51 protein-coding genes and 1 tRNA gene (1 of these 52 cut by a window edge) are annotated in these 55,719 nt (G+C 62.8%); 23 read left to right on the plus strand and 29 right to left on the minus strand.

Going from position 1 to position 55,719, the window contains the following annotated elements:
* From ABMA59_RS01365 to ABMA59_RS01395, 7 genes are all read right to left on the minus strand, one after another.
* On the minus strand, window positions 1-692 hold the 5' end (the start) of the coding sequence (locus ABMA59_RS01365; protein ID WP_349003497.1) for a patatin-like phospholipase family protein. 1,972 nt of this gene lie to the left of the window's left edge; 692 of the gene's 2,664 nt are visible here — the first part of the coding sequence; it begins with the start codon at window positions 690-692; the stop codon falls past the left edge of the window.
* Between the two features lie 123 nt (window positions 693-815).
* Window positions 816-1,112, minus strand: coding sequence for an HlyU family transcriptional regulator (locus ABMA59_RS01370; RefSeq protein ID WP_349003498.1), 297 nt, complete (start codon window positions 1,110-1,112; stop codon window positions 816-818).
* An 81-nt stretch (window positions 1,113-1,193) separates the two neighbouring features.
* Window positions 1,194-1,613 carry a secondary thiamine-phosphate synthase enzyme YjbQ gene (locus tag ABMA59_RS01375; protein ID WP_349003499.1) on the minus strand — a complete coding sequence of 140 codons (420 nt, stop codon included), beginning with the start codon at window positions 1,611-1,613 and terminating at the stop codon, window positions 1,194-1,196.
* A gap of 25 nt (window positions 1,614-1,638) precedes the next feature.
* Window positions 1,639-2,247, minus strand: coding sequence for a Uma2 family endonuclease (locus tag ABMA59_RS01380; protein ID WP_349003500.1), 609 nt, complete (start codon window positions 2,245-2,247; stop codon window positions 1,639-1,641).
* Window positions 2,248-2,288: 41 nt separating this feature from the next.
* Entirely contained in the window at window positions 2,289-2,900 is a 612-nt protein-coding gene (locus ABMA59_RS01385) for a LysE family translocator (RefSeq protein WP_349003501.1), read from the minus strand.
* A gap of 75 nt (window positions 2,901-2,975) precedes the next feature.
* Complete coding sequence (locus ABMA59_RS01390; protein WP_349003502.1) at window positions 2,976-3,269, minus strand: GYD domain-containing protein; 294 nt, start codon at window positions 3,267-3,269, stop codon at window positions 2,976-2,978.
* A 124-nt stretch (window positions 3,270-3,393) separates the two neighbouring features.
* Entirely contained in the window at window positions 3,394-4,242 is an 849-nt protein-coding gene (locus ABMA59_RS01395; RefSeq protein ID WP_349003503.1) for a DUF1194 domain-containing protein, read from the minus strand.
* Between the two features lie 281 nt (window positions 4,243-4,523).
* On the opposite strand from ABMA59_RS01395, the gene ABMA59_RS01400 reads away from it, so the two are divergent.
* The gene (locus ABMA59_RS01400; RefSeq protein WP_349003504.1) at window positions 4,524-5,873 is read left to right on the plus strand and encodes a calcium-binding protein; all 1,350 of its coding nucleotides are present in this window, start codon (window positions 4,524-4,526) and stop codon (window positions 5,871-5,873) included.
* Window positions 5,874-5,978: 105 nt separating this feature from the next.
* Here the strand turns inward: ABMA59_RS01400 and ABMA59_RS01405 are convergent, their stop codons facing one another.
* Window positions 5,979-7,067 (minus strand): citrate synthase/methylcitrate synthase, encoded by a 1,089-nt coding sequence (locus tag ABMA59_RS01405; protein ID WP_349003505.1) that lies wholly within the window; start codon window positions 7,065-7,067, stop codon window positions 5,979-5,981.
* 76 nt (window positions 7,068-7,143) lie between these two features.
* Here ABMA59_RS01405 and ABMA59_RS01410 point away from each other — a divergent pair, with 76 nt between their 5' ends.
* Window positions 7,144-8,358 carry a citrate synthase family protein gene (locus ABMA59_RS01410; protein ID WP_349003506.1) on the plus strand — a complete coding sequence of 405 codons (1,215 nt, stop codon included), beginning with the start codon at window positions 7,144-7,146 and terminating at the stop codon, window positions 8,356-8,358.
* Window positions 8,359-8,549: 191 nt separating this feature from the next.
* Here ABMA59_RS01410 and ABMA59_RS01415 read toward each other — a convergent pair whose 3' ends face one another.
* From ABMA59_RS01415 to ABMA59_RS01430, 4 genes are all read right to left on the minus strand, one after another.
* Window positions 8,550-9,329 carry a hypothetical protein gene (locus ABMA59_RS01415; RefSeq protein WP_349003507.1) on the minus strand — a complete coding sequence of 260 codons (780 nt, stop codon included), beginning with the start codon at window positions 9,327-9,329 and terminating at the stop codon, window positions 8,550-8,552.
* 173 nt (window positions 9,330-9,502) lie between these two features.
* On the minus strand, window positions 9,503-9,877 hold the full coding sequence (locus ABMA59_RS01420; RefSeq protein ID WP_349003508.1) for a response regulator transcription factor: 375 nt from the start codon (window positions 9,875-9,877) through the stop codon (window positions 9,503-9,505).
* A gap of 59 nt (window positions 9,878-9,936) precedes the next feature.
* Window positions 9,937-10,608: a response regulator transcription factor gene (locus ABMA59_RS01425; protein WP_349003509.1), complete on the minus strand. Its 672-nt coding sequence runs from the start codon at window positions 10,606-10,608 to the stop codon at window positions 9,937-9,939.
* Window positions 10,609-10,612: 4 nt separating this feature from the next.
* Window positions 10,613-12,496: a sensor histidine kinase gene (locus tag ABMA59_RS01430; protein WP_349003918.1), complete on the minus strand. Its 1,884-nt coding sequence runs from the start codon at window positions 12,494-12,496 to the stop codon at window positions 10,613-10,615.
* Window positions 12,497-12,716: 220 nt separating this feature from the next.
* Between ABMA59_RS01430 and ABMA59_RS01435 the strand changes: the two genes are divergently transcribed.
* The 3 genes from ABMA59_RS01435 to ABMA59_RS01445 all read left to right on the plus strand — a co-directional run bounded on the left by ABMA59_RS01435 (window position 12,717) and on the right by ABMA59_RS01445 (window position 17,177).
* The gene (locus ABMA59_RS01435) at window positions 12,717-14,420 is read left to right on the plus strand and encodes an arylsulfatase (RefSeq protein ID WP_349003510.1); all 1,704 of its coding nucleotides are present in this window, start codon (window positions 12,717-12,719) and stop codon (window positions 14,418-14,420) included.
* Between the two features lie 119 nt (window positions 14,421-14,539).
* On the plus strand, window positions 14,540-16,138 hold the full coding sequence (locus tag ABMA59_RS01440; RefSeq protein ID WP_349003511.1) for an arylsulfatase: 1,599 nt from the start codon (window positions 14,540-14,542) through the stop codon (window positions 16,136-16,138).
* A gap of 34 nt (window positions 16,139-16,172) precedes the next feature.
* Window positions 16,173-17,177 carry an HAD family hydrolase gene (locus tag ABMA59_RS01445; protein ID WP_425475854.1) on the plus strand — a complete coding sequence of 335 codons (1,005 nt, stop codon included), beginning with the start codon at window positions 16,173-16,175 and terminating at the stop codon, window positions 17,175-17,177.
* Window positions 17,178-17,261: 84 nt separating this feature from the next.
* On the opposite strand, the gene ABMA59_RS01450 is transcribed toward ABMA59_RS01445, so the two are convergent.
* Complete coding sequence (locus ABMA59_RS01450; protein WP_349003512.1) at window positions 17,262-18,167, minus strand: hypothetical protein; 906 nt, start codon at window positions 18,165-18,167, stop codon at window positions 17,262-17,264.
* Between the two features lie 235 nt (window positions 18,168-18,402).
* On the opposite strand from ABMA59_RS01450, the gene ABMA59_RS01455 reads away from it, so the two are divergent.
* Complete coding sequence (locus ABMA59_RS01455; RefSeq protein ID WP_349003513.1) at window positions 18,403-18,546, plus strand: hypothetical protein; 144 nt, start codon at window positions 18,403-18,405, stop codon at window positions 18,544-18,546.
* A 760-nt stretch (window positions 18,547-19,306) separates the two neighbouring features.
* The gene (locus ABMA59_RS01460; protein WP_349003514.1) at window positions 19,307-20,929 is read left to right on the plus strand and encodes a hypothetical protein; all 1,623 of its coding nucleotides are present in this window, start codon (window positions 19,307-19,309) and stop codon (window positions 20,927-20,929) included.
* Window positions 20,930-21,157: 228 nt separating this feature from the next.
* Here ABMA59_RS01460 and rpoD read toward each other — a convergent pair whose 3' ends face one another.
* Together rpoD and dnaG are read right to left on the minus strand one after the other, a co-directional pair.
* The gene (rpoD, locus tag ABMA59_RS01465) at window positions 21,158-23,191 is read right to left on the minus strand and encodes an RNA polymerase sigma factor RpoD (protein WP_349003515.1); all 2,034 of its coding nucleotides are present in this window, start codon (window positions 23,189-23,191) and stop codon (window positions 21,158-21,160) included.
* A gap of 311 nt (window positions 23,192-23,502) precedes the next feature.
* Window positions 23,503-25,440 (minus strand): DNA primase, encoded by a 1,938-nt coding sequence (dnaG, locus tag ABMA59_RS01470; protein WP_349003516.1) that lies wholly within the window; start codon window positions 25,438-25,440, stop codon window positions 23,503-23,505.
* Window positions 25,441-25,718: 278 nt separating this feature from the next.
* Here dnaG and ABMA59_RS01475 point away from each other — a divergent pair, with 278 nt between their 5' ends.
* The gene (locus ABMA59_RS01475; RefSeq protein WP_349003517.1) at window positions 25,719-26,903 is read left to right on the plus strand and encodes an MFS transporter; all 1,185 of its coding nucleotides are present in this window, start codon (window positions 25,719-25,721) and stop codon (window positions 26,901-26,903) included.
* Window positions 26,904-26,979: 76 nt separating this feature from the next.
* On the opposite strand, the gene ABMA59_RS01480 is transcribed toward ABMA59_RS01475, so the two are convergent.
* Entirely contained in the window at window positions 26,980-27,360 is a 381-nt protein-coding gene (locus ABMA59_RS01480; RefSeq protein WP_349003518.1) for an RcnB family protein, read from the minus strand.
* 351 nt (window positions 27,361-27,711) lie between these two features.
* On the opposite strand from ABMA59_RS01480, the gene ABMA59_RS01485 reads away from it, so the two are divergent.
* Both ABMA59_RS01485 and ABMA59_RS01490 read left to right on the plus strand, forming a co-directional pair.
* Window positions 27,712-29,376 (plus strand): Na/Pi cotransporter family protein, encoded by a 1,665-nt coding sequence (locus tag ABMA59_RS01485; protein ID WP_349003519.1) that lies wholly within the window; start codon window positions 27,712-27,714, stop codon window positions 29,374-29,376.
* Window positions 29,377-29,482: 106 nt separating this feature from the next.
* Window positions 29,483-30,187: a carbonic anhydrase family protein gene (locus ABMA59_RS01490; protein ID WP_349003520.1), complete on the plus strand. Its 705-nt coding sequence runs from the start codon at window positions 29,483-29,485 to the stop codon at window positions 30,185-30,187.
* A 168-nt stretch (window positions 30,188-30,355) separates the two neighbouring features.
* On the opposite strand, the gene ABMA59_RS01495 is transcribed toward ABMA59_RS01490, so the two are convergent.
* On the minus strand, window positions 30,356-30,805 hold the full coding sequence (locus ABMA59_RS01495; protein WP_349003521.1) for a GatB/YqeY domain-containing protein: 450 nt from the start codon (window positions 30,803-30,805) through the stop codon (window positions 30,356-30,358).
* 270 nt (window positions 30,806-31,075) lie between these two features.
* Between ABMA59_RS01495 and carA the strand changes: the two genes are divergently transcribed.
* Window positions 31,076-32,284 carry a glutamine-hydrolyzing carbamoyl-phosphate synthase small subunit gene (carA, locus tag ABMA59_RS01500; RefSeq protein ID WP_349003522.1) on the plus strand — a complete coding sequence of 403 codons (1,209 nt, stop codon included), beginning with the start codon at window positions 31,076-31,078 and terminating at the stop codon, window positions 32,282-32,284.
* A gap of 67 nt (window positions 32,285-32,351) precedes the next feature.
* Here the strand turns inward: carA and ypfJ are convergent, their stop codons facing one another.
* From ypfJ to ABMA59_RS01520, 4 genes are all read right to left on the minus strand, one after another.
* On the minus strand, window positions 32,352-33,272 hold the full coding sequence (gene ypfJ, locus ABMA59_RS01505; protein ID WP_349003523.1) for a KPN_02809 family neutral zinc metallopeptidase: 921 nt from the start codon (window positions 33,270-33,272) through the stop codon (window positions 32,352-32,354).
* A gap of 141 nt (window positions 33,273-33,413) precedes the next feature.
* Window positions 33,414-35,993 carry a bifunctional diguanylate cyclase/phosphodiesterase gene (locus ABMA59_RS01510; RefSeq protein ID WP_349003920.1) on the minus strand — a complete coding sequence of 860 codons (2,580 nt, stop codon included), beginning with the start codon at window positions 35,991-35,993 and terminating at the stop codon, window positions 33,414-33,416.
* A gap of 193 nt (window positions 35,994-36,186) precedes the next feature.
* Complete coding sequence (locus ABMA59_RS01515) at window positions 36,187-36,372, minus strand: hypothetical protein (protein ID WP_349003524.1); 186 nt, start codon at window positions 36,370-36,372, stop codon at window positions 36,187-36,189.
* Between the two features lie 80 nt (window positions 36,373-36,452).
* On the minus strand, window positions 36,453-37,622 hold the full coding sequence (locus tag ABMA59_RS01520; RefSeq protein ID WP_349003525.1) for an MFS transporter: 1,170 nt from the start codon (window positions 37,620-37,622) through the stop codon (window positions 36,453-36,455).
* Between the two features lie 141 nt (window positions 37,623-37,763).
* Between ABMA59_RS01520 and ABMA59_RS01525 the strand changes: the two genes are divergently transcribed.
* The 6 genes from ABMA59_RS01525 (at window position 37,764) to ABMA59_RS01550 (ending at window position 44,029) form a co-directional block, all read left to right on the plus strand.
* Window positions 37,764-38,111, plus strand: a complete 348-nt coding sequence (locus ABMA59_RS01525; protein WP_349003526.1) for an ArsR/SmtB family transcription factor — start codon at window positions 37,764-37,766, stop codon at window positions 38,109-38,111.
* Between the two features lie 162 nt (window positions 38,112-38,273).
* Window positions 38,274-38,891, plus strand: a complete 618-nt coding sequence (locus tag ABMA59_RS01530) for a class I SAM-dependent methyltransferase (protein WP_349003527.1) — start codon at window positions 38,274-38,276, stop codon at window positions 38,889-38,891.
* 168 nt (window positions 38,892-39,059) lie between these two features.
* A complete protein-coding gene (locus tag ABMA59_RS01535; protein ID WP_349003528.1) occupies window positions 39,060-39,821 on the plus strand; it encodes an SH3 domain-containing protein in 762 nt (253 codons plus the stop codon).
* Window positions 39,822-40,042: 221 nt separating this feature from the next.
* Window positions 40,043-43,522: a carbamoyl-phosphate synthase large subunit gene (carB, locus tag ABMA59_RS01540; RefSeq protein ID WP_349003529.1), complete on the plus strand. Its 3,480-nt coding sequence runs from the start codon at window positions 40,043-40,045 to the stop codon at window positions 43,520-43,522.
* Window positions 43,523-43,550: 28 nt separating this feature from the next.
* Complete coding sequence (locus ABMA59_RS01545) at window positions 43,551-43,745, plus strand: type II toxin-antitoxin system HicA family toxin (protein ID WP_349003530.1); 195 nt, start codon at window positions 43,551-43,553, stop codon at window positions 43,743-43,745.
* 5 nt (window positions 43,746-43,750) lie between these two features.
* Window positions 43,751-44,029: a type II toxin-antitoxin system HicB family antitoxin gene (locus tag ABMA59_RS01550; RefSeq protein WP_349003531.1), complete on the plus strand. Its 279-nt coding sequence runs from the start codon at window positions 43,751-43,753 to the stop codon at window positions 44,027-44,029.
* A gap of 36 nt (window positions 44,030-44,065) precedes the next feature.
* Here the strand turns inward: ABMA59_RS01550 and ABMA59_RS01555 are convergent, their stop codons facing one another.
* On the minus strand, window positions 44,066-44,524 hold the full coding sequence (locus tag ABMA59_RS01555; protein WP_349003532.1) for a GFA family protein: 459 nt from the start codon (window positions 44,522-44,524) through the stop codon (window positions 44,066-44,068).
* Between the two features lie 158 nt (window positions 44,525-44,682).
* Here ABMA59_RS01555 and ABMA59_RS01560 point away from each other — a divergent pair, with 158 nt between their 5' ends.
* Entirely contained in the window at window positions 44,683-44,994 is a 312-nt protein-coding gene (locus ABMA59_RS01560) for a hypothetical protein (protein ID WP_349003533.1), read from the plus strand.
* Window positions 44,995-45,019: 25 nt separating this feature from the next.
* Entirely contained in the window at window positions 45,020-45,448 is a 429-nt protein-coding gene (locus tag ABMA59_RS01565) for a hypothetical protein (protein ID WP_349003534.1), read from the plus strand.
* A gap of 30 nt (window positions 45,449-45,478) precedes the next feature.
* On the opposite strand, the gene ABMA59_RS01570 is transcribed toward ABMA59_RS01565, so the two are convergent.
* From ABMA59_RS01570 to ABMA59_RS01585, 4 genes are all read right to left on the minus strand, one after another.
* Window positions 45,479-46,957 carry a P-loop ATPase, Sll1717 family gene (locus tag ABMA59_RS01570; protein ID WP_349003535.1) on the minus strand — a complete coding sequence of 493 codons (1,479 nt, stop codon included), beginning with the start codon at window positions 46,955-46,957 and terminating at the stop codon, window positions 45,479-45,481.
* Between the two features lie 112 nt (window positions 46,958-47,069).
* Window positions 47,070-47,462, minus strand: coding sequence for a RidA family protein (locus ABMA59_RS01575; protein WP_349003536.1), 393 nt, complete (start codon window positions 47,460-47,462; stop codon window positions 47,070-47,072).
* 310 nt (window positions 47,463-47,772) lie between these two features.
* Entirely contained in the window at window positions 47,773-48,252 is a 480-nt protein-coding gene (locus tag ABMA59_RS01580) for a hypothetical protein (RefSeq protein WP_349003537.1), read from the minus strand.
* A gap of 753 nt (window positions 48,253-49,005) precedes the next feature.
* A complete protein-coding gene (locus ABMA59_RS01585) occupies window positions 49,006-49,410 on the minus strand; it encodes a lysozyme inhibitor LprI family protein (RefSeq protein WP_349003538.1) in 405 nt (134 codons plus the stop codon).
* Between the two features lie 132 nt (window positions 49,411-49,542).
* Here ABMA59_RS01585 and ABMA59_RS01590 point away from each other — a divergent pair, with 132 nt between their 5' ends.
* A complete protein-coding gene (locus ABMA59_RS01590) occupies window positions 49,543-50,412 on the plus strand; it encodes an SDR family oxidoreductase (RefSeq protein WP_349003539.1) in 870 nt (289 codons plus the stop codon).
* A 22-nt stretch (window positions 50,413-50,434) separates the two neighbouring features.
* Here ABMA59_RS01590 and ABMA59_RS01595 read toward each other — a convergent pair whose 3' ends face one another.
* Both ABMA59_RS01595 and ABMA59_RS01600 read right to left on the minus strand, forming a co-directional pair.
* Window positions 50,435-50,956, minus strand: coding sequence for a TIGR00645 family protein (locus ABMA59_RS01595; protein WP_349003540.1), 522 nt, complete (start codon window positions 50,954-50,956; stop codon window positions 50,435-50,437).
* A 158-nt stretch (window positions 50,957-51,114) separates the two neighbouring features.
* A complete protein-coding gene (locus ABMA59_RS01600; RefSeq protein WP_349003541.1) occupies window positions 51,115-53,367 on the minus strand; it encodes an OmpA family protein in 2,253 nt (750 codons plus the stop codon).
* Window positions 53,368-53,546: 179 nt separating this feature from the next.
* Here ABMA59_RS01600 and ABMA59_RS01605 point away from each other — a divergent pair, with 179 nt between their 5' ends.
* Together ABMA59_RS01605 and ABMA59_RS01610 are read left to right on the plus strand one after the other, a co-directional pair.
* Window positions 53,547-53,993, plus strand: coding sequence for a YcgN family cysteine cluster protein (locus ABMA59_RS01605; RefSeq protein WP_349003542.1), 447 nt, complete (start codon window positions 53,547-53,549; stop codon window positions 53,991-53,993).
* Window positions 53,994-54,180: 187 nt separating this feature from the next.
* Window positions 54,181-54,609 carry a hypothetical protein gene (locus ABMA59_RS01610; RefSeq protein ID WP_349003543.1) on the plus strand — a complete coding sequence of 143 codons (429 nt, stop codon included), beginning with the start codon at window positions 54,181-54,183 and terminating at the stop codon, window positions 54,607-54,609.
* A gap of 75 nt (window positions 54,610-54,684) precedes the next feature.
* Here ABMA59_RS01610 and ABMA59_RS01615 read toward each other — a convergent pair whose 3' ends face one another.
* The gene (locus ABMA59_RS01615) at window positions 54,685-55,401 is read right to left on the minus strand and encodes an SIMPL domain-containing protein (RefSeq protein ID WP_349003544.1); all 717 of its coding nucleotides are present in this window, start codon (window positions 55,399-55,401) and stop codon (window positions 54,685-54,687) included.
* A 193-nt stretch (window positions 55,402-55,594) separates the two neighbouring features.
* Here ABMA59_RS01615 and ABMA59_RS01620 point away from each other — a divergent pair.
* Window positions 55,595-55,670: transfer RNA gene (locus ABMA59_RS01620), tRNA-Ile, on the plus strand.
* Window positions 55,671-55,719: the final 49 nt, after the last annotated feature.

The following is a 55,719-nucleotide window of genomic DNA, read 5'->3' on the forward strand; positions in this document are numbered from 1 at the left end:
GCCAGGAAGACCGCCAGTGCCTTTGAAACGATAAATGGGTCGCGCAGCAACCTGGCCGCCACCTGCCGCCACTGGCCCTCCTTCAGGTCGCAGCCGCACAGATAAATGGTAATGTCGTAGAGGACGTTGTGGTCCAGATAGTCCGTGGTCGGATTCATCAGGATGGCGAGCGTCGCTACCACCAAGAACACCGACATGACCAGCAGGAAGTTGACCATCAGTCCGCGCAGGATCACCGTCAACGAGGTCAGAAGGTCACGGGTACCTTTCGGCGCCAGGAAGCGGCTGTAATCCCGCAGGTGAGTGACGGGTTCGCTGTCGCGCACGTCGCCGCTGCCCGCGGCGCTCGCCGTGAACGGAAAAATCCCCGGGCGGCGGTTCATCGCCGCGACCATGCCGGCGCCGATGTAGCCGCCGCCGGAAACCGTCGACAGATAGTCGGCTCGGGCAATCAGTCCCTGCTGATCAAGCGCCTGAAGCGCCCCCAGGCAGAACGAGGCTGACCGGATACCGCCGCCCGAAAGTGCCACGCCGAAAAGATTGGGCGGCTGTTCGTTCCTCAGCCTGGCCGCCTCGGCGGCCGCGTCCTTCCGCCGTTGCAGGCGTCGACGCCAAATAGCCTCGTTTTCCGCGGCCCGAACGTCGTCGAAATTTTCTGTATAGAAGCGAGTTGGATTTGCTGGATCGGCCATGATCCCCTCGCGGGATCCAGTTTCCGGCACAGGAGAGCAGAGTTTTGCAACGTTGGCAAACGTCTTTGTCTGTCAGTTGGACAATGTCCGCAGGTTCGATATGGCTTGTCCTGTATTCGGTCGTCACGAGAACATGCGGTCGCCCTGTTCGTTGACGATCTGCTGCCCCTTCTTCAGCGCCATGTCGGCTGCTTCGTCCTGCGAGGCAAAGCGATCGGCGCGCACGAAGCGGTGTTCCTTGACCACCCCGCCGATCTCCTTCGAGATGACGCCGCAGGTCTGGAACTGGCCGTCGGCCTTGTAGGGCGTGGCGCGGATGGTGAAGCCATTGTAGTCGAGCGCGCTGCCGACCGGCTTGCCTTCGCTTTCATTGCCCTGGCCGCCGCCACCGCCGCCGAACAGCCGTTTCAGAAAAGACATTTTTGATCCTCTCGATTTGCCGGCACCGTAGCCAATCAAGAGAGCGCCGTCGAGAAGGTCGCCGCAATTGCCCAAAGGCCATCAGGCGAGATGCAGGACCACCTCGCGGCGATGCGGGCTCGTCCGATGCTCGAAGAGGTAGAGGCCTTGCCAGGTGCCGAGCGCCAGCTTTCCCCGCATGACGGGTATCGAGAGCGAGACGGCGGTCAGCGCCGCCTTGATGTGCGCCGGCATGTCGTCCGGTCCTTCCAGGCGATGCACCAGAAACCCCATGGACGGGTCGTCGGCCGGCGGCACGAGGCGCTTGAAGAAGGCGTCGAGGTCGCGGCGAACGTCCGGATCGGCGTTCTCCTGCACCAGCAGCGAGCAGGAGGTATGCCGGACGAACAACGTCAGCAGCCCGGCCTCGATCTTCGCCTCGCGCACGAACGTTTCGGCGCGCTCGGTGAATTCGTAAAGGCCTTGGCCGCGTGTTGAAACGGTGATGATGGTCTGGTGCATGCTTGGCTTTGCCGGGAAAGCTCGGTCAGAGCGGCTTCAAACCCAGTGCGGACAAGGATACGTTGAGCTTGGGCACGCGCACAGCCGCGATCTCGTCGCCTGGTTCGGCCTCGAACACGGTGCGATAACCCTCCACGCCAAGGGCGCGGTGGACATGCGTTACCAAAGTTTTGGCGTCGATCACCCACACTTCCGGAATGCCGAAAGCCGCGTAGATACCGATCTTGCGGCCGAGATCGTAGCGCAGGCTGGTGTCGGCAATCTCGATAGCGAGAAGCACGTGATGGCCGCGCGCATCGCCTGGCGCAATCGTCCGAGGGAACACGCAGAAGTCCGGCTCCACGAATGAGTTTTCATCGAGCCTGAGCGTTGTTTCCTGCATGACACGCATGTCTCGCGGTCTGACTTCCTGAAGATGCTCGTTCAAATCCCCTTTGACCATTTCATGGAGCGCGCCTTTCGGCGACATCGGCACGACATCCCCACCGATCAGCTCGAATCTTTCGTTCTCGTCAATAATGCCGGCCGCAACCATGGCCTCAATCTCGGCGACGCTCCAAGGACGACGCGGCATGCCTTCAGCGGCCTGTGTGGTTGCCGGCCATGGGATGTCCAGATGGAAGCGTTCGTTCATGGCTTGAAGACTACCATAATGTGCGCGAAGCCGCGACCGCCTCACCGCTCCGTCAACGCCAGCCTCGCGCCCAGCATCACAAAGGCCGCCGCGAAGGTGCGCCGCATCCAGGTCATCACCCGCGCGCTGCCGACGATTTTATCTCGCACCGCCGCCGCGCAGAGGCCGTAGAGCGAGAAGATGAGGAAGGTGGCGAGCATGAATATGCCGGACAATTCCAGCATCCGCATGAGCACATGCGGTTCCGCCGGCGCGATGAATTGCGGCAGGAAGGCGACGAAGAAGATCGACAGTTTCGGGTTCAGCAGGTTGAGCAATATGCCGTCGACGATCACTTGCCGGGCCGAGCGTCGATCCGGCTTCGCGTCGATCTTCAGCGCGCCGTGTTCGCGCAGGCTTTGCCAGGCCATCCAGAGCAGATAGGCGACGCCAAGATATTTGACGATTTCGAAGGCGAGCGCGCTGGCATGGAGCAGGGCGGCCAGTCCGCTCAGCGCCGCGACCAGATGCGGCACGATGCCCAGCGTGCAGGCGAATGCCGCCAGCACGCTGGCGCGCCCGCCGCGCGAAAGGCCGGCGGCGAGCGTATAGACGACGCCTGTGCCCGGCGAGGCGACGATGATCAGTGTGGTCAGCAGGAATTCGATGGACATGACGGCCTCGGGCGTGGGCGGGCCGCAGTAGATACGGCCAATGTCAAGCCGTCAAACCCCTGCTGGCCGGCGCACCTAGCTGAGCGAGTTTATGACCTCGCGATAGGCGCTTTCCGGAAACGCCTTCAGCGTGCGGGTGCGCACGTTGCCGGCTGAGCCGGTCTTCAGCGCGAAGCGCGCCATTACGGCGTCGTCCGGCGCCTCGCAGACGGCGACCATGTCGTAGTCGCCCATTGTGAGAAAGAACTCCTTGAAAGAGCCGCCCATGTCGGCCAACTCCTTCCTGGCGGCATCGAGCCGCTTCGGCGACTCGCGCACCGCCTTAACGCCCTGTTCTGTCCAGTTCATCAGAAGCACGTAAGTGGTCACGTTGCACCTCCCTCTGGCGCCGCGACACAGCGAAAAGGCAGGTCCGGCGCCCGTTTATCGCCACCTGCCGCCAGCCACTATGATCCTCCCGTTCTTGGCCAGCAAGGGTTTCGTAGGAGGAGCGTCACGGCGTGCCGCGGCGGCGATAATCGTTCTCGGGATTGAAAAAATGCTTGCGGTCGTCCTGCCGCCACAGCTTCTCGCCGATCAGGCAGTCATAGGCCGGTTTGGCCTGGATCAGCATGACCGGCGGCCTGCGTCCGGGATCTTGCGGGCGGATCGCCAGTTCCAGAAGCAGCTTTCGGCGGATCGCCTCGGGAAACTGCTCCCATTCATGCACGGGCATGACGAAGGCGGCCGGGCCGCCGATCACGCATTCACTGAAATACTTGTCGAGGTTCGGCACGTCGTAGGGTTGTGGCGCGGCGTCGGCGGTCATTACGGGCAGGCCGTTGATGGTGATGCCTTGCGCCGTGATGGCGTCGCGCGTCTCGACCAGCGGCGGACCCTCATTGTTGGCACCGTCGCCCGACAGATCGATGACGCGCTTGATGCCCTTGTAAGGACTGGCGTCCAGCAGGCCGGCCGCGAAATTCATCGCGCCGGAAATCGACGTGCGACGCGACTGCCAAGTCGGAGGCACGGCTATCCCTCGCGCAACCGCCTCCGCATCCGCCGGCGCGGCGATGACCGTCCACGGTACGACGACGTTCTGCGAGGTCACGCCGGCCCATTCGAAATAGGTGACGGCGATCTTGCCATAGGCGCCTGACCGGATGGCGTTCAGCACGGCGTCGTCCGTCAGTGCCGCCGCGTAGCCTTCGCGCTGAACCTTCAATTCATCCGGCGTCATGGAAGCGGAGATATCCGCCCCGAGCACCAGTTGCACATCGACCGGCACGCGCTCCTGCGCCTGTGCCGGCAGCGGGAGCAGGGACAGCATCATGCAGATGGTAAACGTCAGCCGGGCCATTCCTGCATGATGACACGCGACCGCGGATCGATGCAATTAGCGGCTGGTCGAAGGTTCTCTCCAAGCCGGTGAGCATGGCGGCAAAGCCGTGCGGGTTCCGGCTATCTGTTGTCCTGCCTTCCGAACCTCGCCGCCTCTGTTTCGAACCAGTTTATGGTCGATGCGATCGGGAACTCGCTAAAGTACAACCTAATACAACCAAAGAGGGTTTTTCGCATTTCAGGGATGGTCACGCGTGGCAAGCCAATCTTTCCGCGGCAACAACCACAAGGAGTAGTTCCATGGCCACATTCACCGGTTCCAACAGCGCAGAAATATTGCCCGATCTCATCATCGGACCTGTACAAGCCATCGGGAACGATTTCGTCGATGCGCTCGGCGGTGACGATATCGCAATCGGCTGGTCTGGCGACGACGTGATCCGCGGCGGGGCGGGCGCGGACGTGATTATCGGCGGTCTGCTCAACGCAGCCGGCGTGGTCACGCTTTCGGGCATTGACGCGGCCGACTACACGACGTCCACCGCCGGTGTGACCATCGACCTGTCGACGCTCGTCAGCCTCACCTTGCCGATCCTGGGCATCAACGTCCAGTTGACCGGTGCCTCGCAGGGCTTCGGCGGCGACGCCGAGGGCGACAATCTGATGGGCATCGTCAACCTGATCGGCTCCAACACGGGCGGCGACACCCTGACCGGAAGCGTGGCGGCGAACACCATCAACGGCCAGGGCGGCAACGACAAGATCGCCGGCGAGGGCGGCAACGACATCCTCCTTGGCGGCGCCGGCAATGACGTGCTGACCGGCGGCGCGGGCGCCGATTCGCTGCAAGGCAGTTCCGGCAGCGATACGGCCAGCTACCGCGGTTCGGCCGCGGCCGTCACGGTCGATCTCCAGCTCAACAACGCCAGTGGCGGCGACGCCGTGGGCGACACGTTTACCGGCGTCGAGAACCTGACCGGATCGCAGTTCGCCGATTCGTTGAGCGGCGATGCCGGCAACAACGTTCTTAACGACGGCGGCGTGGGTGCGGCCGACACGCTGATCGGCCGTGACGGAAACGACACCTATGCCGTCTACAATGCCGGCACGACGGTCATCGAGGGCGCGGGTGGCGGCAATGACCGTGTCAGCGCCGGCGTCGACTATGTGCTGGCCAATGGCGTCAGTGCCGAATACCTCAACACCACTTCCCTGAACGGCACCTCGGCCATCAACCTGACCGGCAACGAGATCAGGCAGTTGGTGCGCGGCAACGAGGGCGCCAATGTGCTTGACGGCGCAGGCGGCAACGATGTGCTGGCCGGCATGGGTGGCTCGGATACATTCCGTTTCTCGACCCCACTCGGCGCCGGCAATGTCGATAAAATCGCCGACTTCAACGCTGTCGACGACCAGATTGCGTTGGACGATGCGATCTTCAGCGCACTAGGGCTCGGAGCATTGGACGCTTCGGCATTCAAGGACAATTTCCTGGCCGCGAGAGACGCGGACGACCGCATCATCTACAACTCCAGCACCGGCTCGCTGTTCTATGACGCGGACGGCACGGGTACGGATTTCGCGGCGATCAAGTTCGCCGTGCTCACGCCGGGCCTGAGCCTCAGCGCCGCCGATTTCACGGTCATCTAGGCGGCTTGCTCTCGATGTGTCACCTTTGGCGCCTCCCCCGCGAAACGGGGGAGGCGTCACGGAAAGTTCCGTGACGGCGAGACTGCCTTCGCCGGCACCACCAGCCTATGCGGGCATCGGCCCGACATATACCGAGGACGGACGCAGCAGGCGACCGGTTCGCTGCTGTTCGATCGCATGCGCGGTCCAGCCGGCGGCACGGGCGGCCGCGAAGATCGGTGTGAAGGCGTCGCGCGGTATCTTGAGCGCGTCGAGCAGGATCGCCGTATAAAACTCGACATTGGTGTCCAGCCGCCGACCGGGTTTCGCCTTTTCCAGGGCCATGCGCGCATAGTCCTCCACCTCGGCTGCCAGGCCGAGATCGGCCTTCGACACACCGAGCCTGTCGACGGCGCGCTTCAGCACGTCGGCGCGCGGATCGCGCACCTTGTAGATGCGATGGCCGAAGCCCATCAGCCGGTCGCCCCGCGCGAGCGCGGCATCCACCCACGGTGCGATGTTTTCGCGCGTGCCGATGGCGTCCAGCATGTCGAGGACAGGTCCGGGCGCGCCACCATGCAGCGGGCCGCTCAGAGCGCAATAGGCCGCGGTTACCGACATGAACAGATTGGCCTGGGTAGAGGCGACGACACGCGCCGCGAAGGTCGAGGCATTCATGCCGTGGTCGCTCACCGTCACCAGATAGGCGTCCAGCGCCCGTGCCTCGGCGGTTGACGCCGCTTCGCCGCGCAGCATTCGGAGCAGGTCGGCCGCTTCGCCGAGGGTGGCGTCGGGCGCAACCGGATTTTTGCCCGCCGCCTGGCGCACGAGCGCCGCCGCCAGCACCGGCAGCGCGCCGACAAGCGTTACCTCGGGCGACAATCCGTCCTCCGGCCCGATCGCGGCGACGGCGGCGCGGAAACCATCCATGATCGGCAGGCCGCGCGTTGCCGGCAATATGTCGGGCAGACGGCGGAAGGCACGTAGCCGGGCCTGTCCGAGTGCGGCTCGCACGTCGGCCTCGGCAGTCTCACCGGCACTGGCGGCCGACCACAGCCGGGCCACGACGCCCTCGAAACTGCTTTCCGACGCCAACTCGCCGACGCGGCTGCCCGCGATCACCAACTCGCCGGCCTCGCCATTGACATGGGAAAGCATCGTCACCGCGGCCTCGACTCCGTCGAGCCCCGCCGTGGAGGTCTGATGGATCGTCATCGTCTTTTCTCCTTGCTGCACCGCAACAGCATGAGGGGACTTTTCATATTGATCAATCTTGATTAGCTTGATCAATATGAAGAAATCCGGCGAAACACTTTACCTCTCCGCGCGGGAAGCGGCGTCCGAACTGTCGATCTCGGCGGCCAGCCTCTACGCCTATGTCAGCCGCGGCCTGATCCGCTCGGAGCCGTCCACGGACTCGCGTGCGAAACGCTACCGTGCCGACGATGTGCGCGCGTTGCGAAACCGCCGTACTCCAGGCGCGGCCGCGCGTGGCGGCGAGGCCGACCCGCCTGTGCTGGATTCCGCCATCTGCACCATCACCGACGAGGGCTCGATCTATCGCGGCGTCCATGCCGTGGCGCTGTCCGAGCACGCGACGCTCGAACAGACGGCGACACTGCTATGGGACATCAGCGGATGGGACCCGTTTTCCGCCGCCAACCTGCCGGTGATCAGCGCCGCCATGCGCGCCGTCGCGGCCGCGACAGCGAACGAAGCCGCGCTGTCCCGCGCGGCGGCAATCCTCGCGCTGGCCGGCGATGCCGATCCTCGCGCCTTCAACCGATCGCGCGACGGCCGCGCGGAGGTGGGCGCGCGCGTCATGCGCCTGCTCGCCGCGAGCATCCTGGGCAGCGAGCCGTCCGTACTGCCGCTGCACCGGCAGATCGCCGACAGTTGGACGCCAGGTAACAAGGCGGCCGCCGACCTGTTCCGCCGCGGCCTCGTGCTGGTCGCGGACCACGAACTGAACGCCTCGACCTACACCGTGCGCTGCGCGGTTTCGACCGGGCTCAATCTTTATGACGCGATCATTGCCGGCCTCGTCGCGCTGAAAGGCCCGAAACATGGCGGCGCCGGGCCACTTGCCGCCCACATGGTCGCCGACCTGGCCGAAGGCGACCTGGCCGCCAAAGTCCGCCGGCACATCGCGATGGGCGACCGCATTCCGGGTTTCGGTCACACAATCTACAAGAACGGCGACCCGCGCGCCGACAGCTTGCTGGCGGCACTTGCCGTGGCCGGCGCCGATCCACGCCTCGCCGTCGAGGTGCCCGCCCGGATCATCGAGGCGACGGGCCTCTATCCGAATATCGATTTCGCCTTCGCGGTAATGATGCGGATGTTCGGCCTGCCAGTCGGCCATGAGAGTGCGCTGTTCGCCATCGCGCGCTGCGCCGGTTGGGTCGCGCATGCCATCGAGCAGCTCGCCTCGCAAGTGCTCATCCGCCCCCGCGCACGCTACATCGGCCCGCCGCCGGGGCGGAGCGGCGGGGACAGGCTGTAGGTCTGTCGAGGTTCAACGTCGGTTGGCCCTCGGTGCGACGTCCAACACGACGATCCGCACTGTTTTTGCCGACAGCGTCCGATTGCGCCTGTCCATGCCATTGAATGCTCTCCGGCGAGTTCGCCGGAAAGTCGCCGAGATTCGGCGGCTGGCTCAAGGCAGATTCCCGAGACGCCTTAACGGCTCCGTAGCTAGAACCGGATCGTCAGGCCCACGATCGGACCCTGCTCCACGACGTCGAACAGAAATCCGTCGTCGCTGTAGTCGACGCCCAGAGCCCTGTAGCCGAGCGTAGCGGAAAACCGGTCGTTGATCCGGTAGCCCAGGCCGCCGGCAACGTCCCAGTCGACGTCGGCGCCGCCGGCACCGACAAGAGCCCAACCCGTGAAATAGAATTGTGGCGTAAACGAGTAGTTGCCGCGAACGCCGACGAGGCCGTCAACCCAGGTCGCCCCGTCATTGAAGGACCGGCCATCCAGCAACGCCCCGTTGAAGGAAATATTGGTATCCACCGACCAGACCCGAATGCCGCCGACAACATCCAGGCGTCCGGAAGGGCCTTCGAGCAGCGAATAGCCGGCCCCCAACAGCCCGGCAAACGTTTCCGAGGTGACGTCGACGGACGAGGCAAGCAGGCCCCGAGGCGTATCCCCGCCGGCCGACAGCTTGGTGTAGATGATGTCGCCGAAGATGCTGAAGCGATCGTACCGGGCATCGCCGATCACCATCGCCGCGAAATCCAGGTTTTTCAGGATGTCGCTGAAATCGGAGTCGATGCTGACGACCGGAAGGCCGAATTGGCTCGTTTCCCCCGAAAGGCCGGCCGCCCAGAAATAGGGGGTGACCGAGAAGGTCCATCGATCGGAAACGGCCGGTTTTGCTTCCGGCGCGGTTGCCGAGATGACATCCGCGGCGTGCGCCGGGACTGCGAACAAGGCGCTGGCAAAGAGGCAGAGTGCGGGGATTTTCATCGGAAATCGTTTTTGCAACTGTCCCTCCGCTGGGCCATGGCAGGTCATTCGCCCGAATCGCCATAGACTAGCTCAGGGTTTGACCGACAGACATTGGCATTGTGGGAGGGATGTTGCCTTCGCACGCCGATTATCCCCCGATGTGACCCGAGCGATACAGGTTCGGGAATCTCCTATGGTTCCGGCATGGCCAGGCCGACGGCTGAAAGCAGAAGCTTGGCTGCGAACGGCTTGTGTAGATAGGCGAGGCAACCGGCTTCCAGGGCTTGCGCCTCGACAGCTTCGTCGTCGACGGCGGTGATGAAGATGACCGGCAAGGCGGAACCGACGCTCGACAGGTGCCGCCGCAACAGGATGCCCGACATGTCGCCCAGATGAATGTCGAGCACCAGACAGCCGAGCGTGCCGGTGGACTCCGCTTCCAGAAATGTTTCCGCCGATTCGTAACCCAGGGTCTGATAGCCGTGCGCGTTCAGCAACCGCTCGATGCTCCTTCGCATGCTCGGGTCGTCTTCCACGATAGCCACTGTGCGTGGCGGGTTTTCCATTCCGCTCCTCAAAGAGCTGACGGCCGTGCAGCCTCAAGACTTTCGGATTGTGAGCCGCCTCAGCGGCTGGGGATATTGGCCTTTGGGGAAGAAGCCGGGCTCGGATCGACAACCGCGTAGGCCGGTTCCATGCGCCCCAGCCTCTCGGCGATGGACACCATCTCGGCCAGCGAGGTTACGTTCAATTTTTCCATGATGTTGTGCCGGTGCGCCTTGATCGTTCGCTCAGAGGTCTTCAGGTCATGCGCAACCTGCTTGTTCCGCTTGCCGCGCACGACGAGATCAAAAACCTGGATTTCCCTGGGCGTCAGGTTCGACACCCTGGCCCGCAGTCCCTGGATCTGTTCGCGCCCGGCCCGTCGCTTGCCGTTCTGGACGAGCGCGTGGTCGATTGCGTCCCGCAAGGTACTTGCGGAGACGGGTTTCTCGAGAAAATCATCGGCGCCGGCCTTCATCGCCTGGACGCTGGCGGCGATGGTGCCTTGGCCCGTCAGAAAGACCACGGGCAGCAGCGGCGCGGCCTGCACGAGCCTTGCCTGCAACTCCGTCCCGCTCAGCCCAGGCATCCGCAGGTCGAGAAGGATGCAGCCAGCTTCGGATGCCGGCAGGCTTGCCAGAAACGCCTCTCCGGATTCGTAGCAACTCACCCAGTAGCCGGACGCTTCGACAAGACGGCCAAGCGCCGTTCGAAAAGATTTGTCATCATCGATGATGTGGATACACGGTTCCATGAGTTCAGATCGGCTGGACGAGCGGCAGAATTATTCGGAACACGGCGCCGCCGCCGGCACGATTGTCCGCCCAGATCTTCCCGCCGTAGGTTTCCACGATCGCGCGCGCTATGGAGAGACCGAGCCCTGTTCCATTGGGTTTGGTTGTGTAGAACGCGTCGAAGATGCTGTCGAGGCGCTCTTTCGGAATACCCCGGCCCGTGTCCGAAATAGACATCTCGACCTTTGTCTCGCCGTGTAGCGCAGTCTGCAGAACCAGCTTCCGGTCGCCTGTCGCGGCGTCGACCATGGCGTCCATCGCGTTGGTTGCGACGTTGAGGACGACTTGCTGGAGATGGACCATGTCTGCGCGAACCGGCAGCCTGCGCTTCGATTGCTCGGCGCTGACGGCCACCCGTTTCTTCGCGGCCTCGGCATGGAGGATGGTGATGGCGCTGTCGACGACCTCGTTGAGGTCGAACTCCTGCCAATCGATGGCATTCCTTTTCTTGAGCAGCCCGCGAAGGCGGCGGATGATGTTGCCGGCCCGTTCGTCGTCGTTTCTGATGTCCACCAGAATCTGCTGAATGAGATCCAGGTCCGGGGCGGGTCTTCGAAGAATGGCCTCCGCCGCCTCGGCATTGCTGAGGATGGCGCCCAGCGGCTGGTTGAGTTCGTGAGCGATGGATGCCGAAAGCGCACCCGCGGTCGCGGACTGGTTGAGATGGACAAGTTCGAGCAGGCGCAACCGGGATTCGCTTTCGGCGGCGCGACGCCGGCGCCGTTCGACAAGCAGCCCCGTGATGATGATGGCCTGCAACGCGACGACCACCAGGACGCCGGTTATCAGAGGCCAGTATTCTTCCCAGATGCTCGGCTCCTTGAAGCTCAGGGCGGTGCCCGGAGGAAGCGCGCTTTCGGAAAGACCCCAACGCTTCAACTGCCTCGCATCGGCAAAGAAGGTGTACGGCACATCGACATCGGCGATCGGCTTTCCCGCGAGCGCATCCAGGGCCAGCCCGGCGACCGCGGTGCCCATCGATTCGAACGTGGCCGCGTTCCCCCCGACAACGCCATGGCCGATATAGGTGTCATACGGACCGTAGATCGGCGCGCTGGCCTTGGCCGCCACAAGTCCGACGGCGTCCTTTGGAAGAAAGTTTCGGCCGGTGCTGTCCGCGAAGATTGTCAGGAAAAGGACGATGCTGTCGGCAGGCAAGCGGGAGGCGCGATCCACGAATTCGTCGATCGTAAGACCTTCCAGATAGGTGGTGTTGTAGTCTTTCGCCGCAGCCGCAAGGTCGGTTCGGGCACTGGCGAGCCATGAACGGTCGAAACTCGCCGAGCCGCCGACGACGAAAAGATGCTTGGCGGCGGGCTGAAGCGAGCGGGCAAGCTCGAGCGTCTTGGCTATGTCGAAATCGCTGAATGCCCCGATGACATCGGCCGGCAGGTTGAGTTTGGCGGCGCTGTCTCGCTCGACGCCGACGAACACGATCTTGGCGTCCGGCGCTATCGCCTCGCGGTGATCGACGATGAAACGGGTTGACGGTTCCCCCAGCGCGATCACCACGTCCGGGCGATGATCGGAATATTTCTCGGCCAGATACCGAACCATGCGGCCGACGTGGACGTCTTCAGGAAACCTCGAGAGGTCGAGGAACTCTGAAAAAAGGTCGATCTTGCCGGAATTCGCCTCCAGCAGCCGAGTTCTCGCGGTCTCTCCGGCGATGGATGTCGCCGGCAATCTCTCGTCGTAAGGGTACAGGATCAGCACCCGGGCGGATCTGCCGGCGATCTCGGCAGCCGCGAGGTTGCGGTCTGGAAAAAGAACCAGCGCGGAAGCGAGCAGAAGCCCCAGAGCGTACCAGATGCGTCGGCGCGACCGAATATCCGAACCGCGCGGCATGGCATGTCCCCTGGTCAGCCAGACTTCAGCCGGGAAATTGATCGGCAAACATCGCGGCATCCGCATCCGGACGACTTCCCCAAAGGACAATATCACCAAGTCTTCGGCGGAACTACCGTTGGGTCAACACTGGCGTGCCAACCGCCGGGTTTTGCGCACGAATGAACTATTCGTATCGGCGTGGAGGAAATCCTGCCCGCCACCACCAGAGGAGAGGAAGATGAGTCGTAGAGTCCTTGATTGCAGTATCGCGGTCCTGACCGCCGCGACGGTTCTGTGGGGCGCGCCGGCGCAGGCACAGGAAGCGCAGAAGCCCAACATCCTCTTCATCATGGGCGATGACATCGGCTGGATGCAGCCGAGCATCTACCATGGGGGGTTGATGGTCGGCGAAACGCCCAACATCGACCGCATCGGCAAAGAGGGTGCGAAATTCATGACCTACTATGCCGAGCAGAGCTGCACGGCTGGTCGCACCGCCTTCATCACCGGCATGCAGCCGGTGCGCGTCGGCATGGTCCTGCCCGAAATACCGGGAAGCCCGTCCTACCTCAGGGCCGGCACGCCTCACCTCGCCAAGTTCCTGTATGATCTCGGCTACAATACGGGCGAGTTCGGCAAGAACCATCTCGGAGACACCACCGAATCCCTGCCGACCGCGCACGGATTCCAAGAATTCTGGGGCTATCTCTATCACCTCGACGCCATGCAGGGCGTGAGTTTCCCCGACATCAACAAGACGGCGACCGAGCAGGGGATCGCACCGCCTTGCAGAAACACGCCGATTCCGGGAATCGCGCAGGATCCCGCCGCGGTCGATCCCAAAACGACGACGTGCCTGACGCCGCCACGCCCGATGCTCGCCTGCGCATCCGTCGATGGGTCGCCGGCCAACCAGTCGTGCAAGGACGAGGGGCCGCTGACGCTTGAGCGCTCCAAGACGATCGACGAGGAGATTTCCGGCAAGGTCATCGACTTCCTCGACCGCAACGATCCGGAAAAGACCAAGAAGCCGTTCTTCGTCTGGTACAACCCGGCGCGCATGCACATCACCACCGTGCTGCCGGACAAGTATCTGAACATGGTGGGCGAGCCCGGCGGCAAGGACTGGGGCGTCAACGAAGCCGGCATGAAGCAGATGGACGACAACATCGGCTACGTGCTGAAGAAGCTCGAGGAGATGGGCGAACTCGACAACACCATCGTGGTCTTCACCACCGACAACGGCGCCGAGACCATCACTTTCCCCGACGGCGGCGTGACTCCGTTCAAGGGCGGCAAACTCAGCACCTGGGAAGGTGGAATGCGGGCACCGCTGGTCGTTCGCTGGCCCGGCCATATCGAACCCGGTACGGTCAAGACCGACATGTTCGCCTCGCTCGACTGGTTGCCGACGCTCGTAAACATCGCCGGCGGTCCGAAGGGCGACGAACTGAAGAAGAAGATCGAAGCGGGCCAATATCCGGGGATCGTTAAGACCACGCTCGACGGGATCGACCAGCGCGACTTCCTGGAAGGCAAGGCGCCATCCGCGCGCGATTCGTTCCTGTACTATTCCGGCAAGGAACCGTCGGCGGTCCGCTACAAGAACTGGAAGATGTACTTTGCGATGGTGTCCGACGATCCGGCCGGCTTCATCAACGGGGTAATGCCCTATTCGTGGACGCAGGTCGTCAACATCAAGCGCGATCCGTTCGAGACTTCGGTCGGACAGCAGATCAAGACGCTTTTCGGCATGGGCGGTGCCATCGCCTCGCCGTCCACTGCCTATGTCTATGACTGGAACATCCTGCCGCTCGGCCAGCAATTGTGGCTGAAGCACCTCGAGACCTACATCAACTTCCCGCCGCTACAGGATCCTGCCAGCTATAATCTGGAGCAGGTGATGGCGCAGGTCCGTCAGATGAAGGCAGGCCACGACTGATTCATCCAGTGCCGGACGCTCCGCCACCGCGGGGCGTCTGGCAAGGCACGCATACGCATTTGCGCGCCTTTCCCAGTGACTTCGCATTCCGCGGGCAATCGACACGGGAGGGACCGATCATGAAAAAACTGCTAGCGACCGGCGTGGCCGCCGCATTGGCAATGGTCGGCCTCGCAGCCGCGGTTCCCTCCGCAGGTGCGCAGGAGCAGGCCAAGCCGAACATCCTCGTGATCATGGGCGATGACATCGGCTACTGGAACATCAGCGCCTACAATCGGGGCATGATGGGATACCGTACGCCCAACATCGATCGCCTCGCCAAAGAGGGCGCGATTTTCACCGACTACTATGGCCAGCAATCCTGCACAGCGGGCCGGGCGGCCTTCATCACCGGGCAGAGCCCGATGCGGACCGGGCTGCTGAAGGTGGGTTTGCCGGCGGCCAAGGAAGGGCTGTCGGACAAAGATCCTACGATCGCCGAATTGCTGAAGCCGCAGGGTTATGTGACCGGCCAGTTCGGCAAGAACCATCTCGGCGACCGCAATGAATTCCTGCCGACCGTGCACGGCTTCGACGAATTCTTCGGCAACCTCTATCATCTCAACGCCGAGGATGAGCCGGAACATCCCGATTATCCGAAGGATCCGGCCTTCCGCGCCCAATTCGGGCCGCGCGGCGTGATGAAATGCGTGGCGACCGCCACCGACACCCCCGGCGACGATCCGCGCTTCGGTCCCTGGGGCAAGCAGAAATGCGAAGACACCGGTCCGCTGACCAAGAAGCGCATGGAGATGATCGACGGGGAGTTCCTCGCGGCTTCAAAAGACTTCATCGATCGCGCCAACCGGGACAAGAAGCCGTTCTTCGTCTGGTTCAATCCGAGCCGGATGCATATCTGGACCCGCCTCAAGCCGGAATCGCAGGGCAAGACCGGGCTTGGCATCTATCCGGACGGCATGGTCGAGCATGACGGGCAGGTCGGCGAGATTCTCAACAAGCTCGACGAACTCGGCATCACCAACAATACGATCGTCATCTACACGACGGACAACGGGGCCGAGACGTTTTCCTGGCCGGACGGCGGCACAACCCCGTTCCGCGGCGAGAAGAACACCAACTGGGAAGGCGGCTACCGCGTGCCCGCAATGGTGCGCTGGCCCGGCCTGGTGCCGCCGGACGTCGAAATCAACGACATCTTTTCCGCGGAGGACTGGGCGACGACGCTTGTGGCAGCGGCCGGCGAGCCGGACATCAAGACCAAGCTTCTCACGGGTTACGAGGCCGCGGGCAAGAATTTCCGAGTCCATCTCGACGGTTATGACCAGCGCGATCTTCTCTCCGGCAAGGGTTCCGACAAGCGGAAGGAGTTCTTCTACTGGACCGACGACGGCAATCTTGCCGGCCTGCGCTACCAGCAATGGAAGGCCGTTTTCATGGAACAGCAGGCGCACGGCTTCGACGTCTGGGCGCAGCCGATGGTCCAGCTTCGCCTGCCTATGCTGTTCAATCTCCGCTCCGACCCGTTCGAGCGGGCTCAACACGAAGCGGGCGACTATGTGCGTTGGTTTGTCGAGCACGCTTTCGTCCTCGTCCCGGCGCAGGCGATCGTCGGACAGCATCTGATGAGCTTCCAGCAGTTCCCGCCGCGGCAGGCGCCGGGCTCCTTCTCGGTCGAGCAGGCGATGGAAAAGCTCAGGAACCCGCCGTCGAGCAACTAGCCGGATTGGAACGCAACCAGCGTTGAGGTGGATCATGTTCGATCGTTTGAAATCCTTGGCCGGATTGGCAGTTGTCGTCTGTACGATGGCCTTTCTGGCACCGTCGCTTGCGGCTGCCCAATCCGATCCGCTGCCTTCCTGGAACGACACCGCGCCGAAAGCGGCGATCGTCGCGTTCGTGAAAAAGGTGACCACGGACGGCACGCCCGACTTCGTGCCTGAGCCGGAACGCGTCGCCGTGTTCGACAATGATGGCACGCTTTGGACCGAGCATCCGATGTATGTCCAGCTTGCCTTCGCACTTGACCGGGTCAAGGCCGAGGCGCCGAACCATCCGGAGTGGAAGACCACGCAGCCGTTCAAGGCGGTGCTGGAAGGCGACATGAAGGCCCTTGCCGCGTCCGGCGAAAAGGGCCTGGTTGAGTTGATCATGGCTACCCATGCCGGGATGAGCGTCGACGAGTTCCAGAAGACCGTCACGGATTGGATCACGGCGGCGCGCGATCCCCGTTTCAAGAAGCTCTATACCGAACTCGTCTATCAGCCGATGCTCGAACTGCTTTCCTATCTGCGCGCCAACGGCTTCAAGACGTTCATCGTATCGGGTGGCGGTATCGAGATGATGCGGCCCTGGACAGAGCGGGTATACGGGGTCCCGCCCGAGCAGGTCGTTGGATCGTCGATCAAGACGCAGTTCGAAATGAAGGACGGGGCGCCGATGCTCTTTCGCCTGCCGCAGGTCAACTTCATCGACGACAAGGCCGGCAAGCCCGTCGGCATCAACGAGCATATCGGCCGCAGGCCGATCGCCGCCTTCGGCAATTCCGACGGGGACCTCGAGATGCTGCAATGGACGACATTGGCGCCAGGCGCCCGCTTCGGGCTGATCGTCCACCATACCGATGCCGAACGCGAATACGCCTACGACCGCGACACCGAATTCGGGCGCCTCGACAAGGCGCTCGATGCCGCCGCCGTCAATCATTGGACCGTCGTCGACATGAAGAACGACTGGAAGCGGATATTTCCGTGGAACTAAGGTTCCTGCCCCCTCATGGCGAGTACGAACCTGCCGCGGCTTGAACCGCGCTGGGCCGAGTGCGGATGGCCGAGAAGTGGCAACTCATGGAGCGACGATGTTGGCGGCGACCCAATAGCCGTAATCGCCTTTCGCGAGCGGCTTGCCGTTCTGGACACCCTGATCGGCGATCACCATGCCGGTGATCGAGGTGCCCGATCTGACGTAGTGAAGGAAGATGAAGGAATGGCCTTTGCCTTCCGGCGCTATTCCGTCGCGCACGCGTGGGTAGTCGGCGGCGTCGACCCAGCCCTGCACCACCGCGCCCGGTTTCAGCTTACCGGCCCAGATGTCGGTTGCTTCGACCAGCGTTCCCCATCCCTTGTAGGCTAGCGCGCCGGCAGCGCCCTTTCCGCGGTATTTCTCCGGCAGGTCGAGCCAGGCCTTGCCCGCAGCGATATAAGACGACCAGAGTATGACGAACGAATCGGTGAGCGACTTCTTGTCGTCCCAGTCCACCTTCGGGAAGGTCGGCCCGCCGGTCTGCCGCGACGCTTCCTCGACCCGCGCATAGCAGGTCCGGTGGCATTTCCCGCCCGGCTCCCTTTTGGCCTTGCTCGCCTGGTTGTAGTTCTCGACGATCCGCTGGCCGATGCGGTTGGCGTAGTCCTTGGCCGAGTCGCCGAAGGTCGGGATGAACACCACGCCCCGGTTCGTCTTGGCATCATAGACGACACCCTCGAAGGTGTAGCTTCCACGCCCCGGGCTCGGCGCCGTGCAGCCGATATAGTTGGAGAGATACCAGTTGATCTCCTTCGGCGTTCCGGTGCGGAAATTGTAGGTGAGCAGGTCGCTCGCCTCCAGCGAATGATCGCTGGCGATGCCTGCGAGGTTCTCCTTGCCGCCCTTGGTCAGCGGGTAGGGTTTGGGATAGCGGTAGAGCGTGTCGTTGGACGCCAGCGGCGGCCATGGCGCGTGGGGTTTAGGCTCGGTTTCGATGTCCTGGGTCATCTGGGCGCTCCATGGGCGCGGCGCAGACACGCAATGTTGAAAGCTCCTCGGAATCCCGGCGCTTCCGGTTCGAGCAGCCTTCACCGGCATCCTTATAGGTCATGAGGCAGCAATTGAACACTACTTGATCTTCAACACTGCACCACGTTGTGAGGGAACGTGCACATCGAGGCCGGTAACGTCGGGTTGTACGTCGTGGATGCAGCGAAACTGCGCGTGCCCGCACGGGAGTCCCATGGCATTCGGCGACCCGGCAGGCAGCGGTCCAAACGGCGGCGAGTGCCACGCCGCCCCTGTCGCGGTCTCCGACGCGCGCATGGACGCCATGCGCGCGTCGGAGGTGCAGATAAGCAATCCAGTTTGCGACTTGATGGAATGACTGGAACCATTCCGCGCCGCACGTGACTTGCGTCGCCGATCGAGCAGCTCGCCTCGGAAGTGCTCATCCGTCGCCTTGCGCTCCACAGAAGCCCGGTGCCGAGCCGCAGCGCCGCTAGTCGAGGCACGAGTTCCAAGCTCGCAACCGTGAACGCAGACGTCATGTGGAGACGTGATCTATCCCCGGGCAGACTGCTTATGATTATCTCGGGATGGTGTAAGATAGCCAATGCATCTGTGGACAGATTGCGAGAATAGTTTAAGATCGCCTTCTTGCGAAAACGAGCGGCAAACACATGGCTGTCTTCCTTTTTTTCTCAGCGATGGCGTGGCTTACAATTGCATCTTTGTATTTAATTGGTCGAAAGGAGTACATATCAAAAACTGGACAGGTATATAAGCGATACTCTATATCACGAGTAGGCAGAGTCGTTGTTATAGGACCTATCGCTAGATTTCTTCCGGTAATTTTATTTGTTTTCCTTGTTATTATGTTGGCTTTGGTTTTTGTTATGCAGGTCCGCTACGATGGCGGATTTCTATATGATCTGTATGATCTGGCAACCGGTAGGCAGTTTTCACAGGCTATACTTGGGATTATATTTGGCGTTCTCCTGGCCGCGTGGATGTTGCGACTGTACCGATCACCGGCCGGGGCGACACTTCCGACGACCGCAAAAGTGGAAGGCGTCGCTCTGTTTCTCCTATTCATTATCGGAACTACGTCCATCTCCATTGAGGATCTAGTCCGAGGGGTCTCCGTGGATACCGGGGGGCTGCGCTTTCAGTTGGCGTCAGGTGCGAAGCTCGAGAATTCCGCAGGTGGAGAAAAGCAGAACACGCCGGGAATATTGAACTTCAAATCCTCCGACAGCGATCCTGCCGCCAAAAAGGTCGAAATCACGTCGCAAATGGGCATGGCGACCCTCGTATATTTATCGGAGTTCATGAAAAGGGATGCTGAAAACATAGCAGCCGCCTTCAAGTCATCCACCGCTGGATGGAAGGCTGATTTTCCCGAGACTGATTTCAAGGCATCCGCCGCCAGCCTTGTAAACGATGTCCAGCAGGCAATCAAATCAAGTGCCTCCGCCTATGACAGGAACCTCGGGACACTCGCTGCCTGCCTTCAATCGACCGTATCGGTTTCCGGCGACGAAACCTATGTTCGCGGACTTCTTCGCAGAGTGAAACCGCTGCTTCAGGAACTTCACCAAATTTCCTTGAAGAAGCGAACAGTCCGCGATTCAGCAACCGAGGCCGCATATCTACAAGTACGGGACGACATCCAGAAGGAGGTCGATGGCCTACGCAAGGACGTTGCTCTTCATGTCGCGCGTCTTCAGCCCGGACTGATGGCGCTACGATCGGCCGCAGCCGGCGTCGGTCGTGTCGATCCTCGCATGCTCAATTGTTCCGCTCCACCGGAGGACAAGGGCGCGGAGCCTGTTTTCGCCCAGGATCTTGAGCAACGCCCCTATATCGCAATGCTCTACGCGGCGCTGCTTCAAATCGACGACCAGGAACTGGCTGCGATCGATGTGCTTGACGATTGGCTTCGGGTCAACGACGCACGATTGAGAAGCGATAGTGCCGGTGCGTCAGGTCTGGGGACTTTTCGCAATCGCGCCGAAGCTGAAATCGTCGAACCATGGTATAGGATTCGCGTCTATGCGACGGAATACTGGCTGTTCGAGACGCTGTTCCGGCGTGAGCCGAACCAGCCGTCGATCATAAGGGATGCGTACATTAAACTCATTGAAAGATATATAGAGATTCTCGAGTCGACGGACACGGTCAGAGAAAAATACGCAAGAATATTTGATTCGTCGTCTTACAATCTCGTCGAGGATTCGTTTCAAAATGACAAACAACCGTCCACGCATTGTCCATCGGACATCACGGACAATGACGTGCGAATTTCCACGGCTCTTTTGAATGCCAAGGTAATGTTCGTAAGGAACGTCATACGAGACGGTCGCTTCATAGAGAACTATCTGCCTCGAGCTAAGGAATACGCAGAGGAGGCCGTTAACGCCGACCCGGTCTGTCTCAACAAGGCAGTTTCGGGTGCCGAAGGTGTCGCCACCATTCGAGCCGACAATCTACAGGTGTACGCGGAATTCCGGATGGCCTTGGCTGCCGCCAGAAGGCCCGTCGTTCAACGCTATAAGGAGCTTTCCGAGGCAGACATAAGCATGGCGCAAAATGCGCTCATCCTGGCACGTTCGATTGTCGACCGATACGGCAATCCTGACGTTGCGTCAGACACGTCCATCAAGCGAGTATCTCAGTCGCAGGCTTCCAACCGCTCACGTCAAATCTGGGACGAACTGACATCCCTCATCCGGTCGAATCAAATCTACCTGGATCAGCTTCAATAGGCGTGCACACCGCCGCGGCCCTGCACGCGGCGACTCGTCTCAAGGCAGCACAAGTGAGGGAGCCGCATAGGCTATACCGGCTCCAACGACAATCGCCACCACCAACGCCAGCTTGAACTTAAAGTTTGCCATCGGACGCATCCTGACCAGCGTTCATAGCCTTAAAGTATATCAGCCGAAGCTGAACATCAAGTGAACAAGCGAAGGCCGGCCAGTCGCCATTGCCCATCAGCTATCCAGGAAGCTCCTCAGCTTCCTTGACCGGCTCGGATGCTTCAGCTTCCTGAGCGCCTTCGCCTCGATCTGCCGGATGCGTTCGCGCGTCACCGAGAACTGCTGGCCGACTTCCTCCAGCGTGTGGTCGGTGTTCATGCCGATGCCGAAACGCATGCGCAGCACGCGCTCTTCGCGCGGCGTCAGCGAGGCCAGCACGCGCGTCGTCGTCTCGCGCAAATTTGCCTGGATGGCCGCGTCGATCGGCAGGATCGCGCCCTTGTCCTCGATGAAATCGCCGAGGTGCGAATCCTCCTCGTCGCCGACCGGCGTTTCGAGACTGATCGGCTCCTTGGCGATCTTCAAGACCTTGCGCACCTTCTCCAGCGGCATGGCCAGCTTCTCGGCCAGTTCCTCCGGCGTCGGCTCGCGGCCGATCTCGTGCAGCATCTGGCGCGAGGTGCGCACGATCTTGTTGATCGTCTCGATCATGTGCACCGGGATTCGGATGGTGCGGGCCTGGTCGGCGATCGAGCGGGTGATCGCCTGCCTGATCCACCAGGTGGCGTAGGTCGAGAACTTGTAGCCGCGGCGATACTCGAACTTGTCCACCGCCTTCATCAGGCCGATATTGCCTTCCTGAATCAGATCAAGGAATTGCAGGCCGCGGTTCGTGTATTTCTTCGCGATGGAAATCACCAGGCGAAGGTTGGCCTCGACCATCTCCTTCTTGGCGATTGCAGCCTCGCGCTCGCCCTTCTGCACCTGGTTGACGATCTTGCGGAATTCCAGGATCGAGATCGCGGTCTCGGTGGCGAGGCTCTGGATCTCGGAACGCAGCAGTCCGACGGAATCGGCCTCGTTCCTCGAAAACTCCTTCCAGCCGCGCGTCGTCAGCGTGGAGACGCGCACTAGCCAGTTGGTGTCGAGTTCGTTGCCCTGGTATTCGCGCAAAAACTCCTCGCGGCGCACGCCGTAGCTTTCGGCGAGCCGCAGCAGCTTGCCCTCGTTCTGCACCAGCCGCTTGTTGATGTCGTAGAGTTGCTCGACCAGCGCCTCGATGCGCGCATTGTTGAGCGACAGCGACTTGACCGCCTTGATGAGCTGGTCCTTCAGCTCCTTCAGGCGCTTGTCCTGCACCGGCGACAGCATCTCGGCGGAGGCCAGCCGGCTTTCCACCTGCTGGTCCTGCAGCTTGCGCAGCTTGCCGTAGGTATCGGCGATGACGTCCAGCGTCTCCATCACCTGCGGGCGAAGCTCGGCTTCCATCGCGGCCAGCGACAGCGAGGCCTCGTCGTCGTCCTCGTCCTCTTCCTCCATGCGCGTTTCGCCGCCGACATTGGTGATGTCGTCGTCCTCGCGCGCGGCGCGGCGGGGAGGATTGCGGTCTTCCGGCGTCTTCGGCCGCTCCAGCTCTTCCTGGCGCTCCAGCGTCGGCGCCTGCTTGGCCTCCGGGCCGGCATAGGTCGCCTCGAGATCGATGATCTCGCGCAGCAGGATCTTTGCCTCGTTGAGCTCGTCGCGCCAGATGATGATGGCCTGGAAGGTCAGCGGGCTTTCGCAAAGCCCGGCGATCATGGTTTCGCGGCCGGCCTCGATGCGCTTGGCGATGGCGATCTCGCCCTCGCGCGACAGCAGCTCCACCGAGCCCATTTCGCGCAGATACATGCGCACCGGGTCGTCGGTGCGGTCGGTCGGTTCCTTCTTGGCGGTCGTGGTGGCGACAGCCGTGCCGGTCTGCTCGGCCAGTTCGTTGGCGTCGTCCTCGGCGTCGGCATTGGCGTCGGCGGCCTCGGCCTCCTCACCGGTCTCGTCGTCCTCGACGACGTTGATGCCCATGTCGGAGAGCATCGCATTGATGTCCTCGATGCGATCCGGATCGGTCTCCTCGGAGGGAAGCACCGCATTCAATTCGTCGAGCGTGACATAGCCGCGTTTCTTCGCGGCCTTGATCATCTTCTTGACAGCGTCGTCGGAAAGGTCGAGCAGGGGACCGTCGGTCGTGCCCTCGCGTTCGGTCTCGACTTCTTCCTTTTCCTTTGTCGCCATTCCTTGCCTACTCCAAAAGGGCGCTGTAGCGCGGGGCTCCGATTGCTTCGGGCGGTCTCGCCCTTCAAAATCATCGCACCGCTAGTCTCGGCCGCAGCCAGTCCTGTCCAGGTTTCGGTCAACCAGACTATCTGGAGCGACATTGTGTCCCGTCCAGTGCCCGGTCCAATCGTTTCCGCGATTGCTGAGGTTCATCCCATGGATCAACGTCTCGAATCGTCCTGATTCCGCCAAAAAGGCGGAAGGTCAAGCGCCTCTCGCATGATTCGCCTTAAAAAAGCGAATCAATTGAGACTTTTCGCACGCAATCCTCACGTCCTGTCGGCGCGGCCCGACGGGATGCCAAAGCCCTCGATCAAGGCTTCCGTCGCCTGCAAGTCACGGAATTGCGCCTGAATTTCGATGAGGTGCCGATAATTCTCGTCCGTCGGTTCGGTCGCGAGAGCCGTCTCGGCCAGCTTCAGCTCCTTATGTAATGTGCGCGCGCTGCGCTGCAAGTGCAGCGCCTGCGCAAAGGCTTCGCGCGCATCCTCGAGGGCCGCCTCCTCCAGCGCCGGCCATTGCCGCGCCCGCCGCACGAGCAGAACGGCGCGCTCCCAGGTCTCGCCCAATCCGGCGGCGGCGATGGCCGCGCGCAGGCTGTCGCGGTCGTTCGCTTGGCCGTGCGCCACCGCGTCGATGATCGCGAAATGCAGGTGCCTCAGCTCCGCGTTGGTCAGATCGAGCGTTTCGATACGGTCGAAATTCTCGTCGATCAACTGCGGATGGTTAACCAGCGCCACCAGCAGCGCCGTCTCGCGGAGCGGCATGATGCCGGCGGCGCGCTTGACCATCGCCGAGCGTGCCAGGCTTTCCGAAACAGCAAGCCGGCCCGCCGCCTGTCCCGGCCGTGTCCCACCGCCGCGCGCCAAAAACGAACCGCGATCGTTCTGCTGGCCGGGACGCGGGTTCTGTCTGCCGCGCGGCGCGCCGAAAAACGCCTGCACACGCTCGCGCATATCTTGTTGATAGTGGAAGCGGACGCTCTCGTCCTTAATCTTGCCGGTCAGTTCGCGCAGCGTCTTTTCGAGCTCGGCGCGGCGCTCCGGCGTGTCAAACACGCCGCCCGCCGTCTCGCGCATCCATAGAAGGTCCGAGAGCGGGCTGGCGTCGGCCAGAATTGGGCGGAACGCCTCCGCGCCTTCCTCGCGTACCAGATCGTCCGGGTCCTTGCCTTCGGGCAGCAGCGCGAAGCGCGCGGTGCGGCCCGGCTCCACGGAAGGCAGAATCATGTCGGCCGCCCGCCACGCCGCCCGCAAACCCGCCTGGTCGCCGTCGAAGCACAGCACCGGTTCCGGGGCCATCTTCCACAGCAGTTCCATCTGGTTTTCGGTGAGCGCGGTTCCGAGCGGCGCCACCGCGTTCCCGAAGCCGGCCTGGGCCAGCCCGATCACGTCCATATAACCTTCGACGGCGATCACCGTGCCGTCCTTGTCCATCGCCTGCCGGGCGCGGGCGAAATTATAGAGCATATCGCCCTTGTGGAAGAGTTCGGTGTCGGGCGAGTTCATGTATTTGGCCGCCACTTCCGGCGACATGGCGCGCCCGCCGAAGGCGATGACGCGGCCCCGGCGGTCCTCGATCGGGAACATGATGCGGTCGCGGAACCAGTCGTAGGAGACGGGGATGTCGTCGCCGTGGCGCACCAGCCCGCAGGCCTCGATCTGGTCTTTCGCCACGCCCTTGCCCGCCAGAAATTCCTTCAGCGCGTTGCGGCTGTCCGGCGCGAACCCCAGCCGGAATTTCTGCTGCGTGGCCGGCGTAAGCCCCCGGTCGCGCAGGTAGGCGCGGGCTTTTGCGCCGGCCGCCGACTGCAACTGCTGCTGGAAGAAGTTGGTTGCCAGTTCCATCACGTCGTGAAGGCTGGCGCGCTCGCGCTCCCTGGCCTCCGCCTGCTCGTCGCGCGCTGGCATGGGCACGCCGGCCATGTCGGCGATGCGCTCGACCGCCTCCGGGAAGCCAAGCCCGTCAAGCTCGGTCAGGAAACGGAAATGGTCGCCCGACACGCCGCAGCCGAAGCAGTGATAGCGGCCCTTCTTGTCCTCGCAGTGGAAGGAAGGCGACTTTTCGCCATGGAAGGGGCAGCAAGCCCAATAGTCGCCGCGCGCCACATTGGTCTTTCTTCGGTCCCACGACACGCGCGAACCGATGACCGAGGAAATCGGCACGCGGTCACGGATCTCGTCGAGGAAGGAAGGTGGAAAACGCATTGAGCTCGCTGGCGGTTGACCCGTCTATATAGGCGCGGAGAGTGCGTGGCGCGAATGCTGGAAGGCGCGTGTGCCCGCGATTCACAGGTTGTTCTGAAGATCGCGCGAGCGCGGTTCGACGGCCAACATCACTTTCGATCAATAGTCTGTATCCCGATGGCCTTGGCGATGAGGCCTGCTTGATAAGAAAATCTAAACCCTTGTCGCCAAATTCTGGATTGCCTGCCGCCGCGCGCCGTGATTGCTCGCCTGTGCCTTCAAGATTCCCAAAGTCCGTCATGCCGCTTCCGCTGATTGCCCTGTTCATCGCCGCCTTCGCCTTCGGCACCACCGAATTCGTCATCGCCGGCGTGCTGCCGCAGGTGGCGGCGGGGCTCGACGTCTCGGTGCCGACAGCGGGTTACCTTGTTTCCGGGTATGCGCTGGGCATTGCCATCGGCGGGCCGCTGATGACGGTCGCAACCGCAAGAATCGCGCGAAAGTCGCTGCTAATATGGTTGGCGGTCATCTTCATCGCCGGGCAACTGGCTTGCGCGATGGCGCTGGGTTTCGCCTCCATGCTTCTGATCCGCGTGCTGGTCGCGGTCGCCCACGGCGTATATTTCGGCGTCGCCATGGTGGTGGCGACGGGCCTGGTGCGTGAGGACCAGCGCGGCATGGCGGTGGCGCTGGTGCTGGCCGGCCTCACCGTGTCGAACATCGTCGGGGTACCGGCCGGCAGCGCCATCGGCAATGTCTTCGGCTGGCGCGCCACCTTCTGGGCGATGTTCCTGCTCGGCATCGTGTCGCTGGCGGCGATGGTGGCGCTGTTGCCGCGCACCGCGGGTGCGTTGGCGCGGCCTGCCGGGCTGATGAAGGAGGTGAGGGTGCTCGGTCGCCAGCAGGTCTGGACCTCGCTGATCATCATGCTGATGCTGATGATGTGCCAGTTCGTGCCCTTCACCTATATCGCCCCGACGCTGCGGGAGGTCACCGGCCTCGACCCCGCCTATATCCCGCTGGTGCTGCTGCTCAACGGCGTCGGCGCCACGGCGGGCGTGTTCATCGGCGGCAGGCTGGCGGACTGGAAACTGATGCCGTCGATCATCGTGCTCATGCTCGTCCAGGCCTGCATTCTGGTGGCGATGTATTCCTTCAGCGCCTATCCGCTGCCGATGGTCGTCATCGTCACCATCTGGGGCGCCGTCAATTTTGCCATCGGCACGCCGATTCAGACCCGCATCCTCGCCTGGACGGCGGACGCGCCCAACCTTGCCTCGTCGCTGATCCCGGCGGGCTTCAATGTGGGCATCGCCCTGGCCGCCTTCATCGGGGCCATGATGCTGACCGGCGGTTTCGGCTACCGCGCCCTGCCGGTGCTCGGCATCTTTACCATGCTGGTCGGCGCGTTCGTTGCGCTTTGCTCCTACCTTGCCGAACAGCGCAAAGGCATGAAGCCGCCGATCGTCGCAGCCGCGATCTGAGCGTGGATCGTTTTGGGTCGGACGCGAAGAAGTCGGCCCTTGCCGGCCGCCTTCCCCTGCGTTTTGATTTCAGTGATCAGTTCGCGGCGGCCACGCCGACGATGACGCCGGTCGCCACCGCGATGAGCAGGTAATCGCGGTCAACCTTGATCCAGCGCTGGCCGTAGGACGGGCGGTAGAGACCGTAACGGTTGTAGTCGCGAACCACGTACCGCGTGTTCCAGTTGGGCACCCGGTTTCCACGCACCCAATGGGTGCGGTTCACTTTCTTGACCACGACCTTGTTGCCGTTGTGCCGGTACACCTTCTTGTCGACCTTGCGCACCACTGTGCGGTTCGGGCCGTCGAATTTCTGGACCTTGTGAACCTCGTGGCGCGAACCCGGCTTGTAGTCGGCATAGGCGGACGGGACAGCGAGCATCGAGCAGGCGAGGGCGGTCAGGATGAGACGTTTCATTGGGGAGGGCTCCTTTCGGTTTGCGAGTGGAACCTAGGTCTGGCCGGATGAACGCAATCTGAATGAAGGATTAAACTTATGTAATGATTACAGCATGATGGGTTGGAATATTGATCAGCTTATTCAGCGGCACTCGCGCTATCCTGGCGAAATCCGGCGGCTTCCTGCCTGGTCGTGGAAATCCGGTTCCCGACACGCATAGTCGGTCATGAGCGGACTGATACAATTGCTGGATTTTATTATTCGGCTAATCTATTAAGGCCTTGTCATGCGATTGTTCGCCGCCTCCATAATTGTCTTCCGCCGCCGTGCCTTGTGCTTGGTCCGGACAGGTGCAGCGGGGGTCTTGCGGTGAGCGGCTCGGTCGTCCTCATCCATCTCGCCGGCGCCATCGCGCTGCTCCTGTTCGCCACGCGCATGGTGCGGACAGGCGTCGAACGCGCCTATGGCGATGTTCTGAAACAGAAACTGCGCGGCACCATGCGCAATCCGGTTCTGGCGGTCCTGACCGGCGCCGGCCTGTCGATCGCCTTCCAGAGTTCCACCGCTGTCACACTCCTGGTCGGCTCCTTCGCCGGCGCCGGCATCGTCAGCGGCATGTCGGGCCAGCTCGCGGTGCGCGGCGCGGAAATCGGCTCGGCGCTGGTCGTAAAACTTCTGTCGTTCGATCTCAGCCTGCTGGTGCCGGTCTGCATCGCCGCCGGCACGGTGATGTTCATGGCCACGGAGAGGCGCGACTGGCGGCAGATCGGCCGCATCCTGGTCGGCGTCGGTCTGCTCATCCTGTCGCTCGAAATGATCGGCGAAGCCTCCGAGCCGTTGCGCCAGAGCAAGCTGCTTCCCGTGGTCATCTCCTATCTCGCCAGCGATCCGGTGACGGCGTTCCTGCTGGCCGCGGTCATGACCTGGCTGTTCCATTCCAGCATCGCCGCCGTGCTGCTTCTGGTCACGCTGGCGGGCAGGGGGTTCATCCCGCCCGAACTCGGCATCGTGCTGGTGCTGGGCGTCAATCTCGGCAGTTCCGTCATCGCCCCGCTGCTGACGCGCGGAGCCGCGCCCGGCGTTCGGGTCGTGCCGGTCGGCAATCTTCTGATGCGCGGTGCTGGCTCCATCGTGATGCTGGCGCTGTTCTTGTCCGCGAAACCGCCGGTCGCCTTCCTCGGGGCCAGTGTCGGCGACCAGATCATCAACGCTCATATCCTGTTCAACTGCATCATCCTGCTTGCCGGTATCCCGCTTGCCGGCCTGGTCTACCGTGCGTCGGAGCGTATCGTCGCCCTTGGGGGCAAGGGAACGCAGCAGGCAAAGCTCGCCGAAACGGAGTTTTCCGCGCTGGACGACAGTGCCCTCGGCACGCCCAGCCTGGCGCTCGCCAACGCGACGCGCGAAGTGGTGAAGGTGTGCGAAACCATCGAGATCATGCTTTCCCGCATCATCGAACTCTACGACCACGCCGATCAGGACAAGATCGACGAGCTTGCGGCGCTCGACGACCGGGTCGACCGCAAGCACGCGGCGATAAAACTCTACCTCTCCAGGATCACGCTCAGCCAGCTCTCCGAGGCCGAGGCTCTGCGCTATCAGGAACTGCTCGGCGCCTGTGTGAAGCTGGAGCAGGTCGGCGACATCATCGTGCGCAACATGCTGGCGCATGTGCAGAAAAAGCTCGACCGCGGGCTCACCTTCACAGATGAGGGCTGGCGCGAACTCACGGCTTTCCACCATTCGGTGCTGACCAATGCGCGGCTTGCGTTCAATGCGCTTGTGTCGCGCGATCCGGCCACGGCCCGGCAACTGGTGCAGGAGAAGGACCGTTTGCGCGTGCTGGAGAAACAGTCGAGCCAGAGTCATTTCGAGCGTTTGCGCGAGGGTGCCGCCAAGAGCGTCGAGACCAGTACGATCCATCTGGACACGATCCGCGACCTGAAGCAGATCAACTCGCTGCTGGCCTCAATGGTTTATCCGGTGCTGGAAGAAGCAGGTTTGTTGACCGGCTCGCGACTGAAGGCAGGTTAAATCCTTAAAATTCGTCCTCATCTTCAAACTGACACTTAATTATGCTTTGCTATCGCAGTAGCAGCCGGCCGGCATGGCCGAGGCGCCGGCATGATTGGGGGAATCGATGCTTACACGCCGTCAGTTCTGCGGCTGCCTGCCGTTGGCAGCCACTTTCGTTGCCTCGAACGCTTTCGCAGTCGGCCTGGACTGCGCGGTCTTTACGCCCGAGCGACAGAGGGCTCTCAGCCCGGACGAGGCGATCGAGCGCCTCAAGCAAGGCAACGACCGGTTCCTGGCAGGCACCTCGTTCAATTGCGATCTTCTCGCACAAGTCCATGAATCCGCGCACGGCCAGGCGCCGTTCGCGGCGATCCTCGGCTGCATCGATTCGCGCGTGCCGCCGGAACTGGTCTTCGACCAGCGCATCGGCGATGTGTTCTGCGCCCGCATCGCCGGCAATTTTGTCGACACGGACGTTCTAGGCAGCCTGGAATTCGCGACCAAGGTGACGGGCGCCCGCGCCATCGTCGTGCTCGGGCATTCCTCCTGCGGAGCCGTCAAGGGCGCGATCGACGACGTCAAACTCGGCAACATCACGGCGATGCTCGCCAACATCCGGCCGGCCGTCGACGCGGTGAAAACGGACGGAGAGCGCACCTCCAAGAACTCCAAATTCGTCCAGGCGGTGGCCGAGGAGAATGTGCGCCGCAACATCGCACAGCTAACCGAGCGGAGCGAGGTTCTTGCCGGACTGGTCAAGGAAGGCCAGTTGCGCATCGTCGGCGCCATGAACGATCTGGAGACCGGCAAGGTCACCTTCATGGCGTGAAGCGCCGCCCAACCCTCCCCGTTGATGGGAGGGTTGGGCCGAAGGCCGGGGGAGGGGTCCGCGCGGCAGTGCACGACGCAAAGCGACGTTGGCGTTTGGCCGCGTCGGCCCTACCTGGCCGGTTGGCGGCCGTCCTACGGACGCCCCTCAAGGGGAGCGACGTTGGCGTTACTGCAGCATCGACTTGACGATGCCGCTGGCCTTGCCGAAGTCCATCTTGCCCGGAAATTTTTCCTTAAGCGCGTTCATGCAACGGCCCATGTCGCGCAGGCCCTCGGCACCGACTTCGTCGACCACCTGACGGCAGGCGCGCTTCACCTCTTCCTCGCCGAGTTGCTTCGGCAGGAATTCGCGGATGATCTCGATCTCCTGGCGCTCCTGCTCGGCCAGTTCCAGCCGGTTGCCCTGCTCGAAGGCGGAGGCCGATTCCTCGCGCTGCTTCACCATCTTGGCCAGGATCTGCAGGATCTCCTCGCTGTTGACGGGATCCTTGCCATTGCCGCGATTGGCGATGTCGCGGTCCTGGATGGCGGCGTTGATCAGCCGCAGCGTCGAGGTGCGGCGCTTGTCCTGGGCCTTGAGGGAGGTTTTCAGGGCTTCGGCGATGGCCGTGCGCATTTCGGTTCTCCTTTTCGCGGGCGCACAATAGCGCTAGCCGCCCGGCCGTGCAAAATCCAGCCGTCCCGCACCTTCCCCGTGGAAGATAAATGGCGTCGGGCCGGGCCGCGATTGTTGACCCACCGGGAGGCATCGCCTATGTGCGTGCCTTGCATAGATTGCGACTTGGTTTCCGGTCCTGGCGTTTGCGCCGAGGGACCGTGTCTCGCAGCGCTATATGGCCTTTCGGCCGCTTGTTCGCAAGCGGCGGACCTTTTGATGGAGCCCGCCATGACCGCATCCACCGCCCCCTGGGGAGCCGAACTGCTGACCGCCGCCCTGGTGCTGGCCGATGGTACGGTGATCCGCGGGCGAGGGCTGGGCGCGACCGGCAGCGCGGTGGCGGAAGTGTGCTTCAACACGGCGCTGACCGGCTATCAGGAGATCCTGACCGATCCCTCCTATGCGCGCCAGATCGTCGCCTTTACCTTTCCGCATATCGGCAATATCGGCGTCAACGAGGAAGACATCGAGGACCTGAACCCGGCCGCCAGGGCAGGGGCGGTCGGCGCGGTGTTCAAGGCCGACGTCACCAACCCTTCTAACTATCGCTCCGCCGAGCATCTAGACCGCTGGCTGAAGCGGCGCGGCATCGTCGCCATGAGCGGCATCGACACGCGGGCGCTGACGGCGCTGATCCGCGAAAAGGGCATGCCGAACGCCGTCATCGCCCATGCGCCGGACGGTCGCTTCGACAACGACGATCTCAAGCGGCAGGCGGCAGCCTGGTCCGGCCTTGTAGGCCTCGATCTGGCCAAGGACGTCACCTCCGGCCAGTCGTCGGTGTGGACCGAGGAGCCGTGGGTCTGGAACCAAGGGTTCGGGCGGCAGGACGCGCCGACCTTCCACGTCGTGGCAATCGACTACGGCGTCAAGCGCAACATCTTGCGGCTCATCACCGGCCTTGGCGGCAAGGTTACGGTGGTGCCGGCGCAGACCAGCGCCGAAGACATCCTTGCGATGAAGCCGGACGGCATTTTCCTCTCCAATGGCCCCGGCGATCCGGCCGCCACCGGCGAGTATGCCGTGCCGGTGATCCGCGGCCTGCTCGAAACGGGCATCCCGATGTTCGGCATCTGCCTCGGTCACCAGATGCTGGCGCTGGCCGTAGGCGGCACAACGGTGAAGATGCATCAGGGCCATCATGGCGCCAATCATCCGGTCAAGGACTATACGACCGGTAAGGTCGAGATCGTGTCGATGAACCACGGCTTCGCGGTAGATTCAAAGAGCCTGCCAGACAGCGTCGAGGAGACGCATGTGTCGCTGTTCGACGGTTCGAACTGCGGCATCGCGCTAGCCGGCAAACCGGTGTTCTCGGTTCAGCACCATCCCGAGGCTTCGCCCGGTCCGCAGGATTCGCACTATCTGTTCCGCCGGTTCGTCAACCTGATCCGCGCCCGCAAGGGCGAGCCGGCGATCGCCGAGCGGGCATGGTGATCCGTTCTCGGCGATAATGGGACGGCGAGCCTTCAGGCCGCCGTCGCTAATTCCGTGAGGCGGCTGCTCAGATCGGGTTGTTGAACGTATCGCAATCCTGCAGCTTGCCGCTCTTGAAGCCGGCCGCGAACCATTTCTGCCGCTGTGCGCTGGTGCCGTGGTTGAAGCTTTCGGGCACGACATAGCCTTGGGTGCGGCGTTGCAGCGTGTCGTCACCGATCTGCGCGGCGGCGTTCAGCGCCTCCTCCAGATCGCCTTTTTCCAGAATGCCCTTCTGCTCGGTGAAATGGCCCCAGACGCCGGCGAAACAGTCGGCCTGGAGTTCCACCTGCATCGACATATGGTTGGCGTCTCCCTCCGACATCGACTGCCGCATCTGGTTGAATTTTGGCAGGACGCCGATCAGGTTCTGGACGTGATGGCCGACCTCGTGAGCGATCACATAGGCCTCGGCAAAGTCGCCGGCGGCGTCGAACTGGCGGGCGAGCTGGTCGAAGAAGGCGGTGTCGAGATAGACCTTGCGGTCGCCGGGGCAATAGAACGGCCCGGAGGCTGACTGCGCATAGCCGCAGGCCGACGCGATGCCGCCGGAAAACAGCACCAGCTTCGGTTCTTGATACGTCTCGCCTTCGGCCTTGAAGATGCCGCTCCAGACGTCCTCGGTCTCGGCGAGGATGGTCGAGACAAACTGCTTCATCTCGTCACTGGCGGGAGCGTTCTGCTCGGTGACCTGGCCGCCGCCGCCCGGAACGGACGGGCCGCCTTCCGACAGCAATTCCAGCGGGTCGATGCCGCAGGCCCTCAGCACGAAAAACAGGACGACGAGGATGACGATCGTCGACAGGCCGCCGCCGGCGCCACCCCGGCCAATGGGGATACGCATGCCGCCACCGCCCGGCCGGCCGAACGGCCCTCCCTGCTGTCCGCCGAAGCCGCCGTCACGTGCGTCCTCGACATTCTGACTCTGCCTGCGGCCTTTCCAAAGCATGTTGCGCTCCAGCTATGTTCCAGGGCAGGCGGATCGATGCCGGCCAGTCCATAAACTGGAAACTAGCCGAAGCGTTGCGGCAAGTCACAGACTTTCAGAGGGCATGCGCCGGAGCGGCCTCCGCCTAGGCGGAACTCGCCTTCAGGATGCGACGCGCCAGCGCTCGCCGCGGATGAAATCCTCGAGCGCCGCGGCGCCGATCGCCGGGCCGAAGGCGTAGCCCTGCAGCTTGTCGCAGCCGAGCTTCTTCAGGATGCGGGCGTGTTCCATCGTTTCGACGCCTTCCGCCACGACTTCGATGCCCAAGGTCTTTCCGATCTCGATGATGGATTCGACGAGATGCCGCTGCCTGACGGATTTCACGATGGGAAGGATCAGTTGCCTGTCGATTTTGAGACGGCGCGGCTGCAGCTTGAGAAGGCTGACGATGGAGGCGTAACCGGTGCCGAAATCGTCGATCTCGATGTCGATGCCGAAGTCCTTGATGCGATCGACATTCCAGGTGACGATCTCGTCGGTGTTGTCGAGGAAGATCGATTCCAGCAATTCGAAGGACAGGATGCCGGGTTTTATCTTGAGGCGGCGCAGACTTTCGATCAGTTCCTCGTCGCGCAGCCGGCGGGCGGACACATTGACGGAAATCCTCGGAACGAGCTGCCGAGTCTTGTTCCACCGCTCGAAATTGGCGAGCGTTTGTTCCAGCACCAGCCGGTCGATGGTCGAGACGACGTTAAGTTCCTCGGCGGTCGACAGGAAGGCATCCGGCGTCAGCAAGCCCTCCGTCGGGTGCGCCCAGCGCACCAGCGCCTCGACACCAGCCACTTCCAGCGTATGGGCGTCGAACTGTGGTTGGTAATAGGCGACGAACTCATTGCGTTCCAGACCGCCCAGAATGTCGTCGGCAACCTTCTTGTTGCGGACGATCTCCGCCTGCAGCGATTCGGTGAAGAATTCATGCCGGCTGCGGCCACGGCTCTTGGCGCGATAGAGCGCGATGTCGGCATTGATCAGAATTTGTCCCGAATCCAGGCGTCCGGCGCTTTCGACGGCGATGCCAATGCTGACGCCGAAGCGACACTGGTGGCCCTGGTAGACGACGGGATGCCGCATCTGGCGGATGATCCGGTCGGCGATCTCGTCGAGGTGGTGGTCTTCAGGGTCGACCAGGCAGACGACAACGAACTCGTCGCCGCCGATGCGGGCGACGAAATCGTCCTTACGCACGTTCTGCCGCAGCACCTGCGCGGCATGCACGAGCATGGCGTCGCCGGCGGAGTGACCGAGCGTGTCGTTGATCTGCTTGAAGCGGTCGAGGTCGATATGCAGCAGGGCGATGTCGCGCCCTTTGCTGGAACCGCTTGCGGCCAGCTTTTCCAGTTCCGTGTCGAGATACCTCCGATTGGGCAGGCCGGTCAGCGAATCATGGAGCGAATTGTGCTCGATGCGGGCCCTTACCGATTCCAGTTCGGCGGCCCGCGTTTCCGCCAGGATCTTCGCCTTTTCGAGATCCTTGTTAAGCGCAACGTCGGCTGTGACGTCCCATTCCGCGCCGATCATCTTCGGCGTCTCCGCCGGATCGCGGAAGATCGTCGCGTGGGTGCGGATGTTGCGGATCTGGCCGTTGGGCCGGATGATGCGGTAGTCGGAGGAGTACGCTCTGTCTTCCTTCACGGCCTCGTTGAAATCGTTCTCTGCCGTCTTCAGGTCATCGGGATGGATCGCGCCCGACCAGTCCTGAAAGGTCCGAGGCCCCTTCTTCCTCTGGGTGCCGTAGATCTCGTAGAGCCGGTCATCCCAGATCACGTCGTTGGTGGCGAGGTCGAGTTCCCAGACGCCGATGCGCGAGGCGTCGAGGGCCAATTCGAGGCGCTGCGACAGTTTGCGCAACTGAGCTTCGCTGCTGTGGAGCGCCAGATAATTCTTCTGCCGCTCCGCGTAGAAGCGGCCGGCAAACCAGACCGGAACGACGACCAGAACTCCGGCGATGAAGATCAGCCCGCGCAAAAGCCAGGCATTGTCGGGCGTGACGTTCCATCCCTGCTTCGGAACCGCGGCGATCTGCCAGATGGAACCCGACGGCAGGGTTACCGCCGCCGACACCGGTCGTTCCGCCAGGATGCCGGCCCGTCCGAAAAACTGCAGGCTTGTCTCTTCGGGCGAATCCTGGCTGACAAGCGCCATGTCGATGCCGATGTCGTCGAGAAGCCCGCTGTCGCGGTAGAGGCGGTCGACGTCCACGACAGCCGATACCAGTCCCCAAAATTGTCTGTTCTGATCGTTTCCGATGAATACCGGGAAGCGGCCGACCAATCCCTGGCCGCCCTGGACAAGTGATACCGGTCCCGTGAGCACCAGTTCGCCCGTATTGCGGGCGCGCAGCGCGGAAGCCGACTGTTTGGCGTTTTTCAGATAGTCCAGCCCGAGTGCCTCGCGGTTTCCGTCGAGCGGGTAGACCATCGTCACGACGAAGTTGGGCGCCACCGCGACGTTGCGCAATTGGTTGTCCCTGGAAAACAGTGTGCTGGAGAGCTCTCCAAATCGCTGCTGGCCGATATCCGGGTCGGCGGCGATCATCGCGACCAGCCCGCGTACCAACTGCATGTTGCCGTTGATGCTGCCTTCAAGCTTAGCGCGGATCAGATTGACTTTTGCCAACACCTCGGCGCGGGTCGCCTGCTCGTGAACGACGCGGTTCTGATAATCCGCGAATATGCCGAGCATGGCTATCACGCCCGCCGCCAACGCGGCCGGGGCGTTGCTGGGCGAAAACAACGCTCGCCGAACTCTGCCGAGACTGAACCTGGTCAATGCTCGCTACTCTAGGCAGCCGGTCAAAACCGGCGGACCAGCATAAATGGCATGCAAACTTTAAGCAGGACTTTAACTATGTCGCAAAAAATCGGAAAACCGGCACTCAATCGGATTTTCGAGCCGTGGATGCAGCGTCGGCGCTGCGCGCGCGCTCCTCGACACGATCGGCACCTTTCTTCAGGTCGCGGCCGGTTTTGGCCTCGACGTTGCGCTCCTCTTTTCTGGTCTCCGTCATCAGGCTTTTCGCCGATGCGTCAGCTTTTGCCGCCGATGCCTTGTAGTCGCCCATCATCATCTCCTTGGCCGGCGGCGGGATGCCGCCAGCGATGAAACACCGTGGAAGACGTGAAGTTCCGGCGCCGGCGGCCTTCAGCCAACCGGAACGGCGGTTCGGCTCTTGCGGGTCAGGGCGGTGATGACCAGGGCCGCGAGCGGGAAGGGCGCGGCCGCCAGTCCAAGTTCCGCGGCGGGCGCGATCTCGAGAAGGCGGCCGCCGATGAAGCTGCCCGCCGCGATGCCGAAATACATGGCTGAGACGTTGAGCGGCAAAGTGAGGTTGGCGAGTTCCGGCGCATGGCCGACCAACCGGCTCGCCTGGGCCGGCGGAAAGGTCCAGCCGATGAAACCCCAGGGCAGCATGATGCCGACCAGCAGCGGCCCGGCCAGTGTCGGCGGCAGGAATTCGAGGATCGCTGACATTGTTATGCAGATGGTCGCGGAGGCCAGCAGCGCCGTGATGATCATGCGCGTCGGCCCCAGCCGGTCGGCCAGCACCCCGCTGGCATAGTTGCCCGCGACCGCGCCGATACCGAAGGCGAGCAGCATTCCCGGCAGCACGGCAACGGGCAGCCCCGCAGCCAGGGCAAGCGGTGCCATGTAGGCGATGATGATGAAGCCGCCTGTCAGATAAAGCAGCGTCACCGCCAGCGATGGCAATATGCCCGGACGCCCTATCGCGGCGATCCTTTCGGACAGCGAAAGCTTCAGGCCCGGCAGACCGCGCGGCAACTGGGTCCATAGGACGACGAGGCAGATGAAGGCGAGACCGGCGACGACGAGGAAGGTCGCGCGCCAGCCGGCGAGGTTGCCGACCAGCGAAGCGAGCGGCGCGCCGAGCGCGACCGCGAAGGTGGTGCCGCCGAGAACGGTGGCGACAGCCCTGGCGCGGTGCTCTGGCCCGGCAAGGGCGACGGCGGTGGCCTGGGCGGTGGCCGCGAACAGACCGGCCGACATGCCCATGACGACCTGGGCGGCAAGCAATGTCACGAACGAATCGCTGGCGGCGGCGACCGCGTTGCCGCCCATGAAGCACAGCAGCGCCAATGCGATGACGCGGCGCCGGTCCGCCGCACCGGCGATGGCCGACAGCACCGGGGTGCCGATCGCATAAGCCAGCGAATAGGCGGTCACCAGATGTCCGGCATCCGAAACTGTAATGCCCGCCGATTCCGAGATGAGCGGAAGCAGGCCGGCGAAAACGAAGGCGACCGTGCTCGTGGCGAAAGCACCGACGGCGAGCCACATCAAACGTCTGTCCATGACGTGTCCTTAATTCAAAGGTTATTGAACTATTGAACTTCGTTCGCCCTTATGTCAATGAGGTTGGAGCAAGGCTGCTGACACACTATCGTCGGGAGCATTCGCCGCTTGTCCGGCTTCGGTTCAGTTCGCCAAGGGTCCATGTTGCTGCCGCATCCCACGGCCGATCAGATCAGCCTCGCGACCGTGCTCTCGGTGCTGGGCGATCCGACCCGTCTCGGTATCGTCGCCTATCTGGCCCGGCGCGAGGGCATGCCGATGAATTGCAGCCAGTTCCTCGACCTCGGTTCGAAGACCAATCTCAGCTATCACCTGGCGAAGCTCCGCGAGGCCGGCATCACGCACGCCGAAGTGTTGGGCACCAGCCGCCTGATCACGCTCAGGCGCGACGATCTCGATGCCCGCTTTCCCGGACTGCTCGATTCGGTCATCGCCGGCGCCAAGGATTTTCCCCTTGCCTTCAAGGGGATCGAGGCTATGGACGCCTGAGCCTGGGCAACCTCGCCTGCGGCTGTCACAAAGCCGAAATCTTCAGCCTGCAATAGCGATACGCTCCGATTTGTTCGCCGGAGTTGTGTTCCTTCGCCCTAATCCAGCCACGGATTGAGGATGGTTCCGCCGCGTCAGCCGGGCTTCGACTTGAGGGATTTCATGACCGCCAACCGCGCCCAATCCGACTTTCTCCACTTCTTTCGGTCCTGGGTTTCGGCGCCGATGCGCGTCGCCGCCGTCGCCCCGTCTGGACCGGTGTTGGCGCGGCTGATCACGAGCGAGATAAAGCCGGAAGTCGGACCCGTGCTGGAACTTGGGCCGGGCACTGGCGTGTTCACGCGCGCTCTGCTGGCGAAGGGCGTGCCGGAGAGCGATCTCACACTGATCGAATTCGGTCCGGAGTTCGCTCGCCTGCTGACAGCGCGTTTTCCGCAGGCGAGGGTGGTGTCGCTGGATGCGGCGCGGATCGTCGAGGCCGGGCTTTTCCAGTCGGGCTCGGTCGGCGCCGTGGTGAGCGGCCTGCCGCTGCTTTCCATGCCGCAGGACAAGGTTGCGGCCATCGTCGCCGGCGCGTTCGCCGCGTTGCGGCCGGATGGCGGGTTCTATCAGTTCACCTATGGGCCGCGCTGTCCCATCCCGCCTGCGATCCTCGACCGGCTGGGATTGAAGGCCGTGCGCATCGGCCTGGCGTTGCGCAACATCCCGCCGGCCGCCGTCTATAGGATTGCCAGGGAAAGCCGATCGGCCACCGCAACCTCCGAGCGCCGGGCCGCCTGAGGCGTCTCGGCTGCGGGTTGACGCGCCGCTGGGGAGCACGTCGTCACTGGCGGGACGAACGGCTAGGTGGCCGTGACGGTGTCGCCAGCCATTCGCCGCACGATGCCGAAGAGTTGACTTAAATTGGTGCCATGGCCAAATCTGTCGCCGCTCTGCAACGGGACTGCCATGCGCTCCGGATTTTTCTCGGCCCTCGCCGGTCTTGTGCTCCTGCTTCCAACCGGCGCTTCGGTTGCCCAGACCGAATCCACCGCCGAGCCCGATCCCGCGGCTGAGGTCGCGCCCGTGCCGCCGCCGCCGTTCGACGGCAACGCCGAGTTCTTCGTGGTGGAAGGCATTGCCTTCAACGATTTGCTGAATGTCCGTGCCACGCCGTCGGCCGGGGGCAAGCTGGTGGGCCGCCTGCCCAATGGCACGGCGCTGCGCAACCACGGCTGCAAGGAAAACAACGGCGCCAATTGGTGCGACATCGAATCGCTGGAGGATGTCAAGGTCAGGGGCTGGGTCGCTGCGCGTTATCTCTTTGCGACGGCCGTCGAGGACATGCCCGAACCGCCTGCCGCCGACGGGCTGCCGGAGGGACCGGGCACGCCGCCAGGCGAGGGCGCTCCCGCGGATGCCGGCACGCAAGTGGCCGCCGCTCCGCCCGAGGGTTTCGACGCCATCGGAGACATTCCCTGCGCCCGCTACTACGGCCAGCCGATGACCCATTGTTCGGCGGCCGTGAGACGTCGCGAGGACGGGGAGGCGACCGTTACCGTCACCTGGCCCGATGGCGGCCAGCGGGTCATCCTGTTCACCAACGGCCGCGCCGACAATTCCGACTCGCCCGATCCGCTCACCTATACCCGCGAGGCCGATCTCAACATGATCCGCATCGGCAAGGCCGAACGCTTCGAGATTCCCGACGCGCTGCCGTTCGGGGGGTGAGTGGGCCGGTGCCGCGCACGAGCCTTGCCGTATCGAACCTGTCGGCCAGCCGCTGAGACGGCAGCCAAGCGAGAGGCAGGGTGTATGACGCATTTTCGGGGTTACATCGGCAAAAACTCTCCCCTATAAGGCCCGCCTAGCCTGACATCAGTAAGCGCTGCCGCCCGGCCGGGACCGCCCGCCGGGTTTTCCGCGCACGCAGCCGACGGACCCGAGAAAACATGCCGAAAAGAACCGACATCAAGTCGATCCTGATCATCGGGGCCGGCCCCATCGTCATCGGTCAGGCGTGCGAATTCGACTATTCCGGTACTCAGGCCTGCAAGGCGCTGAAGGCCGAGGGTTTTAGGGTCATCCTGGTCAATTCCAACCCGGCCACCATCATGACCGATCCGGAACTGGCCGACGCCACCTATATCGAGCCGATCACGCCGGAAGTGGTGGCAAAAATCATCGCCAAGGAACGGCCGGACGCGCTGCTGCCCACCATGGGCGGCCAGACGGCGCTCAACACCGCTCTGTCGCTGCGCCGCATGGGCGTGCTGGAACGCTACGGAGTCGAGATGATCGGCGCCGATGCGCATGCCATCGACAAGGCCGAGGACCGTTCGCTGTTCCGCGAGGCGATGGCGAAGATCGGGCTGGAGACGCCGAAGTCGATGCTGGCCAATGCGTCGGCCGTCAAGGATGCCGACCGCAAGACGCACGAGGCCGAGCGCGCAGCGCTCAAGGCCGAGCAGCCGGCCGACCTCGACGCGGCGCTCGATGCGCTCGAAACCCGCTGGAACCTTGGCGAGGGCGACCGCAAGCAGCGTTACATCAGCCACGCCATGGCGATCGCCGCGCAGGCGCTGGATCATGTCGGCCTGCCCGCCATCATCCGCCCGTCCTTCACCATGGGTGGCACCGGCGGCGGCATCGCCTACAACCGCGCCGAGTTCTTTGACATCGTCCAGTCCGGTCTCGACGCCTCGCCGACCACCGAGGTGCTGATCGAGGAAAGCGTGCTCGGCTGGAAGGAATATGAGATGGAGGTCGTCCGCGACCGCGCGGACAATTGCATCATCGTCTGCTCGATCGAGAACATTGACCCGATGGGCGTGCATACCGGCGATTCGATCACCGTCGCCCCGGCGCTGACGCTGACCGACAAGGAATACCAGATGATGCGCAACGCCTCGATCGCGGTGCTGCGCGAGATCGGGGTGGAAACCGGCGGCTCCAATGTGCAATTCGCAGTCAATCCGGCCGACGGCCGGCTCGTCGTCATCGAGATGAACCCGCGCGTGTCGCGTTCTTCCGCACTTGCCTCGAAAGCGACCGGCTTCCCGATCGCCAAGATCGCGGCGAAGCTTGCCGTCGGCTATACGCTGGACGAACTCGACAACGACATCACCGGCGGCGCCACGCCGGCCTCGTTCGAACCGTCGATCGACTATGTTGTGACGAAAATCCCACGCTTCGCCTTCGAAAAGTTCCCCGGCGCGTCTCCGGTGCTAACCACCGCAATGAAGTCGGTCGGCGAGGTCATGGCGATCGGCCGCACCTTCCAGGAATCGCTGCAGAAGGCGCTGCGCGGGCTGGAGACCGGCCTGACCGGACTGGACGAGATCGAAATCCCCGGCGCCGACGGTTCGGAGGCGAAGAACGCCATTCGCGCCGCGCTCGGCACGCCGACGCCCGACCGGCTGCGCATGGTGGCACAGGCGATCCGCACGGGCACTTCGCTGGAGGAAGTCCACCAGATGTGCCGCATCGATCCGTGGTTCTTGGAGCAGATCGACGGCATCATCCGGATGGAGGAGCGCGTGCGCGAGCACGGCCTGCCGCAGGACGCGGACAACCTGCGCATGCTGAAGAGCATGGGCTTTTCCGACGCCCGCCTCGCCTCGCTGGCGAAACGCGACGCGGTCGAGGTCGCAAAGCTGCGCGAAAAGCTCGACGTGCGTCCGGTCTACAAGCGCATCGACACATGCGCCGCCGAATTCGCCTCGCCGACGCCCTATATGTATTCGACCTACGAGGTGCCCTTCGCCGGCGAGACCCGCTCCGAGGCACAGGTCAGCGCGCGGAAAAAGGTCGTCATCCTCGGCGGGGGTCCCAACCGGATCGGGCAGGGCATCGAGTTCGACTATTGCTGCTGCCATGCGGCCTTCGCGCTGCGCGACGCGGGCTTCGAGGCGATCATGGTCAACTGCAACCCGGAGACGGTGTCGACCGACTACGACACCTCCGACCGCCTGTATTTCGAGCCGCTGACCGCAGAGGACGTGCTGGAGATCCTGCGCGCCGAGCAGGCGTCGGGCGAACTCGTCGGCGTCATCGTACAGTTCGGCGGCCAGACGCCGCTGAAACTCGCCGATGCGCTGGAAAAGGCCGGCATCCCGATCCTCGGTACCTCGCCGGACATGATCGACCTTGCCGAAGACCGCGACCGCTTCCAGAAGCTGCTGCGTAAGCTTGACCTTACCCAACCGAAGAACGGTATCGCCTATTCGGTCGAGCAGGCGCGCACGGTGGCCGGCGAGCTCGGTTTTCCGCTGGTGGTGCGCCCGTCCTATGTGCTCGGTGGCCGCGCCATGCAGATCATCCACGACGAGGGCATGCTGCAAAGCTATTTGCTCGACACCGTGCCCGGCCTGGTGCCCGAGGACATCAAGCAGAAATACCCCAACGACAAGACCGGCCAGATCAACACGCTCTTGGGAAAAAACCCGCTGCTGTTCGACACCTACCTGTCGGGCGCCATCGAGGTCGACGTCGACTGCCTGTGCGACGGCAAGAACACCTATGTCTCCGGCATCATGGAGCATATCGAGGAGGCCGGCATCCATTCCGGCGATTCTGCCTGCTCGCTGCCGGTGCATTCGCTGTCGACCGAACTCGTCGACGAGCTCGAGCGCCAGACCGCCGCACTCGCAAAAGCGCTCAATGTCGGCGGGCTGATGAACGTGCAGTACGCCGTCAAGGACGGCACCATCTTCGTGCTGGAGGTCAATCCGCGCGCCAGCCGCACCGTGCCGTTCGTGGCAAAGACCATCGGCAAGCCGGTCGCCAAGATTGCGGCGCGCATCATGGCTGGCGAGAACCTTGACGCCGCCTTCGCCCACTACGGCGAAAAGCCCGATGCGCGAAACCCTGGCCACATCGCGGTCAAGGAAGCCGTGTTCCCGTTCGCGCGTTTTCCCGGCGTCGACATCCTGCTCGGGCCTGAGATGAAGTCGACGGGCGAGGTGATGGGCCTCGACCGCGATTTCGCCATGGCCTTCGCAAAAAGCCAGCTTGGGGCGAACATCGACCTGCCGCGCTCGGGCACCGTGTTCGTGTCGGTGCGCGACGAGGACAAGCAGGGCATTCTGTCCGCCGTGAAGCGGCTGGCCGATCTCGGTTTTCGCGTGCTCGCGACCGGCGGGACACAGCGCTTCCTCGCCGAAAACGGCGTGGCGGCGGAAAAGATCAACAAGGTGCTGGAAGGCCGCCCGCACATCGAGGACGCCATCCGCAACCGCCAGGTGCAGATCGTCTTCAACACCACGGACGGCCAGAAGGCGGTGTCGGATTCCAAATCGCTACGCCGCGCCACGCTGATGCAGAAGGTGCCGTATTACACCACGCTGTCCGGCATGGCCGCCGTGGCGGAAGCCATCGCCGCGCTGAAGGCCGGCAATCTGGAAGTGCGGCCGCTGCAGTCGTATTTTTGATGCGTGAGGAGTAATCCGGCAGGGTTTGATGCTGAAGGACAGCCGCGATATCATCCGCAGACTGAAGTCGGATGGTTTTGAACTGGTGTCGGTGCGCGGCTCGCATCACAAATTCAGGCAGCCGGCCAGCGGTCGTGTCGTGATCGTCACGCACCCGCGCAAGGACATACCGCCGGGCACGGCGCATTCGATCTATCAGCAGGCCGGCTGGCGCAAGGATTGAGAAAGATGACCCACTACATCGCGCTGATCCACAAGGAGCCCGACAGCGGTTATGGCGTCTCTTTTCCCGACGTGCCGGGCGTCACCGCGGTCGCCGATACGCTCGACGAGGCGCTGCACGAGGCAGGAATCGCCTTGGGGTTCGCCTTCGAGGACTGGCAGGGCGAGCGGCCCGCGCCGCGCACGCTGGATGAATTGCGTAGCAATCGCGAATTCCTCGACTGGTCGAGCGACGCGGTCGTGGCGGCGGTCGCGCCTACGGAGCAACTCCCGCAGGCAGCCTGATCTTCGAAAATCGGCTAACCTTGTCAGCGGCCCAGCTCAATCCTCCGCCGCCCAGGCCGCATACCCCTCCAGCAGCCCCGAAAAATCCTCCATCGCCGGAAACTCCGCAAAGCTGCGCACCGCGCCGGTCTCGGCGAAGGGCAGTTTCGTGCTGGCATAGGTCTCCAGATAGGGCCGGAACCAGGATGTGTCGTCCAGCATGGTCGGGCGCACATTGACGAAATCCATGCCTTTCGGCCGCGTGAACATCCACGTCATGCAAAAACCGCAGAAATAGTGATCGAGGTCCGGCCCGTGCATGCCGCCGATCACCGGCTCGCCCTTCGCCACCCCGAAGCCGTCGGCGGGGATCATGGCGGTCAGCGAATAGGCTGACGACGCCATCTTCTGGCAGCCCCGGCAATGGCAGGCGGCAGTGGCGATCGGCGCCTTCGTGACGCGGATTTCGACCCGGCCGCAGCGGCACGATCCATTCAGCGGCAGTTTCGGCAGCATTTTTCCGGCCTCCTGTTGCGCGGCGACCAAAGCCCATCCGCCCCGCCCGCGCAAGCGCCTCCGCATCGCCCGTGTGCACAGCCTTACGTTGCGTCTTGCCACCCGGCCCGGCCTCGGCATAGTCTGAAAAAAATCTTCACACCATGCAGGGGGCGCCGATGCGCGGGACGTTGATGAAACTGGCCTTGGCGGGCGCGCTCGCCGCGACCGTGGCGACGCCGACGCTGGCCCGGCACTGGAACTCCGGCGACACGGCCGCCCTCATCACCGGGCTGGCGATCGGCGGCATCGCGGCCTCGGCCGCCTCGCACGACCATTATTACCAGGACCAGTACATCCCGCCGCCGCCTGCCTACCGACCCTCGGCGCCGTTCAGCCCGGCGAAGGGCATCATCTGCTATCCCCGCCAGTTCGCCTGTTACGACAATGCCGGCTATTTCTCGGCGAAATGGACCAACCGCATATTCTGATCCGGCCGGGAAGGGATTTTTCAACATGAGACTTTCGCTCGCTCTCGGCCTAACCGCCGCGCTCATCGCCGCCCAGCCCGCGCTCGCCGACGACGAGCCCGATTCCATCTTCGTGCGCGCGCACGCGGTCGACCTTCTGGAAGGCGCGCTGACGCCCGAGCAGACCACCACGCTGCAGCTCGTCGCCTACCAGGCGGCCATCGCCGCCGCCTGCGACGGCTTCACGCTCGACGGCGCGAAGGTCGGAAAAGCGTTCGAAAAACTAGCGCCGGTCGACGCCGCGAAAATGACCGACGCGCAGAAAAGCTACCACGACCAGCACCTTCTGGTGATCTACGGCATCCTGGTCGGCGGCGAGCTCGCAGCCATGGCCGACGACGTGAGTGCGGCCTGCGCCCAGGCTGGAGAGGCCAAGGCCGATCCGGAGTTTGCAAGTGAGGTGGTGTGGGAGTAGGGAGTGTGTCTAGACTACGGCGCAAGTGACCTAAAAAGCCTTTCCTTGTGTTATATTTAGTCCTTCACGGTAAAGCATAGGAATTTTATAACTCGCTCCAATTTCTTCCAAAAAGCCGAGTTCGATCAGTCGGCGAATGGTCGGCATGGCCTCATTCTCGCTCTGCCCAAATAATGCAGCGATAGTTTGTTTATTGTGCTCTGCCTTCTGGTCGCGAAATAGCTCCAGGTAGGGAACCAAATCGCCTGCCGCTTCAGCAAACAAGGTGTCTTGTACCCGATCTGCACTTAACTGCTTTTGTGCCTTACGAAGAGAGTCTGATTCTATCAGAGGGTCCTCGCGGCTAAATACTCGCCCGTCGCGCTCCTCTCGGCGAAATTGAGCTTGCATGGCATTTAGCATTAAATCAATTAGGTTTCGAGGTGGCCTTATACTGTTCCCATCACGTATTCTGGCCATGATCCAAGTGAGAGTGTCTGGTTTCCTTGTTCCACTATCAACCTGTTCCGGGAAAAGACTGTAGAATATTTCTTTGTCGCTTGCTTCTTCGCTTGCAGCAATTGCCGTAAGAAAGCTGTCGTTTTTTCTGATTCTCCGACAAAGCATATTTAGCAGATCTTCCTCTTCCCATACAATTTCAACCTTCTTGGCATTGATGTGGGTCAGATTAACAAATCCGCCTTGCGTAATTTTCCGAAATAAGTCCTTTCTCACAAAAAGCTTCAATCGAACAAAATCAAGCTCCGTCATATCAAGATAAGTTCTGAACAGTGCGCGGAGGGCGGGAATTTCGACGGATTGATATCCTTGAAACGCTTCGTCTAGGCGATCCAAAAGTATCCACAATTTGATATCACAGGCGCGCAGTGCGTCGTTCAGGGATTTAAGGAATACATCCGAGTATACTACAGATATATCTTTGTTTTCACTGTTAAATTCCGCTCGACTTGTAATTATTGGCAACCCATATTCTGTTACTGATCCAGTTACCTCTGCGGCAGAAAAATTCTTTAACTTTGTAAATATTCCAACAATTGTCTCAAAAACCAAAGACGGATTTGGGTCGAGGTTTCGCAATCCAGTCTTTTCCAGAATACCTGCCAGGCTTTTTACCTCTTCGTTATAGTCTTCTCCAAATATGTCCAGCACCCAGTTGCCAGCTAGGGAAAAAAAGTATGCCTTCCATAGGGTTCGATATTGCCCTTCTGATTGCTCAGGAATCTGTCCTAGGCGTTGAAAAATCGGGTTTCCTTGAGGGTTAAAGGCGGCAAGAAGTTCTGTGTCGTCGAGAATCGAATACGATCTATAGTTTTTTGAAATCATCCTGTAAATTGCGGTCTTGCCAGTGCCTTTGTCACCAGCAACAATGTCATGACCGCCCTCCACTATCGATTGAAATGTATCCGTTTCAACAAAGTATTCTTCTAAGTCGTCATCAAATTCGGCGACTGATCGCCCAATCTTCAGGCGTGATAAAACTGACTTTACAGAGATTTGTTCGTCGGCCATCTGCCCGCAATCTTCCAGCATTCAACGGACCCTATTTGACCTAACAATGGGCAATAATCAATATGATGTCCGCCAGTGACGAAGTGCATGGTGATTTCGCGCTAAGCCTTCTCTACCCCACCGCCTGCACCTCAATCTCAATATCAAACTCCATAAACCACCCCGACACCGGCACAAAGCTCCGCGACGGAAAATTGTCGGGAAAATGCCTGATGTAGACCCGGTTGATGGCGTTGTAGAAGCCGGCATTGGCGGCGTAGATGCGTACCATCACCACATTGTCGAAATTCGTGCCCGCCGCCTCCAGGCAGAGTTTTACGGCGTTCAGCGAGGCCTCGGTCTGGGTCTCGATGTCGCCGCGCACGATCTTTCCGCTCACCATGTCGATCGGCGGGGTGGCGGCGACGAAGACAAAACCGTTGGCCTTGGTCACCGACGAACAGGGAATGCCCAGCTCGCGCATCAGCGGCGACAGCACCGGCACTTCGACGATTTGTTTTTTCATCAGGAATTTCCTTGTTGATGCTGCGCATGCTCCCGCGGAGCTGGGCAATCGTATATGGAAACCATCCTCTCCGATCCGGCTTCGCCGGTTCGGCTCGGCATCACCCCCTCTCCGTCTCGCTTCGCTCGCCACCTCTCCCCCTGCCCGGGGGAGAGGATAGCCGGCCGCAAGGTCAGCGCCCATCTTGGACGCTGCGTATCCTCTCCCCCGGGCAGGGGGAGAGGTGGCGAGCGAAGCGAGACGGAGAGGGGGTGATGCCTCCGCGTCTCACCAAAGGTGAGGCGTGGAGGATGATGTGACAACCAGCCCATCACTGCGCGAGCTTCGTCAAACCCGGCGCGATCGGATAAAGACCGGCCTTGGCCGCCTGCCGCTCGGCCTTGAGCATGCGGTCGTTGTTCACGTACATTTCGCGGCCGATGTCGAGGATCTGCGAGCGGGCGAGCATCAGGTCGTTGCCGGGGGCCGCCTGCCGGAGTTTTGCCTTGGCGGCATCGAGACGCGCTTCCAGATAGGCGCGGCGGAACGGCTCCAGATGAAAAAACCCGTCGCCGGCCAGACGGAAACGGCAGGTCCGCGTCTGAAGCTCGTTCCGGCCATGCGCATCGAATGCCGTGAAGGCTAGCGTCACCGTGGCTTTGTCCACGACCGGCTCCGCCGTGCGCGCAAAACTCCGGGGCGTGCGCAGGCTGGCCTTCACCATCATCTCGCAGACGAGCACAGCCGGATCGTCCGGCGACAGGGCCGGTAGCGCCAATGTGGCGGCAAGGACGAAAAAGGCGAGTGGCATGAAGCCACGATAGCGCGTTCGCCACCCGCCCGAAACGGCGATGTTTGCTGTCGCGCGATGTCGTCGGGAGGCTCGGGAGGGGGATGGTTTGGCGAAGATTTTTTTGTGCCTGCGATTTTCCGAAAATCGAAAAGCGCGTATTTCCCGGCGGTTGACGCTTGACGGCTACGAACTGCGACAGTGCTGGGTTCGTTTTTGCCGGCGGTCTCATCCCCCACCCCCAAAACCTGCTTCATACTTAGCGCAGTTTCTCCCGCGGGAACGCCGGTCATGACGGTGATTTGCGGGGAGGGATCGGTGTCCGGAGGGTAGCGGCTAACGTGGCCGCGAGGGCCGGCGCTGCTTCGGAGTTCCGGAAGTCCCGCCCTGGTAGCGGGTACAAGGCTCTGGTATGGCCGGGAGCCGGCATGAACGGGATATCACCGGCATCGCGCCGGGATGTGTACAAGATCCCATGCTGTGGGGAATGAAGCGGCGGAGATCACCGGATGGGCGGCCGGAAGGTCGCAGATAAATAGTTAGATGAGCGAGCTTGCGGCCGCCCGTCTTCCCGAACCCATGACGCCCGACGGCGAAACTAGGTCGGACAGCGGATAATGGGCAAACAAAGAGTTCAACGGCCAGGGCGGCTTTCCGCAGCGTGGCGACGAGGACGGCTGGATGCAGGGGACAGTTTACTTTTATCCCCCGAAAGGCTCGACTCGGGACAGGTTGGCCCGAGGGGATAAAAGTAAACTGTCCCCGGGCGCTTGCCTACTCGGCCGCCGGCACCGGACAGCTCATGTCGCCTTCCTCGCAGGCGAGGTAATTCTTGAAATCCATCAGCCGCTGGTTGGTCAGCCCGGCCTGGCAGTTCGCGTTTATCATCGGATAGGCAGTGCCTCCGGCCACGCCGGACGACTGGAAACCGCATTCGGCGTCGCGGAAGGCGATCCAGGCGCGTTGCGCCTCGACGAACAGTTTCTTGGCGTCGGCATCGTCGGCCAGCCGCGTCTCGATTTCCTTGAAATCGGCGTTGAGCTGGGTGTCGGCCTCATGAAGGGCTTTCGCGGCGCATTCGTTCAGCTTCGCCTGATCGGCCGCGTTGGCGCAGTCCTGGGCGGAGGCTGCGGCGGGGAAGAGAAGGCAGGCGGCGAGGGCGGCGAAGGCGAGGCGCATCGAAAAAGATTCTCCGAAAGGTTGCAGCCCATTGTGGCCCGGCCGGCTTTCGCAAGGCAACCCCCGGCGCCCCTTGCCGCCGCCCGCATTCGCCGTCACAACGGGGGCAGGTCAATGGGGAGGTGCTGAAAAATGTCGCTGAAGGGCAAGACGCTGTTCATTTCCGGCGGGTCGCGCGGCATCGGTCTCGCCATCGCCTTGCGCGCCGCGCGCGACGGCGCCAACGTCACCATCGCCGCCAAGACCGACACGCCGCATCCGAAGCTGCCGGGCACGATCCATACCGCCGCCGCCGAGATCGAGGCGGCCGGGGGGAGCGCGCTCGCCGCGCTCTGCGACATACGCGACGAAAGCCAGGTCGCCGAGGCGGTGGCGAAGACGGTGCAAAAATTCGGCGGCATCGACATCTGCGTCAACAATGCCAGCGCCATCCAGCTCACCGGCACGCTGGAGACCGACATGAAGCGGTTCGACCTGATGCATCAGATCAACACGCGCGGAACCTTCCTCGTCTCGAAAATGTGTATTCCGCACATGAAGTTGGCAAAGAACCCTCACATCTTGAATCTGGCGCCGCCGCTCGACATGAAAGAAAAATGGTTCAAGGGCCATGTCGCCTACACGATGGCAAAATTCGGCATGTCGATGTGCACGCTGGGCATGTCAGCCGAGTTCGCGTCGGCCGGCATCGCCGTCAATTCGCTGTGGCCGCTGACGGCGATCGACACAGCGGCGGTGCGCAACCTGCTCGGCGGCGAGCAGGTCGCCGCCATCAGCCGCTCGCCGGAGATCATGGCGGATGCCGCCCATGCGATCTTCAACCGGCCGTCGCGCGAGACGACCGGCAATTTTTTCATCGACGAGGAGGTGATGCGCGCCGCGGGCGTGACCGATTTCGAGAAATACGCTCCGGGCGCGGGCGGAAAGCTGGCCGGCGATTTCTTCGTGCCCGACGAGGTGTTTGCGCGGGTGCCGACGAAGGTGGCGCGGACATTCCGCTGAGATGCCGCCTTACGCCGCTGCGTCAGAGGTCGGGGCCCTTGGGTTTGTCGCCCTTGTTCTTGGCCAGCCGGTCGATATAGGCGAGCAGCAGCGCCGAGGCCACGAAGGCCATGTGCATCAGCGTCAGCCACATAAGCTGGATGCTCGTATAAGTGGCGCTGTTCAAAAACACCTGCAGCAGGTGGATCGACGAGATGGCGACGATCGTGGAGGCGACCTTCACCTTCAGCGAGCCGACGTCGATCGTGCCCAGCCACTGCACCTCGCCCTCGTGCTCGTCGAAGCGGCTGACGAAATTCTCGTAACCGGAGATGATGACCATGACCACCAGGCTCGCCACCAGCGCCGCGTCGATCAGGCCGAGCATCTTCAAAATAGTATCCGTGTCGTTCAGCACCATCACCTGCGTGATGAACTCGAACAGCTTCTTGGCGAAGGACACGGCATAGACGGCCAGGGCAAGGCCCAGGCCGAGATAGAAGACCACGAGCAGCCAGCGCGAGGCGAGGATGATCGATTCGATGGCAAGTTCGAGGCGTTTCATGCGGTCGGTCCGGTGGATGGATCAGGCCCGTTTTCAGCGACAACGGGGGCGTTTGCAAGGGTCCGGAATGCCGCGCCAAAAAACGGCCCGGCCGGCAGGAGCCGGCCGGGCGTTGCCCCGGTCCCGCTGGAGGAGAAGACGGGGCAGGGGACTTTGCGTTATTCGGCCGATGCCACCGGCGCCACCAGCGGAGTGATCCGGCGGATGGAGACACGCCGGTTCTCGCGCTCCGGCCCGTCGGTGTTCACCTTCAGATATTCCTCGCCATATCCCTGCGTTTCCAGGTTCTCCGGCGGAATCTCGAACATGTCGGTGAATGCCTGCGCCACGGCCTCGGCGCGCCGGTCCGACAGCGCCAGGTTGGCCACTTCCGAGCCGACGGCGTCGGTATGGCCTTCGATGAGGAAGGTCTCCGCCGGGTTCTGCTTCAGCAGCTTTTCCATCGCTTCGGCGACGTTGGCGAGTTTTTCCACCTCGTTCTCCGCGATGTCGGCCGAGCCAAACCCGAAGGTGATGGTGTCGAGGTCAACCCGCCGGACCGTGTCGCGGATGCGGGCCGAGCGCTTCACCTCGTCGACCGAATAATAGCGCTGAACCTTCTCCACCGGCGGCTGGTCGAGGAACTCGTAGTAGGTTTCAGTATCAGGTGCACGTTCGGCGTCGAGGATATATTCCTCCGCCGGTATACCCAGTACCAGCGGCGGGAGATCCAGGCCTGGATCGCGCCAGCGGCCGTCATAGTCGTCACGATAGAAGGCGTCCTCGTCGACATAGGCCAGGATGATCTCGTTGCCGTCCGGTTCGAAGCGTGAGCGGCGGATGACGTCGCCGTACTGGTCGCGGATGGTGACGATTCGGGTGCCGTCGCGGCGCTCGACGATCTCGCGCTGCCGGCCGCGCGGCAATTCCTCGTAGTAGACGTCGCGGGCCTCGCGGCGGATGCGGCGTCCGCGGTCCCTGTCCTCGACCATGATCTGGTCACCGAGCTGGATGACCACCCGGTCGCCGATTTCCCGCACCACACCCGAGCCTTCCGGCCGTTCGCGGCGACGTTCGCGCGCCTTTTCCCGGTCGATCCGCTGCCCTTTCTCGCTGTCGGCCCTTTCGAGCTTCCTGCGATCGATGCGTTCCACCTGTGCCGACCGGTCGTCCGCCGGCGGCGGGGCCGCGGCCTCGGTTCGCCGCGGACGTTCGGCGTCCGCCGGTTCTTCCTTGGCGCTGTCGAGGACCGGCGCCTTGCTGCCGTCTCGCGGCCGGCGGTTCTCACGCCGCTTCCGCTCCTCGGCGCGATCCTGGGCGTTGGACGCATCGGCCGGAGCAGCTTGGCCGTCTTCGGTACGGGCAGGCTGTTCGGCATCGTCCGGTTGCCGGCGATCGGCACGCTTCCTTGGCTGCTCCTCGCCGGCCTGTGCCGGCTCGTCTGCGTTCGGCGTTTCAGCGGTGCCTGGCTGCTGCTGTTCCGCGCGGCGCTTCTTGCGTTGCTGTTCGCTCTCGGCCCCAGCGGGCGCGTCCGGTGCGGTGGCCTCCGCGGGCTGCTGGTCGCTGCGCGGCTTCCGGCCCGGCGTCTGGTCGGCCTGCTTCGGCTCTTCCACGGACGGAGATTCGGCTTCGGCCGGCTGCTCCTTCTGAACGTCGCGTTTCTTGCGTGGCTGATCTTCGGCCTGGGCCGGCTGGTCGACCGCTGGCGCGTCGGCGCGGGCTGGCTTCTCCTGCTCGGCGCGGCGTTTCTTGCGGGGCTGTTCCTCCGCCTGGGCCGGTTGGTCGGCTTCCGGCGCCCCCGCGCGGGCCGGCTTTTCCTGCTCGGCGCGGCGCTTCTTGCGGGGCTGCTCCTCGGCCTGGTCAGGCCGGTCGGCTTCGGACGCCTCGGCGCGTGTGGGCTTTTCCTGCTCGGCGCGGCGTTTCTTGCGCGGCTGCTCCTCGGCCTGGGCCGGCTGGTCGGCTTCGGACGCCTCGGCGCGCGCGGCCTTCTCCTGCTCGGCCCGGCGCTTCTTGCGCGGTTGTTCCTCGGCTTGGGTCGGTCGGCCGGCTTCGGACGCCTCGGCGCGGCGTTTTTTGCGTGGCTGTTCTTCGGCCTGGACCGGTTGATCTGCAGTGGGCTGCTCCGCACGTCGTTTCTTGCGCGGCTGCTCCTCGGCCTGAGCCGGTTTGTCGGCCGCCTGCGCTTTCCGCTGGACCTGTTCCTTGGCTTTGGCTTTTTCCTCGGCCGAACGCTTCTTCTTGCGCGGCTGTTCCGCATCCGGTTCGGCTTGCGACGCGCCCTCGTCGGCCTGCGCCAGCATCAGATTGCCGCGCGGCGCCTCATGCCTGGCCAGGTCAGGCATGGAAAGCGGCGACGCTCCGATGGCAGTGGCCGTGCCGGCAAGGCACAGGGCCAAAGCGGTGCCTGCGAGCATGGTGGGACAGAATTTCATATAAAAATCTCCAATGGTCCCCGCCACGGAAACGCTTTCGGATGATCATCGTTCCGAAGCACCCTGGCAGGGAATCGTGTCGAAAGCCGGGTCACGGCCTCGTGATTGCCGATTGTCATGAGTCTGCGTCGCTTTGGAACCGCTTGACGGCGCGGCTTCCAAGGACCAAATGCCGCCGCATGGAAACACCCTTCTGGAAGCGCCTTTCGCTCGAGGCGATGTCGCCGGCGCAGTGGGAGTCGCTGTGCGACGGCTGCGGAAAGTGTTGCCTGTCCAAGCTCGAGGACGAGGATAGCGGCGAGATCTATTGGACGACGGTCGCCTGTCGCCTGCTCGATTCGGAAAGCTGCCGCTGCAAGGACTACGACAATCGCAAGGCGATCGTTCCCGATTGCGTGCGGCTGACGCCCTCCACCGTGCGATCCATTGATTGGCTGCCCTCGACCTGCGCTTACAGGCTGGTCGCAGAAGGCCACGACCTCTATTGGTGGCACCATCTGGTCAGCGGCAGCCGCGAGACCGTGCACGACGCGGGCATATCGATTCGCGGCCGCATTACTGCCTTCGACAGCGACCTGTCCGAAGACGACGACTTTTTCGACCATGTCGTCGGGGCGGAGCCCTAGTCCCGCGCCGGCCTGTTCCCTTTCCCAATCAATCGACATCTTCAATCTCGCTTTCGGGCGATAGGCATACGCCCGCCGGCTGAACGCCGCCTGAACGGCCGGTTCCGCGGCCGTTCAGGATCGGCATGCGATTTTCGCGTCCATCGCTTCGGCGAAACGGACCGAAGACCATCGCAAGGAGAAGGCAATGTTGAAGACGATCAGAACCGCCATCCTGTCGGCCGTGGTCGGCCTGACCGCGCTGACGGGCATGGCCGCCACCGCCCAAGCCGACGGCCTTTATCTCAATTTCGGGGACAGGGCCGACACACGGGTCGGCGTCTATGCCGGCGACGATGGTCCCCGCCGCGTGGAACAGCGGTGGGACCGGGATCGCCGCGACCACCGCCGCTGGGAATGGGATCGCTGGGATCGCGAGGGCTGGAATCGGGGCGGCTGGTATCGCGGGCGCGACTGCTCGCCGGGCCGGGCGCTCGACAAAGCGGGGCGCATGGGACTGCATCGGGCGCGCGTCGTCGACGTAGACCGCCGCACCATCGATGTCGCGGGGCGCCGCTATGGCGACCGCGTCGTGCTGACCTTTGCGCGGGTTCCGGGCTGCCCGGTCATCCGCTGACGGCACAAGCATTCGCCTGAACAGCAAAGGCCCGGGAGGGCGACCTCCCGGGCCTTCGCCAATCCTTCCGGCTGGCTATCTCAGCTCGAATGTCATCGTGACCTGCGCCCTGTAGGAGTTTTCGCCGGCCTCGATCGGCACCGCCTCGGCGGCTCCCGCCCGGTCGAACGCTTTCGCCGTGATCGGCATCGGCGGCGCGGTAAATGTCTGGTCGGTGATTTCCAGGACCCTGCCAAGGCTGACGCCGGCCGCCTCGGCCAGCGTGTGCGCCTTGCCCATCGCGTCCTTGACGGCGCTCTTGCGTGCCTCGGTCAGCGCTTTGGAGGGATCGTCATTGGCGAAGGAAACGCCGCCGCCCTGGTTGACGCCGAGTTCGACCGCCTTGTCGATGATCTCGCCGGTCTTGGCGAGATCGCGCACGCGGATCGAAAGCGTGTTGCTCACCTGATAGGCTACGAGTTCGCCGTCCTGGGTGCCGTCCGGTTTGTTCACGAAGTTGTAGCGCGGGTTGATCTGCAGGCCGCCGGTCTGCAGGTCGCGGTCGGCGACGCCCGCGGCCTTGATTGACGCGATCACCGCGGTCATGGCCGCGTTGCTGGCGTCCATCGCCTCCCGGGCGGTCCTGGCCTCGCGCATCACCGAGAGCGACAGGATGGCGAGATCCGGCGCCATTGCACTCTCGCCTTCGCCGATCACGACGATTCGCGGCGGCTGTGCCTGCTGGGCGAACGCAGCCGGGACCGGCGCGAGAAGGCAGGCGGCTAACGCCAGCGGCAGGAGGCGGGGCATCATGGAAGGATTCTCCGTTATCGTTGTCACGTCGACCCTCGTTTTGTTTTCCGTCGACACCCGCGTTCGTATGTAGCGATTGTGTGTTGATTGCGACAAACCCTCGCCCGGCGGGACGCCCCTGAATGCGATGAAGAGCCGCCTGCGCGGAAAGACTTGTGCGCCGGCCCGTAACCGACTAATCCAGCGCCGGGTGGGGCCTGTAGCTCAATGGTTAGAGCCGGCGGCTCATAACCGCTTGGTTGGGGGTTCGAGTCCCTCCGGGCCCACCAAATATTCCAAATACTTAGCAGCTTTTCTGAGCTTTGAGTGGTTTGTGCT

Source organism: Mesorhizobium yinganensis (assembly GCF_040081985.1).
GTDB classification, from domain to species: Bacteria; Pseudomonadota; Alphaproteobacteria; order Rhizobiales; family Rhizobiaceae; genus Kumtagia; species Kumtagia yinganensis.

What these genes read in the sequence shown, in the direction of transcription:
- ABMA59_RS01425 (WP_349003509.1), bottom strand. Translation starts at nt 10,608, where the DNA reads ATGGAACCGTGTATCCACATCATCGATGATGACAAATCTTTTCGAACG.
- ABMA59_RS01405 (WP_349003505.1), bottom strand. Translation starts at nt 7,067, where the DNA reads ATGACGATCCATCAGACCTCCACGGCGGGGCTCGACGGAGTCGAGGCC.
- ABMA59_RS01570 (WP_349003535.1), bottom strand. Translation starts at nt 46,957, where the DNA reads ATGGCCGACGAACAAATCTCTGTAAAGTCAGTTTTATCACGCCTGAAG.
- ypfJ (WP_349003523.1), bottom strand. Translation starts at nt 33,272, where the DNA reads ATGCTTTGGAAAGGCCGCAGGCAGAGTCAGAATGTCGAGGACGCACGT.
- ABMA59_RS01550 (WP_349003531.1), top strand. Translation starts at nt 43,751, where the DNA reads ATGACCCACTACATCGCGCTGATCCACAAGGAGCCCGACAGCGGTTAT.
- ABMA59_RS01600 (WP_349003541.1), bottom strand. Translation starts at nt 53,367, where the DNA reads ATGAAATTCTGTCCCACCATGCTCGCAGGCACCGCTTTGGCCCTGTGC.
- ABMA59_RS01400 (WP_349003504.1), top strand. Translation starts at nt 4,524, where the DNA reads ATGGCCACATTCACCGGTTCCAACAGCGCAGAAATATTGCCCGATCTC.
- ABMA59_RS01580 (WP_349003537.1), bottom strand. Translation starts at nt 48,252, where the DNA reads ATGCCACTCGCCTTTTTCGTCCTTGCCGCCACATTGGCGCTACCGGCC.
- dnaG (WP_349003516.1), bottom strand. Translation starts at nt 25,440, where the DNA reads ATGCGTTTTCCACCTTCCTTCCTCGACGAGATCCGTGACCGCGTGCCG.
- ABMA59_RS01585 (WP_349003538.1), bottom strand. Translation starts at nt 49,410, where the DNA reads ATGCGCCTCGCCTTCGCCGCCCTCGCCGCCTGCCTTCTCTTCCCCGCC.
- ABMA59_RS01490 (WP_349003520.1), top strand. Translation starts at nt 29,483, where the DNA reads ATGCTTACACGCCGTCAGTTCTGCGGCTGCCTGCCGTTGGCAGCCACT.
- ABMA59_RS01450 (WP_349003512.1), bottom strand. Translation starts at nt 18,167, where the DNA reads ATGACCCAGGACATCGAAACCGAGCCTAAACCCCACGCGCCATGGCCG.
- ABMA59_RS01515 (WP_349003524.1), bottom strand. Translation starts at nt 36,372, where the DNA reads ATGGGCGACTACAAGGCATCGGCGGCAAAAGCTGACGCATCGGCGAAA.
- ABMA59_RS01475 (WP_349003517.1), top strand. Translation starts at nt 25,719, where the DNA reads ATGCCGCTTCCGCTGATTGCCCTGTTCATCGCCGCCTTCGCCTTCGGC.
- ABMA59_RS01370 (WP_349003498.1), bottom strand. Translation starts at nt 1,112, where the DNA reads ATGTCTTTTCTGAAACGGCTGTTCGGCGGCGGTGGCGGCGGCCAGGGC.
- ABMA59_RS01395 (WP_349003503.1), bottom strand. Translation starts at nt 4,242, where the DNA reads ATGGCCCGGCTGACGTTTACCATCTGCATGATGCTGTCCCTGCTCCCG.
- ABMA59_RS01535 (WP_349003528.1), top strand. Translation starts at nt 39,060, where the DNA reads ATGCGCTCCGGATTTTTCTCGGCCCTCGCCGGTCTTGTGCTCCTGCTT.
- ABMA59_RS01530 (WP_349003527.1), top strand. Translation starts at nt 38,274, where the DNA reads ATGACCGCCAACCGCGCCCAATCCGACTTTCTCCACTTCTTTCGGTCC.
- ABMA59_RS01415 (WP_349003507.1), bottom strand. Translation starts at nt 9,329, where the DNA reads ATGAAAATCCCCGCACTCTGCCTCTTTGCCAGCGCCTTGTTCGCAGTC.
- ABMA59_RS01575 (WP_349003536.1), bottom strand. Translation starts at nt 47,462, where the DNA reads ATGAAAAAACAAATCGTCGAAGTGCCGGTGCTGTCGCCGCTGATGCGC.
- ABMA59_RS01455 (WP_349003513.1), top strand. Translation starts at nt 18,403, where the DNA reads ATGGCATTCGGCGACCCGGCAGGCAGCGGTCCAAACGGCGGCGAGTGC.
- ABMA59_RS01615 (WP_349003544.1), bottom strand. Translation starts at nt 55,401, where the DNA reads ATGATGCCCCGCCTCCTGCCGCTGGCGTTAGCCGCCTGCCTTCTCGCG.
- ABMA59_RS01480 (WP_349003518.1), bottom strand. Translation starts at nt 27,360, where the DNA reads ATGAAACGTCTCATCCTGACCGCCCTCGCCTGCTCGATGCTCGCTGTC.
- ABMA59_RS01380 (WP_349003500.1), bottom strand. Translation starts at nt 2,247, where the DNA reads ATGAACGAACGCTTCCATCTGGACATCCCATGGCCGGCAACCACACAG.
- ABMA59_RS01495 (WP_349003521.1), bottom strand. Translation starts at nt 30,805, where the DNA reads ATGCGCACGGCCATCGCCGAAGCCCTGAAAACCTCCCTCAAGGCCCAG.
- ABMA59_RS01385 (WP_349003501.1), bottom strand. Translation starts at nt 2,900, where the DNA reads ATGTCCATCGAATTCCTGCTGACCACACTGATCATCGTCGCCTCGCCG.
- ABMA59_RS01545 (WP_349003530.1), top strand. Translation starts at nt 43,551, where the DNA reads ATGCTGAAGGACAGCCGCGATATCATCCGCAGACTGAAGTCGGATGGT.
- ABMA59_RS01420 (WP_349003508.1), bottom strand. Translation starts at nt 9,877, where the DNA reads ATGGAAAACCCGCCACGCACAGTGGCTATCGTGGAAGACGACCCGAGC.
- ABMA59_RS01595 (WP_349003540.1), bottom strand. Translation starts at nt 50,956, where the DNA reads ATGAAACGCCTCGAACTTGCCATCGAATCGATCATCCTCGCCTCGCGC.
- ABMA59_RS01435 (WP_349003510.1), top strand. Translation starts at nt 12,717, where the DNA reads ATGAGTCGTAGAGTCCTTGATTGCAGTATCGCGGTCCTGACCGCCGCG.
- ABMA59_RS01510 (WP_349003920.1), bottom strand. Translation starts at nt 35,993, where the DNA reads ATGCTCGGCATATTCGCGGATTATCAGAACCGCGTCGTTCACGAGCAG.
- ABMA59_RS01430 (WP_349003918.1), bottom strand. Translation starts at nt 12,496, where the DNA reads ATGCCGCGCGGTTCGGATATTCGGTCGCGCCGACGCATCTGGTACGCT.
- carB (WP_349003529.1), top strand. Translation starts at nt 40,043, where the DNA reads ATGCCGAAAAGAACCGACATCAAGTCGATCCTGATCATCGGGGCCGGC.
- ABMA59_RS01525 (WP_349003526.1), top strand. Translation starts at nt 37,764, where the DNA reads ATGTTGCTGCCGCATCCCACGGCCGATCAGATCAGCCTCGCGACCGTG.
- rpoD (WP_349003515.1), bottom strand. Translation starts at nt 23,191, where the DNA reads ATGGCGACAAAGGAAAAGGAAGAAGTCGAGACCGAACGCGAGGGCACG.
- ABMA59_RS01605 (WP_349003542.1), top strand. Translation starts at nt 53,547, where the DNA reads ATGGAAACACCCTTCTGGAAGCGCCTTTCGCTCGAGGCGATGTCGCCG.
- ABMA59_RS01375 (WP_349003499.1), bottom strand. Translation starts at nt 1,613, where the DNA reads ATGCACCAGACCATCATCACCGTTTCAACACGCGGCCAAGGCCTTTAC.
- carA (WP_349003522.1), top strand. Translation starts at nt 31,076, where the DNA reads ATGACCGCATCCACCGCCCCCTGGGGAGCCGAACTGCTGACCGCCGCC.
- ABMA59_RS01445 (WP_425475854.1), top strand. Translation starts at nt 16,173, where the DNA reads ATGTTCGATCGTTTGAAATCCTTGGCCGGATTGGCAGTTGTCGTCTGT.
- ABMA59_RS01560 (WP_349003533.1), top strand. Translation starts at nt 44,683, where the DNA reads ATGCGCGGGACGTTGATGAAACTGGCCTTGGCGGGCGCGCTCGCCGCG.
- ABMA59_RS01565 (WP_349003534.1), top strand. Translation starts at nt 45,020, where the DNA reads ATGAGACTTTCGCTCGCTCTCGGCCTAACCGCCGCGCTCATCGCCGCC.
- ABMA59_RS01610 (WP_349003543.1), top strand. Translation starts at nt 54,181, where the DNA reads ATGTTGAAGACGATCAGAACCGCCATCCTGTCGGCCGTGGTCGGCCTG.
- ABMA59_RS01520 (WP_349003525.1), bottom strand. Translation starts at nt 37,622, where the DNA reads ATGGACAGACGTTTGATGTGGCTCGCCGTCGGTGCTTTCGCCACGAGC.
- ABMA59_RS01410 (WP_349003506.1), top strand. Translation starts at nt 7,144, where the DNA reads ATGAAGAAATCCGGCGAAACACTTTACCTCTCCGCGCGGGAAGCGGCG.
- ABMA59_RS01440 (WP_349003511.1), top strand. Translation starts at nt 14,540, where the DNA reads ATGAAAAAACTGCTAGCGACCGGCGTGGCCGCCGCATTGGCAATGGTC.
- ABMA59_RS01590 (WP_349003539.1), top strand. Translation starts at nt 49,543, where the DNA reads ATGTCGCTGAAGGGCAAGACGCTGTTCATTTCCGGCGGGTCGCGCGGC.
- ABMA59_RS01555 (WP_349003532.1), bottom strand. Translation starts at nt 44,524, where the DNA reads ATGCTGCCGAAACTGCCGCTGAATGGATCGTGCCGCTGCGGCCGGGTC.